This window comes from Comamonas sp. GB3 AK4-5 (genome assembly GCF_041320665.1).
Classification (GTDB): Bacteria; Pseudomonadota; Gammaproteobacteria; order Burkholderiales; family Burkholderiaceae_C; genus Comamonas.
On sequence record NZ_CP166730.1, the window covers coordinates 2566841 to 2624012 of the forward strand.

Annotated in this window: 53 protein-coding genes, 1 tRNA gene and 1 pseudogene (2 of these 55 cut by a window edge); 35 read left to right on the forward strand and 20 right to left on the reverse strand. The window is 60.6% G+C overall.

Annotated features, from left to right (window positions below; translation table 11 throughout):
* The 11 genes from ACA027_RS11585 to ACA027_RS11635 all read left to right on the forward strand — a co-directional run.
* A protein-coding gene (locus ACA027_RS11585; protein WP_370678390.1) for a hypothetical protein crosses the window boundary here: on the forward strand, positions 1-76 show its final stretch. The gene continues 170 nt to the left of window position 1, outside the view; the window shows 76 of its 246 coding nt (coding positions 171-246); its start codon lies off the left edge, out of view; its stop codon occupies positions 74-76.
* A 137-nt stretch (positions 77-213) separates the two neighbouring features.
* Positions 214-1545, forward strand: coding sequence for an isocitrate lyase (gene aceA / locus ACA027_RS11590; RefSeq protein WP_370678391.1), 1332 nt, complete (start codon positions 214-216; stop codon positions 1543-1545).
* Between the two features lie 390 nt (positions 1546-1935).
* On the forward strand, positions 1936-3855 hold the full coding sequence (thrS, locus tag ACA027_RS11595; RefSeq protein WP_370678392.1) for a threonine--tRNA ligase: 1920 nt from the start codon (positions 1936-1938) through the stop codon (positions 3853-3855).
* Positions 3856-3931: 76 nt separating this feature from the next.
* On the forward strand, positions 3932-4546 hold the full coding sequence (infC, locus tag ACA027_RS11600; RefSeq protein WP_370678393.1) for a translation initiation factor IF-3: 615 nt from the start codon (positions 3932-3934) through the stop codon (positions 4544-4546).
* 244 nt (positions 4547-4790) lie between these two features.
* A complete protein-coding gene (gene rpmI, locus ACA027_RS11605) occupies positions 4791-4994 on the forward strand; it encodes a 50S ribosomal protein L35 (protein ID WP_332569117.1) in 204 nt (67 codons plus the stop codon).
* Positions 4995-5020: 26 nt separating this feature from the next.
* Positions 5021-5380, forward strand: a complete 360-nt coding sequence (rplT, locus tag ACA027_RS11610; RefSeq protein WP_370678394.1) for a 50S ribosomal protein L20 — start codon at positions 5021-5023, stop codon at positions 5378-5380.
* A gap of 170 nt (positions 5381-5550) precedes the next feature.
* Positions 5551-6603: a phenylalanine--tRNA ligase subunit alpha gene (gene pheS / locus ACA027_RS11615; protein ID WP_370678395.1), complete on the forward strand. Its 1053-nt coding sequence runs from the start codon at positions 5551-5553 to the stop codon at positions 6601-6603.
* 164 nt (positions 6604-6767) lie between these two features.
* Positions 6768-9224 (forward strand): phenylalanine--tRNA ligase subunit beta, encoded by a 2457-nt coding sequence (gene pheT / locus ACA027_RS11620; protein WP_370678396.1) that lies wholly within the window; start codon positions 6768-6770, stop codon positions 9222-9224.
* A 27-nt stretch (positions 9225-9251) separates the two neighbouring features.
* On the forward strand, positions 9252-9608 hold the full coding sequence (locus tag ACA027_RS11625) for an integration host factor subunit alpha (RefSeq protein ID WP_370678397.1): 357 nt from the start codon (positions 9252-9254) through the stop codon (positions 9606-9608).
* Positions 9609-9705: 97 nt separating this feature from the next.
* A complete protein-coding gene (locus ACA027_RS11630) occupies positions 9706-10143 on the forward strand; it encodes a MerR family transcriptional regulator (protein ID WP_370678398.1) in 438 nt (145 codons plus the stop codon).
* A gap of 30 nt (positions 10144-10173) precedes the next feature.
* A tRNA-Pro gene (locus tag ACA027_RS11635) sits at positions 10174-10250 on the forward strand.
* A gap of 163 nt (positions 10251-10413) precedes the next feature.
* On the opposite strand, the gene ACA027_RS11640 is transcribed toward ACA027_RS11635, so the two are convergent.
* Positions 10414-11409 (reverse strand): bile acid:sodium symporter family protein, encoded by a 996-nt coding sequence (locus ACA027_RS11640; protein WP_370678399.1) that lies wholly within the window; start codon positions 11407-11409, stop codon positions 10414-10416.
* Between the two features lie 112 nt (positions 11410-11521).
* Between ACA027_RS11640 and ACA027_RS11645 the strand changes: the two genes are divergently transcribed.
* Both ACA027_RS11645 and ACA027_RS11650 read left to right on the forward strand, forming a co-directional pair.
* On the forward strand, positions 11522-12463 hold the full coding sequence (locus tag ACA027_RS11645) for a LysR substrate-binding domain-containing protein (RefSeq protein ID WP_370678400.1): 942 nt from the start codon (positions 11522-11524) through the stop codon (positions 12461-12463).
* A 76-nt stretch (positions 12464-12539) separates the two neighbouring features.
* Positions 12540-12746 carry a hypothetical protein gene (locus ACA027_RS11650; protein WP_370678401.1) on the forward strand — a complete coding sequence of 69 codons (207 nt, stop codon included), beginning with the start codon at positions 12540-12542 and terminating at the stop codon, positions 12744-12746.
* On the opposite strand, the gene ACA027_RS11655 is transcribed toward ACA027_RS11650, so the two are convergent.
* Positions 12739-13919, reverse strand: a protein-coding gene (locus ACA027_RS11655; RefSeq protein WP_370678402.1) for an IS3 family transposase whose coding sequence is annotated in 2 segments (ribosomal slippage) — positions 12739-13640 and positions 13640-13919 — 1182 coding nt in all. Because the reading frame shifts where the segments join, the coding sequence is not laid out codon by codon here. The genes ACA027_RS11650 and ACA027_RS11655 overlap by 8 nt on opposite strands.
* A gap of 64 nt (positions 13920-13983) precedes the next feature.
* Between ACA027_RS11655 and ACA027_RS11660 the strand changes: the two genes are divergently transcribed.
* Entirely contained in the window at positions 13984-14958 is a 975-nt protein-coding gene (locus tag ACA027_RS11660; RefSeq protein ID WP_370678403.1) for an IS481 family transposase, read from the forward strand.
* Here the strand turns inward: ACA027_RS11660 and ACA027_RS11665 are convergent.
* Positions 14951-15600 (reverse strand): annotated as a pseudogene (locus tag ACA027_RS11665) (IS3 family transposase); the annotation flags it as partial. The gene ACA027_RS11660 and the pseudogene ACA027_RS11665 sit on opposite strands and share 8 nt — an antisense overlap.
* A gap of 116 nt (positions 15601-15716) precedes the next feature.
* Between ACA027_RS11665 and ACA027_RS11670 the strand changes: the two are divergent.
* The 10 genes from ACA027_RS11670 to ACA027_RS11715 all read left to right on the forward strand — a co-directional run bounded on the left by ACA027_RS11670 (position 15717) and on the right by ACA027_RS11715 (position 22822).
* The gene (locus tag ACA027_RS11670) at positions 15717-15998 is read left to right on the forward strand and encodes a hypothetical protein (RefSeq protein WP_370678404.1); all 282 of its coding nucleotides are present in this window, start codon (positions 15717-15719) and stop codon (positions 15996-15998) included.
* A complete protein-coding gene (locus tag ACA027_RS11675; protein WP_370678405.1) occupies positions 15989-16162 on the forward strand; it encodes a hypothetical protein in 174 nt (57 codons plus the stop codon). The genes ACA027_RS11670 and ACA027_RS11675 overlap by 10 nt, the downstream gene beginning before the upstream one ends.
* 132 nt (positions 16163-16294) lie before the next feature.
* Entirely contained in the window at positions 16295-17986 is a 1692-nt protein-coding gene (locus ACA027_RS11680) for a replication endonuclease (protein WP_370678406.1), read from the forward strand.
* Between the two features lie 94 nt (positions 17987-18080).
* On the forward strand, positions 18081-18635 hold the full coding sequence (locus ACA027_RS11685; protein ID WP_370678407.1) for a hypothetical protein: 555 nt from the start codon (positions 18081-18083) through the stop codon (positions 18633-18635).
* A 5-nt stretch (positions 18636-18640) separates the two neighbouring features.
* Entirely contained in the window at positions 18641-19045 is a 405-nt protein-coding gene (locus tag ACA027_RS11690) for a M15 family metallopeptidase (RefSeq protein ID WP_370678408.1), read from the forward strand.
* Positions 19042-19218 (forward strand): hypothetical protein, encoded by a 177-nt coding sequence (locus ACA027_RS11695; protein WP_370678409.1) that lies wholly within the window; start codon positions 19042-19044, stop codon positions 19216-19218. Before ACA027_RS11690 ends, ACA027_RS11695 begins: the two co-directional genes overlap by 4 nt.
* On the forward strand, positions 19205-19366 hold the full coding sequence (locus ACA027_RS11700; RefSeq protein ID WP_370678410.1) for a hypothetical protein: 162 nt from the start codon (positions 19205-19207) through the stop codon (positions 19364-19366). Before ACA027_RS11695 ends, ACA027_RS11700 begins: the two co-directional genes overlap by 14 nt.
* 99 nt (positions 19367-19465) lie before the next feature.
* Positions 19466-20071: a hypothetical protein gene (locus ACA027_RS11705; RefSeq protein WP_370678411.1), complete on the forward strand. Its 606-nt coding sequence runs from the start codon at positions 19466-19468 to the stop codon at positions 20069-20071.
* Positions 20072-20096: 25 nt separating this feature from the next.
* A complete protein-coding gene (locus tag ACA027_RS11710) occupies positions 20097-20678 on the forward strand; it encodes a hypothetical protein (RefSeq protein WP_370678412.1) in 582 nt (193 codons plus the stop codon).
* Between the two features lie 143 nt (positions 20679-20821).
* The gene (locus ACA027_RS11715; RefSeq protein ID WP_370678413.1) at positions 20822-22822 is read left to right on the forward strand and encodes a hypothetical protein; all 2001 of its coding nucleotides are present in this window, start codon (positions 20822-20824) and stop codon (positions 22820-22822) included.
* 397 nt (positions 22823-23219) lie between these two features.
* Here ACA027_RS11715 and ACA027_RS11720 read toward each other — a convergent pair whose 3' ends face one another.
* Entirely contained in the window at positions 23220-23723 is a 504-nt protein-coding gene (locus tag ACA027_RS11720; protein ID WP_370678414.1) for a hypothetical protein, read from the reverse strand.
* 234 nt (positions 23724-23957) lie between these two features.
* Here ACA027_RS11720 and ACA027_RS11725 point away from each other — a divergent pair, with 234 nt between their 5' ends.
* Entirely contained in the window at positions 23958-25457 is a 1500-nt protein-coding gene (locus ACA027_RS11725) for a hypothetical protein (protein WP_370678415.1), read from the forward strand.
* A gap of 96 nt (positions 25458-25553) precedes the next feature.
* On the opposite strand, the gene ACA027_RS11730 is transcribed toward ACA027_RS11725, so the two are convergent.
* Positions 25554-28580 carry an autotransporter outer membrane beta-barrel domain-containing protein gene (locus tag ACA027_RS11730; protein ID WP_370678416.1) on the reverse strand — a complete coding sequence of 1009 codons (3027 nt, stop codon included), beginning with the start codon at positions 28578-28580 and terminating at the stop codon, positions 25554-25556.
* A 520-nt stretch (positions 28581-29100) separates the two neighbouring features.
* Here ACA027_RS11730 and ACA027_RS11735 point away from each other — a divergent pair.
* The 3 genes from ACA027_RS11735 (at position 29101) to ACA027_RS11745 (ending at position 31445) form a co-directional block, all read left to right on the forward strand.
* Positions 29101-29700 (forward strand): TetR/AcrR family transcriptional regulator, encoded by a 600-nt coding sequence (locus ACA027_RS11735; RefSeq protein WP_370678417.1) that lies wholly within the window; start codon positions 29101-29103, stop codon positions 29698-29700.
* A gap of 77 nt (positions 29701-29777) precedes the next feature.
* On the forward strand, positions 29778-30968 hold the full coding sequence (locus ACA027_RS11740; protein ID WP_370678418.1) for an FAD/NAD(P)-binding oxidoreductase: 1191 nt from the start codon (positions 29778-29780) through the stop codon (positions 30966-30968).
* Positions 30969-31001: 33 nt separating this feature from the next.
* Positions 31002-31445: a DUF1641 domain-containing protein gene (locus tag ACA027_RS11745; RefSeq protein ID WP_370678419.1), complete on the forward strand. Its 444-nt coding sequence runs from the start codon at positions 31002-31004 to the stop codon at positions 31443-31445.
* A gap of 53 nt (positions 31446-31498) precedes the next feature.
* Here ACA027_RS11745 and ACA027_RS11750 read toward each other — a convergent pair whose 3' ends face one another.
* A complete protein-coding gene (locus ACA027_RS11750) occupies positions 31499-32479 on the reverse strand; it encodes a DNA-binding protein (RefSeq protein ID WP_370678420.1) in 981 nt (326 codons plus the stop codon).
* Positions 32480-32834: 355 nt separating this feature from the next.
* Between ACA027_RS11750 and ACA027_RS11755 the strand changes: the two genes are divergently transcribed.
* Positions 32835-33869 (forward strand): site-specific integrase, encoded by a 1035-nt coding sequence (locus tag ACA027_RS11755; RefSeq protein WP_370678421.1) that lies wholly within the window; start codon positions 32835-32837, stop codon positions 33867-33869.
* Between the two features lie 89 nt (positions 33870-33958).
* On the opposite strand, the gene eda is transcribed toward ACA027_RS11755, so the two are convergent.
* The 6 genes from eda to ACA027_RS11785 all read right to left on the reverse strand — a co-directional run bounded on the left by eda (position 33959) and on the right by ACA027_RS11785 (position 40118).
* Positions 33959-34621: a bifunctional 4-hydroxy-2-oxoglutarate aldolase/2-dehydro-3-deoxy-phosphogluconate aldolase gene (gene eda, locus ACA027_RS11760; RefSeq protein ID WP_370678422.1), complete on the reverse strand. Its 663-nt coding sequence runs from the start codon at positions 34619-34621 to the stop codon at positions 33959-33961.
* Complete coding sequence (gene edd, locus ACA027_RS11765; RefSeq protein ID WP_370682568.1) at positions 34612-36453, reverse strand: phosphogluconate dehydratase; 1842 nt, start codon at positions 36451-36453, stop codon at positions 34612-34614. The genes eda and edd overlap by 10 nt, the downstream gene beginning before the upstream one ends.
* Before the next feature lie 148 nt (positions 36454-36601).
* Positions 36602-37606, reverse strand: coding sequence for a TRAP transporter substrate-binding protein (locus ACA027_RS11770; RefSeq protein WP_370678423.1), 1005 nt, complete (start codon positions 37604-37606; stop codon positions 36602-36604).
* An 87-nt stretch (positions 37607-37693) separates the two neighbouring features.
* On the reverse strand, positions 37694-38974 hold the full coding sequence (locus ACA027_RS11775) for a TRAP transporter large permease (protein ID WP_370678424.1): 1281 nt from the start codon (positions 38972-38974) through the stop codon (positions 37694-37696).
* Positions 38975-39007: 33 nt separating this feature from the next.
* Complete coding sequence (locus tag ACA027_RS11780; RefSeq protein ID WP_370678425.1) at positions 39008-39508, reverse strand: TRAP transporter small permease subunit; 501 nt, start codon at positions 39506-39508, stop codon at positions 39008-39010.
* A gap of 34 nt (positions 39509-39542) precedes the next feature.
* Positions 39543-40118 (reverse strand): gluconokinase, encoded by a 576-nt coding sequence (locus ACA027_RS11785; RefSeq protein WP_370678426.1) that lies wholly within the window; start codon positions 40116-40118, stop codon positions 39543-39545.
* Positions 40119-40374: 256 nt separating this feature from the next.
* On the opposite strand from ACA027_RS11785, the gene ACA027_RS11790 reads away from it, so the two are divergent.
* Complete coding sequence (locus ACA027_RS11790) at positions 40375-41469, forward strand: LacI family DNA-binding transcriptional regulator (protein ID WP_370678427.1); 1095 nt, start codon at positions 40375-40377, stop codon at positions 41467-41469.
* A 450-nt stretch (positions 41470-41919) separates the two neighbouring features.
* Positions 41920-43653 carry a methyl-accepting chemotaxis protein gene (locus ACA027_RS11795; RefSeq protein ID WP_370678428.1) on the forward strand — a complete coding sequence of 578 codons (1734 nt, stop codon included), beginning with the start codon at positions 41920-41922 and terminating at the stop codon, positions 43651-43653.
* An 81-nt stretch (positions 43654-43734) separates the two neighbouring features.
* Here ACA027_RS11795 and ACA027_RS11800 read toward each other — a convergent pair whose 3' ends face one another.
* From ACA027_RS11800 to scpA, 8 genes are all read right to left on the reverse strand, one after another.
* Complete coding sequence (locus ACA027_RS11800; protein WP_370678429.1) at positions 43735-44028, reverse strand: YciI family protein; 294 nt, start codon at positions 44026-44028, stop codon at positions 43735-43737.
* Positions 44029-44062: 34 nt separating this feature from the next.
* Positions 44063-44527, reverse strand: coding sequence for a VOC family protein (locus ACA027_RS11805; RefSeq protein WP_370678430.1), 465 nt, complete (start codon positions 44525-44527; stop codon positions 44063-44065).
* Positions 44528-44614: 87 nt separating this feature from the next.
* Positions 44615-45451 carry an ElyC/SanA/YdcF family protein gene (locus tag ACA027_RS11810; RefSeq protein WP_370678431.1) on the reverse strand — a complete coding sequence of 279 codons (837 nt, stop codon included), beginning with the start codon at positions 45449-45451 and terminating at the stop codon, positions 44615-44617.
* A 204-nt stretch (positions 45452-45655) separates the two neighbouring features.
* Entirely contained in the window at positions 45656-47704 is a 2049-nt protein-coding gene (locus tag ACA027_RS11815) for an acetyl-CoA carboxylase biotin carboxylase subunit (RefSeq protein ID WP_370678432.1), read from the reverse strand.
* 72 nt (positions 47705-47776) lie between these two features.
* On the reverse strand, positions 47777-48163 hold the full coding sequence (locus ACA027_RS11820) for a cytidine deaminase (protein ID WP_370678433.1): 387 nt from the start codon (positions 48161-48163) through the stop codon (positions 47777-47779).
* A 13-nt stretch (positions 48164-48176) separates the two neighbouring features.
* Complete coding sequence (locus ACA027_RS11825) at positions 48177-49712, reverse strand: acyl-CoA carboxylase subunit beta (RefSeq protein WP_370678434.1); 1536 nt, start codon at positions 49710-49712, stop codon at positions 48177-48179.
* A gap of 57 nt (positions 49713-49769) precedes the next feature.
* The gene (gene meaB / locus ACA027_RS11830; protein WP_370678435.1) at positions 49770-50819 is read right to left on the reverse strand and encodes a methylmalonyl Co-A mutase-associated GTPase MeaB; all 1050 of its coding nucleotides are present in this window, start codon (positions 50817-50819) and stop codon (positions 49770-49772) included.
* A gap of 48 nt (positions 50820-50867) precedes the next feature.
* Positions 50868-53012 (reverse strand): methylmalonyl-CoA mutase, encoded by a 2145-nt coding sequence (gene scpA, locus ACA027_RS11835; protein ID WP_370678436.1) that lies wholly within the window; start codon positions 53010-53012, stop codon positions 50868-50870.
* 114 nt (positions 53013-53126) lie between these two features.
* Here scpA and ACA027_RS11840 point away from each other — a divergent pair, with 114 nt between their 5' ends.
* The 4 genes from ACA027_RS11840 to ACA027_RS11855 form a co-directional block, all read left to right on the forward strand.
* Positions 53127-54572: a short-chain fatty acyl-CoA regulator family protein gene (locus ACA027_RS11840; RefSeq protein ID WP_370678437.1), complete on the forward strand. Its 1446-nt coding sequence runs from the start codon at positions 53127-53129 to the stop codon at positions 54570-54572.
* Between the two features lie 203 nt (positions 54573-54775).
* On the forward strand, positions 54776-56011 hold the full coding sequence (locus ACA027_RS11845; protein ID WP_370678438.1) for a CaiB/BaiF CoA transferase family protein: 1236 nt from the start codon (positions 54776-54778) through the stop codon (positions 56009-56011).
* Positions 56012-56059: 48 nt separating this feature from the next.
* Entirely contained in the window at positions 56060-57034 is a 975-nt protein-coding gene (locus ACA027_RS11850; protein ID WP_370678439.1) for a Bug family tripartite tricarboxylate transporter substrate binding protein, read from the forward strand.
* A gap of 8 nt (positions 57035-57042) precedes the next feature.
* A protein-coding gene (locus ACA027_RS11855; RefSeq protein WP_370678440.1) for a hydroxymethylglutaryl-CoA lyase crosses the window boundary here: on the forward strand, positions 57043-57172 show its start. It continues 821 nt past the right edge of the window; 130 of the gene's 951 nt are visible here — the first part of the coding sequence; it begins with the start codon at positions 57043-57045; its stop codon lies off the right edge, out of view.

The following is a 57172-nucleotide window of genomic DNA, read 5'->3' on the forward strand; positions in this document are numbered from 1 at the left end:
AATAGAGGCGTGTTGCCGCGCAGCATTTTTTCTCAATATGAGAAAGTGCATTTCACATCCAGAAAAACAAAAATAAGCTATTGAATTTAAACGGTAATTTTTTTGTCTTATATAAGATATAAGTGCTTGTTCAGTGCCGGTGCTTTGCCTACAGTTGTCTCCAAGGCCGAACACCACGGCCAGCCGGTTTCACCACCTTTCAAGGAGATCACGATGTCGAATGCGCTGAACAAACAACTGAGCCGCGAACAACAAATCGCCGCCCTGGAAAAAGACTGGGCCACCAACCCCCGCTGGAAGGGCATCAAGCGCGGCTATTCCGCCGCCGATGTGGTGCGCCTGCGCGGCAGCCTGCAGCCCGAGTACACGCTGGCCCAGCGCGGTGCACAAGTGCTGTGGGAAAAAATCAATGGCACTTCCAAGAAGGGCTATGTGAACGCCTTCGGCGCCATCTCTGCAGGCCAGGCCATGCAGCAGGCCAAGGCCGGTCTGGAGGCCGTGTACCTGTCCGGCTGGCAAGTCGCCGCCGACGGCAACACCTCCGAAACCATGTACCCCGACCAGTCGCTGTACGCCTACGACTCGGTGCCCACCATGGTGCGCCGCATCAACAACACCTTCAAGCGCGCTGACGAAATCCAGTGGGGCAAGGGCATCAACCCAGGCGACAAGGAATTCATCGACTACTTCCTGCCCATCGTGGCCGATGCCGAAGCCGGTTTCGGTGGCGTGCTGAACGCCTTCGAGCTGATGAAGAACATGATCCAGGCAGGCGCTGCCGGCGTGCACTTCGAAGACCAGCTGGCCGCCGTGAAGAAATGCGGCCACATGGGTGGCAAGGTGCTGGTGCCCACCCGTGAAGCCTGCGAAAAGCTGATCGCTGCCCGCTTTGCGGCCGACGTGATGGGCGTGCCCACCATCGTGCTGGCCCGCACCGATGCCGAAGCCGCCAACCTGATCACCAGCAACCACGACGCCAACGACCAGGCTTTCCTGACCGGCGAGCGCACCCAGGAAGGCTTCTACCGCGTCAAGAACGGCCTGGAGCAATCCATCAGCCGTGGCGTGGCCTACGCTCCCTACGCCGACCTGGTGTGGTGCGAAACCGGCGTGCCCGACATCGGCTTTGCCCGTGAGTTCGCCCAGGCCGTGCACGCTGCCTGCCCTGGCAAGCTGCTCTCGTACAACTGCTCGCCTTCCTTCAACTGGAAGAAAAACCTCAACGACAGCCAGATCGCATCCTTCCAGGACGACCTGTCTGCACTGGGCTACAAGTTCCAGTTCATCACCCTGGCTGGCATCCACAGCAACTGGTACAACACCTTCAAGTTCGCCCACGAATACGCTCGCGGCGAGGGCATGAAGCACTACGTGGAAATGGTGCAGGAACCCGAGTTCGCCGCACGCGAAAAGGGCTACACCTTTGTGTCCCACCAGCAGGAAGTGGGCGCAGGTTACTTCGACGACGTGACCACCGTGATCCAAGGCGGCTCGTCCAGCGTCAAGGCCCTGGCTGGCTCCACCGAAGAGGAGCAATTCCACTGATCTGCACCGCGCTACTGCATCACTGACATGGCGCAGTAGAACGGAGACTGATGCTTGTTGTCTGGGGCCTGTGCGGCGGGGACGAGACTGCTGCCAGGAACCCATTTCAGCCCGGAGCTTTGCGGCTTCGGGCTTTTTTGTGCTTTCGGCGTTAAAATGGCGCCCAAGATTCACCAACAAGAGCGAGAAAGGCAGTGCTGGTTATGACACCGCGAACTACTACCACGAGGTACTTCAGCCGCTAAGCGGCTGGCGGTTCGCGCCTGCACGAGAAGCTGTCCCAGACCCTTTCTCCATCCCTCAAAGCGCGGCCCAGTTCCGCGCTTTTTGCTTTTCAGATGAGGCATCGGCCGCGGCCCCGTATCCCACATTAGGTTTCCAAGGATTTCCATGCTCAAGATTACGCTCCCCGACGGCTCGCAACGCGAATTCGACGGTCCGGTCACTGTCATGCAGGTGGCTCAGTCCATCGGCGCCGGCCTGGCCAAGAACACGGTTGCCGGCCGCGTCAATGGCCGTCTGGTCGACGCCTGCGATCTGATCAGCGAAGACGCCAAGCTGCAGATCATCACGCCCAAGGACCAAGATGGCGTAGAGATCATCCGCCACTCCACAGCCCACCTGGTCGGCCACGCCGTCAAGCAGCTGTATCCCACGGCCAAGATGGTGATCGGCCCGGTGATCGAAGAGGGCTTTTACTACGACATCTCCTACGAGCGTCCCTTCACGCCCGAAGACATGGCCGCCATCGAGGCGCGCATGAAGGAATTGATCGCCCAGGATTACGACGTGATCAAGAAGATGACGCCACGCGCCGAAGTCCTCCAGGTCTTCAAAGACCGTGGCGAGGACTACAAGCTGCGCCTGGTCGAAGACATGCCCAATGAAAAAGCCATGGGCCTGTACTACCACCAGGAATATGTGGACATGTGCCGTGGCCCCCACGTGCCCAATACGCGCTTTCTGAAGGTCTTCAAACTGACCAAGCTGGCCGGCGCCTACTGGCGTGGCGATGCCAAGAACGAGCAACTGCAGCGCGTTTACGGCACGGCCTGGGCCGACAAGAAAGACCTGCAGGCCTACATCACGCGCATTGAAGAAGCCGAAAAGCGCGACCACCGTCGCCTGGGCCGTGAGCTGGACCTGTTCCACATCGATGAATGCTCGCCCGGCACGGTGTTCTGGCACCCCAAGGGCTGGCGTGTATGGCAGGAGGTGGAGCAGTACATGCGCCGCGTCTACCGCGACAACGGCTACGAAGAAGTCAAGGGCCCGCAGATTCTGGACAAGACGCTGTGGGAGAAGACGGGCCACTGGGACAAGTACCGCGACAACATGTTCATCACGGAGTCGGAAAAGCGTGACTACGCCTTGAAACCCATGAACTGCCCGGGCCACATCCTGATCTTCAAGCAGGGCATCAAGAGCTACCGCGACCTGCCGCTGCGCTATGGCGAATTTGGCCAATGCCACCGCAACGAACCCACGGGCGGTCTGCACGGCATCATGCGCGTGCGCGGTTTCACGCAGGACGATGGCCATGTGTTCTGTACGGAAGATCAGGTCCAAAAGGAAGTGCTCGACTTCACGCAGCTGCTGCAAAAGGTCTATGCCGACTTCGGTTTCACCGACATCATCTACAAGGTTGCCACGCGCCCTGAAGCACGCATCGGCTCGGATGAAGTCTGGGACAAGGCGGAAAAAGCCCTGTTCGACTCGCTGAAGGCCTCGGGCTGCGACTACCAGGTCTCCGTGGGCGATGGCGCTTTCTACGGCCCCAAGATCGAGTACACGCTCAAGGACGCCCTGGGTCGCCAGTGGCAGTGCGGCACCATCCAGGTGGACTTTTCCATGCCCGAGCGCCTGGATGCGGAGTATGTGGGCGAGGACGGCAACCGCCACCGCCCCGTGATGCTGCACCGTGCCATCGTCGGTTCGCTGGAGCGTTTCATCGGCATTTTGATCGAGCAATTTGCCGGCGCGCTGCCAGTCTGGCTGGCTCCGGAGCAGGTGACGGTGCTCAATATCACCGACGCACAGGCCGACTATGTGCAAGAAGTTGTGGCAAAGCTGCAAAAAGCGCTGCCGAATCAAAGTCTTAAGATAGCGGCTGATCTGCGCAATGAAAAGATCACGTATAAAATACGCGAGCATTCGTTGCAAAAGCTGCCCTACATCCTCGTCGCCGGCGACAAGGAGAAGGCAGCCGGAGCCGTCGCAGTGCGCGCCCGGGGCAACAAAGACCTCGGTGTGATGTCCGTCGATGCCTTCATCGAGTTGCTCAGCAAGGACATCGCTTCTAAAGCGTAATCAACATGGTTTTTTGCTTTGGACTGCGTGAATTGCGCGCAAGCAGCTACGCTTTTCGTAGCGTTTTGAAATTAGGGTGAAAGCCATAGCTACTGAATTCCGTGATCGTCGCCACCGCGAGGAACGCAAGCACCGTCTTAACCGTGAAATCCAGGCCACCGAAGTGCGCCTGACCGGTCCTGAAAACGAACCCATCGGCGTCGTCAGCATCGCAGAAGCCCTGCGCATGGCTGGTGACATGGATGTGGATCTGGTGGAAATTGCCTCCACGGCGAACCCGCCTGTCTGCCGCTTGGTGGACTACGGCAAGTTCAAATACCAGGAACAAAAGCGCGCTGCCGAAGCCAAGGCCAAGCAGACCGTGATCGAAATCAAGGAAGTCAAATTCCGTCCTGGTACCGATGATGGTGACTACAACATCAAGTTGCGCAACATCCGCCGCTTCCTGGCCGAGGGCGACAAGTGCAAGATCACGCTGCGTTTCCGTGGCCGTGAAATCACGCACCAACAGCTGGGCCTGGATCTGCTGAATCGTCTGCGTGACGACCTGGCAGACACCATTCAGGTGGAGCAATTCCCCAAGCTGGAAGGCCGCCAGATGATCATGATGATCGCCCCGGCGCGCAAAAAGCCTGTGGGAGCCACTGCCAAACCCGCTACTGCGGAAGAGGCTGGCAACACCGCCGCGTAAAAACGTCGCAGCCTGCCTGCGATCGCGTTAGAATATGCAGTTGGCGTAAATTGCTGCGCCAACTGCATCGCGTTTTGTGGATTGGCCTTTCTTGCAACAAGCAAGGCTGCATACGTAAAACGTGGCTTTGGTACTGAACGGCTTTGGCTGCTCAGCACCAAAGTACAAAAGTGCCTCGGAGCGCCGACAAGTGCTGTGCATGGTTGCGCAGCCGCCTCGCGAGCACAAATAAAGGAGCATTTACATGCCCAAAATGAAGACCAAGAGCAGCGCGAAGAAGCGTTTTCGCGTTCGTCCTGGTGGTACCGTCAAGCGCGGTCAAGCCTTCAAGCGTCACATCTTGACCAAGAAGACCACGAAGAACAAGCGCCACCTGCGTGGCACTGTCAGCGTGCATGAAGGCGACATGGGCTCCATCGCAAAGATGCTGCCTGGCGCTGGTCTGTAATTCACTGACGAACAAGGAGAAAATACATGCCTCGCGTCAAACGTGGTGTAACGGCCCGTGCCCGTCACAAAAAAGTTCTGACCCTTGCCAAGGGTTTCCGCGGTCGTCGCGGCAATGTCTTCCGCGTCGCCAAGCAGGCGGTGATGAAGGCAGGCCAATACGCCTACCGTGACCGCCGCAACAAGAAGCGCGTGTTCCGCCAACTGTGGATCGCCCGTATCAACGCCGCTGCACGCGAACTGGGTCTGACCTACAGCCAATTCGCCAACGGCCTGAAGAAGGCTTCCATCGAAATCGACCGCAAGATGCTGGCCGATATCGCGGTGCACGACAAGGCTGCCTTTGGCAGCATCGTGGAACAAGTCAAGGCCAAGCTGGCTGCTTGATTCACGATCGGCAGTTGCTGCAGATGTAGTAGCTGCTGACGCACTATCAGCAAGGGCTAGGGCTTGAAAAGGCGCTAGCCCTTGTTTTTTTATCACCGGGTGTTTTTGCTGTTTGCCGCTGTGGCAGCCAGGCTGAGGGCACCAGGTATTGAGGTCGATAAAGAGTCGATATGAACGAGTTGGATTCTCTGGTCGAGAGCGCGCAGCAACTGTTTGCGCAGGCCCATACCCCCGCAGATCTGGAAAACGCCAAGGCGCAGTTTCTGGGCAAATCGGGCAAGATGACCGAGCTCATGAAGGGCATGGCGCAGCTTTCCGTCGAAGAGAAGAAGTCGCGCGGCGCCGCCATCAACGTGGCCAAGCAGGCCATCGAGGCCGCGCTCACCGCCCGCCGCAAGGCCTTGGCCGATGCCGAGCTCGAGGCCCATCTGAAGGCCGAAGTGCTGGATGTCAGCCTGCCCGGTCGCCGCCGCGGCACCGGCGGATTGCACCCTGTGTCCCTGACGCTGGAGCGCATCGAGGGCATTTTTGGCTCCATGGGCTTTGATGTGGCCGAAGGCCCCGAGATCGAATCCGACTGGTTCAACTTCACGGCGCTGAACACGCCGGAAGACCATCCCGCACGCTCCATGCACGACACCTTCTATGTGGAAGGCGGCACGGCGACAGCGCCCAATTTGCTGCGCACGCACACCAGCCCCATGCAGGTGCGCCACGCCGTGCAGCATGTGAAGAAATACCGCAATCAGCTCGATGCCGGCCAGTCCATGCCCGAGATCCGCGTGATTGCCCCCGGCCGCACCTACCGTGTGGACTCGGACGCCACTCACTCGCCCATGTTCCACCAGTGCGAAGGCCTGTGGATTGGCGAGAACATCAGCTTCAAGGACTTGAAGGTGGTCTTCTCCGACTTCTGCAAGACCTTCTTCGAGCAGGACGACCTGGTGCTGCGCTTTCGCCCCAGCTTCTTCCCGTTCACCGAGCCCTCGGCCGAGATCGACATCCAGTTCCAAAGCGGCCCGCTGGCTGGCAGGTGGCTGGAGATTTCCGGCGCCGGCCAGGTGCACCCCAACGTGGTGCGCAACATGGGCCTGGACCCCGAGAAATACATAGGCTTTGCCTTTGGCATGGGCCAGGACCGCCTGACCATGCTGCGTTATGGCGTGAACGATTTGCGCCTGTTCTTCGACGGCGACATCCGTTTTCTGTCGCAATTCCAGTAATGGAAAAAGTGAGCTATCTGCGCTGATGCACCCAGCCTTTCAAATGGATTTCACATTGAAATGCTTGCTGCCAAAGCAATGAATGCTCCTTTTATTGAATATCGCATGCCCGGCCGGCTGCAGACCTGCAAGGTGTGCCGGCTTGAACGCCAAAGAGTCTGACTATGCAATTCCCCGAATCCTGGTTGCGCGAATACTGCAACCCGAAGCTGACCACCCAAGAACTGGCCGACACCTTGACCATGGCCGGCCTGGAGGTCGAAGAGCTCGACCCCGTGGCACCTCCCTTCACCGGCATCGTGGTTGGTGAAATCAAGGAAGCCGTGCAACACCCCGACGCCGATCGCCTGCGCGTGTGCCAGGTCGACGTGGGTGGCCCCGAGCTGCTGAACATCGTCTGCGGCGCACCGAATGCGCGCGTGGGCATCCGCATTCCCTGCGCCACCGTGGGCGCCGAGCTGCCACCCGGTGAGGACGGCAAGCCCTTCAAGATCAAGATCGGCAAGCTGCGCGGCGTGCAAAGCTTTGGCATGCTGTGCTCAGCCAAGGAGCTGGGCATTGACGACGATGCCAGCGGCCTGCTGGAACTGCCGGCCGACGCCCCTTTGGGCCAGAGCGTGCGCGAGTACCTGAACCTGGACGACACGCTGCTCACCCTCAAGCTCACGCCCAATCTGGCGCACTGCCTGTCGGTGTATGGCGTGGCGCGCGAGTTGTCGGCCCTGACCGGCACGCCGCTGAAGGCCTTGTCCTTCCCCACCGCCGCCGTGGCCACGCAAGACAAGCTGCCCGTGAAGATCGAGGCGCCCGAGCTGTGCGGCCGCTTCTCCGGCCGCATGGTGCGCAACGTCAACACGCAAGTGAAAACACCCCAGTGGATGCTGGACCGCCTGGCCCGCTGCGGCCAGCGCGGCGTGTCGCCCCTGGTGGACATCTCCAACTACGTGATGTTCGAGCTGGGCCGCCCCAGCCACATCTTTGACCTGGACAAGATCCACGGCGGCCTTCAAGTCCGCTGGGGCCAGGCGGGCGAGACGCTCAAGCTGCTCAATGGCAACACCATCAAGATCGACGACAGCCCGAAAGTGGGCGTGATCGCCGACGACAAGCAGATCGAGTCCCTGGCCGGCATCATGGGTGGCGACGCCACGGCCGTGTCTGACGACACGAAAAACATCTACATCGAAGCCGCGTTCTGGTTCCCCAAGGCCGTGGCAGGCCGCTCGCGCCACTTCAATTTCGCCACCGACGCCGGCCACCGCTTCGAGCGCGGTGTGGACCCCGCGCTCACCGTCGAGCATATCGAGCGCATCACCCAGCTGGTACTGGAGATCTGCGGCACGCCTGAGACACAGGTCGGCGCCATGGACGACCACCAGCCCAATATGCCCGCGGCCAAGACCGTGCAACTGCGCGTGGCACGCGCCGCCAAGGTCATCGGCATGGCCGTGAGCCAGCAGCAATGCCTGGATGCCCTGAATGGCCTGGGTCTGCCCGCCACCGTGGCCAGCGAAGGCGTGATCAGCGTGACCGCGCCCAGCTTCCGCTTCGACATCAATCTGGAAGAAGACCTGATCGAAGAAGTGGCCCGCATGGTCGGCTACGAGAACCTGCCCACCACCAAGCCGCTGGCCCCCATCGCGCCCAAGCTGCGCGCCGAAAACCAGCGCAGCCCCTTTGCCGTGCGCCGTGAGCTGGCCGCACTGGGCTACCAGGAAACCATCAACTTCAGCTTTGTCGAAGAAAAGTGGGAGCAGGAGCTGGCCGGCAATACCCATGCCATCAAGCTGCTCAACCCCATTGCCAGCCATTTGAGCGTGATGCGCTCCTCGCTGCTGGGTTCGCTGCTACAGGTTTTGAAGTTCAACGTGGACCGCAAGGCCCAGCGCGTGCGCGTGTTTGAGCTGGGCCGCGTGTTCTTCAAGGATGGCTCCGTGGTCGAGTCCGACACCACCGTCAAGGGTTTCGATCAGCCCATGCGCGTGGCCGGTCTCGCCTATGGCGCGGCCGAGCAGCTGCAATGGGGCAGGGCAGAGACCAAGGTCGACTTCTACGACATCAAGGGCGATGTGGAGGCCTTGTTGGCCCCGGCAAAACCCCAGTTCGAAGCCGCTGAGCACCCAGCCATGCACCCCGGCCGCTGCGCCCGTGTGCTGCTGGATGGCCAGGCCATTGGCTTTGTGGGCGAGCTGCACCCCAAGTGGCGCCAGGAATGGGATCTGGCCCAGGCGCCTGTGATGTTCGAGCTGGACCTGAGCGCCGTGCTGGCCCGCAAGGTGGCGGTGTTTGCCCCCGTGGCCAAGCACCAGGCCGTGGAGCGCGACATTGCCGTGGTGGTCAAGGAGGCTGTGACCCACGCCCAGGTCATGGAGGCCATCCAGCAAGGCGTGCAGGGCAGCGTGCTGCGCTCGGCCGTGCTGTTTGACGTGTTCCGCCCCAAGAAGCTCAAGGCCGGCGAAGAGGCCGCACCCGGAGCGCTGGCGCAAGACGAGAAAAGCCTGGCCGTGCGCCTGACGCTGGGCAGCGAGAATGCTTCGCTGACCGATGCCGAAATCGACACCGCCATGCAGGCCGCCATTGCCGCATTGGTGGAGCGCGTGGCCGCACGCCTGCGCGGTTGATGCACCGCGCTGCCCAAGGAGCTTGAGATGATCGAATTTGCAGAAGACAGTGGCGATGACGCCTCTACCGCCTTGACCAAGGCGCAATTGGCCGAGCTGCTGTTCGATCAGATCGGTTTGAACAAGCGCGAGTCCAAGGAAATGGTCGATGCCTTCTTCGACCTGATTTCCCGCAATCTGGTGGAGGGCGACGACGTCAAGCTCTCCGGCTTTGGCAACTTCCAGATTCGCACCAAGGCCCCACGCCCGGGGCGCAATCCGCGCACCGGCGAGCTGATCCCCATCGAGGCGCGCCGCGTGGTCACCTTCCACGCCAGCACCAAGCTCAAGGAGCAGATCCAGGGCGCAGAAAGCAAGGACGGCACACCGCCATCGTCGCTGTAATGCACCTGCTCTTTGCAAGCGCTCTTGGTCCACTGCACAAGCTGCGGTAGGCTAGGGCGCTTGTTTTGTTTGGCCCGCGCCTTTGCTTCAACCCTCTATGGCTCCGCTTCCCCCCATCCCTGCCAAGCGTTACTTCACCATCAGCGAAGTGGCGCTGCTGTGTGACGTCAAACCCCATGTGCTGCGCTATTGGGAGCAGGAGTTTGTGCAGCTGCGGCCCATGAAGCGGCGCGGCAACCGCCGCTACTACCAGCACCACGAGCTGCTGATGGTGCGCCGCATCCGCAGCCTGCTGTATGACGAGGGCTTCACCATCCAGGGCGCGCGCAACCAACTGCGCAGCCAACTGCGCAGCCAACCCGGGGAGTCTGCATCGCTTGTGGGCGATGACCTTGCGCCCAATAGCGTGCTGGCCCAGCCCCCGCAAGCACTGGTGTGGGAAGCCATCCCGCTTCCCGATGCGCAGGGCAACACCGTCACATCGGCACAGCTGCGGCAGGAACTTTTGCAGATTCGTTCACTGCTCTCGCTTTAGGCCAAAAAATGTGTATATAATTCAAGTCTTCGGAATGTAGCGCAGCCTGGTAGCGCACTTGCATGGGGTGCAAGGGGTCGCGAGTTCGAATCCCGCCATTCCGACCATATAGATAAGGCTCCTAACTGCAAAGTTAGGGGCCTTTTTCTTTTGTGAGCTGACGCTCCCCCCTGAGACGCTTCGCGTCTTCCCCCTCTCTAGGCGCTACGCGCCGGAGGGGGAGGGCACTGACGCTTTGCGCAGTGCCCCTGACGTTGGGGCATGCCAGATTTATGCGGCAACTTCTGCTTTGGCTTCTTGCTCGGCCAGCAGAGCAGGGCGGCGGGCATAGCGCTGGGCCAGCACGGCGCAGACCATCAGTTGCATCTGGTGAAACAGCATCAAGGGCAGCACCACGGCGCCGACTGAAGCGGCGGGGAACAGCACGTTCGCCATGGGGATGCCGCTGACCATGCTTTTCTTGGAGCCACAGAACACCAGGGTGATTTCGTCTTCCTTGCTCCAGCCCAGGCGCCGGGCTACGCAGGTGGTTGCTGCCAGCACCAGGCCCAGCAAGATGGCATTGACCAGCAGCAGACCGGCCAGGTCGCGCCACGAGGTTTGCAACCACAGGCCGCTGACCACCGCGGCGCTGAAGGCCGAATACACCACAAACAAGACGGAGCCCTGGTCCACCCCTTTCACCAAGGCTGCCCGGCGCTGCAAAAAGCCGCCAATCCACGGGCGCAGCAAATGCCCCAGCGCAAACGGCAGCAGCAATTGCAGCGCAATGCGGCCGATGTCGTGCAGCGCGTTGCCCGCGGCCGCATTGCGGTGCAGCAGCAGACTGACCAGCACCGGCGTCACCAAAATCCCCAGCAAGGTGGAGGCCGAAGCGCTGCACACGGCCGCCGGAATATTGCCGCGCGCCATGGAGGTGAAGGCAATCGCCGATTGCACCGTGGCGGGTAAGGTGCACAAAAACAGCACACCCAGGTACATCTGCGGCGATACCAACGGCTCCAGCACCGGGCGCAGCGCCCAACCCAGCAACGGGAACAGTACAAAAGTCGTCGTAAAAATCCAACCATGCAACCGCCAGTGCCCGATGCCGGCCACGATGGCCTGGCGTGACAGCTTGGCGCCATGCAGGAAAAACAACAGGCTGACAATGCCCGTCGTGGCATGTTCCACGATCTGGGCTGTGCGGCCAGAGGCAGGCCACAAGCTGGCCAGCGCCACGGTCACGATCAAGGCCTGGGTAAAACGGTCGGGAAGCCAACGCATGCAAAAAACTCCAAAACGCAGCCCATAGAGCAGGGCATCTCAGCGGGTGATTGGAGCAGTCGTAGATTCAAAAGAGAAATGGATTTATCTGATACTTTTATAATTAAACCTAATGAATATCAGCCTGCGCCAACTGCGCGCCTTTCTGGCAGTCGCCGACACCGGCAGCTTCAGCCGCGCCGGCGCCCAGGTCGCGCTGACGCAGCCCGCCATCAGTCGCCATGTCACGGAGCTGGAGCAGGCCCTGGGGCTGCTGCTGCTGCATCGCACCACCCGCACGGTGGAGCTGACCGATGCCGGTCGCCTGTTGTGCAGCCATCTGCGCCGGGTGTTTGAAGACCTGGACGCCAGCTTGCTGGAGGTACAGGGTCTGGCCAGCCACCAGCAGGGAAGGGTGAGGGTGGCCAGCAGCCCCACGCTGTCGGCGCATTTGCTGCCGCAATGCATAGCCCGCTGCCAGCGCGAAGCGCCTGCCATCCATATCAAGCTGCTGGACCGTATCCAGCACGATGTGCTGCAAAGCGTGCGCAGCGCAGAGGTGGATTTCGGCGTGGTCATCGATCCGCAGGATGTACAGGACCTGCACACCACCACCATCAGCCACGATCCTTTTTGCCTGGTCTGTCCGGCCTCACACCCACTGGCCAACCACCCGCAAGTGCATTGGCGCGCGTTGCACGGCCAGTCCCTGGTACTGCTGGACCATGCCTCTGGCAGCCGCCGTCTGATCGATGCCGCGCTGCAATCCCACGGCGCCACCGCATCAGTGGTGCAGGATGTGGGGCACACCGCCACCATCTACAGCATGGTCGAGGCCGGCCTGGGCCTGAGCGTGGTGCCCCAACTGGCCGTGCCGGCAGCATGGATGCGGCGCCAGGCCCAGCCTGCATCGAACGAGCTGGTCGGCCGCCCCCTGGTGCCGCTGGTGGAGCGCAGCATCATGCTGGTACACCGCCAGCACCGTGCACTCAGCCCCGTGGCAAAACATGTCTGGGAGATAGTGGCGGCGGAGGCAGGGCAGCTCATGGGCTTCGCTGGAATTGATGCCGCATAGAAAAAGAGAAAGCCTGTCACCCTGACGAAGCAGGCAGACTTTATGCTGGGCGTTCTCCATGCCACCCCATCTCCGCATGAAAGATTTGAAAATCCGCCCGGCCAACCCCGAAGATCTGCACGATGTGCTGGCCATCTTCAGCTGCCCCAAGGTCTATGCCGGCACTCTGCAACAGCCGTATCCATCCGCTGAGGCCTGGCGCAAAAGACTGGAAAGCCCACCGGATGGAGTGCATCAACTCGTCGCCCAGCTCGAAATGAATCGACCAGCTTTTCCTAGATAGCTGCCGGCCTCACGGAATTGCGTTTCTCGAACTCTACGGGAGACATGCCATCCGCAGACGAATGTCTGCGGATGGGGTTATAGAACATCTCGATGTAGCCAAAGATTGCGCTGCGCGCTTCTTGCCTTGTCGCATAGGTGTGTTTGCGAATGCGCTCACACTTGAGCAACTGGAAGAAACTCTCCGCCACGGCGTTGTCGTGGCAATTGCCTCGCCTGCTCATGCTGGGCTGCAGGTTGTGGCCTGCGAGGAAGCGCTGCCATTCATGGCTGGTGAATTGGCAGCCTTGATCGGAATGCACAACGACCGTATTGCGGGGCCTTCTCCGCCAGACAGCCATGTGCAAGGCATCAAGAGCCAACTGGGTGTCAATGCGGCTGCCCGTGGACCAGCCAACTACTTGCCGGGAATACAGGTCGATCACCGCAGCCAAGTACAGCCAGCCCTCGTGCGTAGCGATATACGTGATGTCGGTGACCCAGGCGGTATTGGGTTCACTGACTTTGAACTGTTGCTCCAACAGGTTAGGCGCAACTATGGCTGCAGCACCGCCCCGTGGACGTGGCCGCTTGCCATAGCCTCTTTGTGCCTTCAATCCTTCATGACGCAATAGCTTGGCAACGCGATGCCTACTGCAACCTTCACCCAAGTCACGCATATCCAGGGTCAGTTTGCGATAGCCATAAACGCCGCCGCTCTCCAGCCAAGCCTGTTTGAGCAAGCCCAGCAACCTGCGGTCATCAACCGCACGTTTGCTTTCTGGTTTGGCCTTCCAGGCGTAGTAGCCGCTGGGGTGCAGCCGCAGCATGCGACACATCCGCAAGACGCTGTAGACCTTCTGATGCCTGGCGATAAAGGCGTACTTCAGTCGGACTGGCGAGCGAAGTACGCCGCCGCTTTTTTTAGGATGTCACGCTCCTCTGTGACCCGCTTGAGCTCGGACTTCAGGCGACGCAGCTCTTCGCTTTGGCTCACTTGCTGGGCTCGTTGCGCTGCTGGGATTTGTTGCTGGCGAACCCATTTGTACAGGCTATGTGCACTCACGCCTAGGCGGCGTGAGACATCGGCCACGCTGTGGCCGTGTTCCAGGATTTGCTTGGCTGCTTCAATCCTGAATTCTTCGGGGTAACTGTCGCATCCCGGATGATTGCATAGACAAAAATCGTTATCCACTGCTCATTGCTCGCGATGTGCTTCGTGAGCTTGTACAGTCCTTGCAAGCAACAGGGAGCCTGTGATGCAAATTGCTTTACACAAGAATGCCCGCACCACACCCGCTGTGCGTGCCGAGATCGCGAGCAGCAATGAGCCCGCACGCGTACTGGCACAGCGCCATGGCATTACCGAGCAGACGGTCTACAAATGGAAGAAGCGCGATAGCGTGCAAGACCGCTCTCACACTGCACACCGTTTACAGACACAGTTGACGTCTGCGCAGGAGATCGTGGTGGTGCATCTGCGCCGGGCCTTGCAGTTGCCACTGGATGACTTGCTGGCCGTCACCCACGAGTTCATCAGCACCAAGGTCTCGCGCTCGGGCCTGGACAGGTGTTTGCGCCGCCATGGCGTTGGCAATCTCAATGCCTTGAAACCTGCCGTGCCTGCGCAGCCCCACAAAGCCTTCAAAGACTATGTTCCGGGTTATCTGCACATGGATGTGAAGTACCTGCCGCAGATGCAGGATGAAACCAAGCGCCGCTATCTGTTCGTGGCCATTGACCGTGCCACGCGCTGGGTGTTTGTGCGGGTCTTTGTCAACAAAACGGCAGCCAGCGCCAAGGCGTTTTTGAAGGCTTTGCACAAAGCCTGTCCGATCAAGATCACCAAGCTGTTGACCGATAACGGCAAGGAGTTCACGGATCGCCTCTTTGCCAGCCGTGAGCGTGAGCCCAGCGGCAATCACGAGTTCGACATGCTGTGTGAGCAGTTGGGCATTGAGCATAGGCTGACCAAGCCCAGGACGCCCAAAACCAATGGCATGGTGGAGCGCTTCAATGGGCGTATTGCCGATGTTTTGAAGACCCACCACTTCAACAGTGCCGAGGACTTGGAGCAAACGCTGCTGCGCTATGTGGCCTTGTACAACCATCAGTTACCGCAGTCAGCGCTGCAAAGCAAAACACCCATGCAGGCCATGAAAAAGTGGCATCAGACGCATCCAGACCTGTTCAATAAGCGACCATATGATCGTCCGGGATGCGACATTCACTGACTTTGAACTGTTGCTCCAACAGGTTAGGCGCAACTATGGCTGCAGCACCGCCCCGTGGACGTGGCCGCTTGCCATAGCCTCTTTGTGCCTTCAATCCTTCATGACGCAATAGCTTGGCAACGCGATGCCTACTGCAACCTTCACCCAAGTCACGCATATCCAGGGTCAGTTTGCGATAGCCATAAACGCCGCCGCTCTCCAGCCAAGCCTGTTTGAGCAAGCCCAGCAACCTGCGGTCATCAACCGCACGTTTGCTTTCTGGTTTGGCCTTCCAGGCGTAGTAGCCGCTGGGGTGCAGCCGCAGCATGCGACACATCCGCAAGACGCTGTAGACCTTCTGATGCCTGGCGATAAAGGCGTACTTCAGTCGGACTGCCGAGCGAAGTACGCCGCCGCTTTTTTTAGGATGTCACGCTCCTCTGTGACCCGCTTGAGCTCGGACTTCAGGCGACGCAGCTCTTCGCTTTGGCTCACTTGCTGGGCTCGTTGCGCTGCTGGGATTTGTTGCTGGCAAACCCATTTGTACAGGCTATGTGCACTCACGCCTAGGCGGCGTGAGACATCGGCCACGCTGTGGCCGTGTTCCAGGATTTGCTTGGCTGCTTCAATCCTGAATTCTTCGGGGTAACGTTGACTGCTCATAAGGACTCCTATTGGAACGGAAATAGGAGGCTTTGAACTATCTACAAAACTCTGGTCGATTCAGAGGCCATGGCGCAAGCCGATGCCAAGATGGCCCAAGTGAGCGGGGGTGGTGCATGAGCATGCCCGCCAGTTTCAGAGAATGGGCCAATGCCCACACCGAGGCCTACCATGTGCGCCGCCGTGCGCTGGGCTATGGTGGCACCGGGGGCGCGGGCCGCTGGTGGACGTTGCTGGATGCTGACTTGCGCTGCTTCTTGCTGTCGCGACAGGCTCCCAAGGATTGGGAGAAGTACATGGCATGCGAGTGGCACGCGCTGCCCAAGGCGCTGCGTTCTGTATTGGCGCTGGACATTCGCGCAGTGCGTCGCATGCTGGAGGACTGCACATGGCACTGACCCACACCACGGCCAAAGGTCTGCAACTGGCCCTGCCTGAGAACCCATCCCCCACCATCCGCTGCAGGGGCATGACAGCGAGAAGGGTGGTGCGCCGCCGCGTGGTGGCGCTGCGCCCGGCGCTGTTTGAGCGCAATTTCTGGCTGCAGAAACGGCTGCTGTAAATGCGCCCGGTCGTGTTTGAAAAGCACGGCCCTGTAGCGCTCCCCTTCAAGGTAGAACCCCGCCTGCGCCTGCAAATTCTTGCGGGAGCAGTGCGGGAGCTTTTGCCCTCTGAGTGGCTGCCAGCTATTGGGATGCGTGCAAGAGCCGCAGCAGCTGCGGCTGCTGCTGTTGACCTGGCGACCATCCGCACGCCCCGCGTGCAGCCCTTCACGCGCCCACGCGCTGCGGGTGATGTGATGGCCTGCATGCTGGACAAGTACACCGGCGTTCGTGCGGCTGACCTGGGCGAAGAAGAGATAAGAGCATTGGCCCGCAAGCATGCAGACACGGCGCGGCGTTTGATGGCCCGCAATGCCGGGGGCGGTGCATGGCTGACCTGGCAGCAGTTGTGCGAGTTGGTGGCCGAGTGCGGCGGCAAGATCACACCATCCAAAAAACTGCCTGGGCTGGAGGATTGGGCAAGGCGCGCATGTGATGCTTTTTGGTGGCGGCGGCAGCTGCGCCGCTGGGCCACGCGCAGCTATGAATCTGGCGCCTATGACCTGGGCCTGATCGGTGCCAGGGCAGGGCAGTGGTACTGCAGCAACCGCGCGGTGGTGCGGCGCGTGCAGCAGGTCAAGGCCAGCGTGGCGATGATGAAAAACACCATCATCGAAAACGACAGCGGCCAGCAATTGAACCTGTGGGAAGTGGCGCAGCGCTCTGTCTCGAATAAGGCCATCCGCAGGGGCGAATTGATGACCCGTGTGCGTGGCTGCGAAGAGTGGGCCTTGCACTCCGGTCTGCAAGGCATTTTTACGACCAACACCTGCCCGAGCCGCTACCACAGCCAGCTCAAGGGGGGCGGCAAAAATCCCAAGTGGGATGGATCACTACCCGATGCGGGGCAGGCCTGGTTGCTGGAGACATGGCAAAAGCTGCGCAACAAATGGAGCCGGGACAAGGTGAAGGTCATGGGCTTTCGCGTGGCCGAGCCCCACCACGATGGCTGCCCGCATTGGCACATGCTTTTATGGTGTGAGCCGCAGCATGTGGAATACGTGTGCGAGTCCATGCGCGCGCAGTGGCTGAAAGACTGCGGGGACGAACCCGGCGCAGACAAGCACCGCTGCAAAACCATGTTGATGGAGGCGGGCGGGGCCACGGGCTACATCGCCAAATACATCGCCAAAAATATTGATGATGTGCATGTGCCGGGTGGGCATGTGGACGATGAAGTGCCCCAGCAGGAGCTGGGCGCCGACTTGCTGGGGGACTTGGAAATCAAACCGAGCATGCGGGTCGAAACCTGGGCCACGGCCTGGCGCATTCGGCAATTCCAGCCCATCGGGCAACCCAGTGTCACGGTGTGGCGCGAATTGCGGCGCATGTCCGAAGAGCAGGCCGGGGCCGGGTCGGACACCGTGATTCATGCATGGCTTGCGGCGCATCGCCGTGGTGAGCAGCTGGCATGCTGGCGCAAATACATGAAGGCGCAGGGCGGCCCATTGCAGGCCAGGGACGATTACCGCCTGGGCATGTTCTATATAGAGAGGCAATGCCAGGGCCGCTATGGAAAGGCCGCGCGCAAGGTGGCTTGTGGGGTGTCGGATCGCCGCGTCCAAGGGGAGATGCACGCCACGCTATCCACGCGCCGCGCGTGGGGCGGGGAGGGCTTCGCGTCGCGGAACGCGGCGCCCCCTTGGACTCGTTTCAATAACTGTACGGCCCACAATCGCCGGTCAGTGGGCGCCGTGGTCAATCAGTTGGCCGAGGTGAGGGCGCGGCACGGTTTGGGGCGTGATTTTTCTGAGACCGGGGCCGCAGGTTGGCCGCCTGACTAGGGTGAACCCGGTCAAAAAATAGTTCTTGCACTTGATTGGGTGGCTGCCAGTATTTGCGGCGCGGGCGCTGTTGCCCGTTTCTTTGGAGAAAACCATGACACGCAAAACACTGATCGAACTGGCATCGCCTACTTTGTACGGCCCCGGAAGCCAAGGAAGCCAAAACATGTCCATCAAACTGAAAGCGACAAAATCAGGTGGCAAGCTGGCATTCACGGCGCGCGTGACGGGGTTGCTCTCCGGCGGTGAGGAATCAGGAACAATCGGTGATTACGAAATCAGCGACGATGCCGGGAAGATTCGCACTTTCCGCGATGCCGACGATGTGTTCACGCAGATGGGCGCGTTGTCGATGGTGGCCGATAACGTGATGGTAGACATGAGCAATATGTCTATTGTTGCCCCCAAGCCGTTTACGGGTGACATCATCAAAAAGGCACATCACACGGTTGCCAGTTACGAAAAGCGCCGTGCAGCAGTTGGTGAGCGCATCCAGAAGCTGGTGACAGAGGCTGCACTGATGGCCGCTGATGCAACCGTGCCGCAGTCACGCCGTGATGAAAACACAGCGCAGAAGGTGGCATCGCAAAGCTTGAAGGCCTTTCTTGATGCGGAAATCGTGCGCATCAACGCCATCATCGCGGGCTGATCGCAATGGCTTCGCGCTCTTTGGACACACTCGCGCAGCCGGTCAAGGTCTGCGCGCTTGCATTCCTCGCGGGATGTGAGCGTGCAGGCCTTGACGTGCTGATCTACTGCACCCTGCGCAGCAATGAAGAGCAGGCCGCGCTGTACGCCCAAGGGCGCAGCACGCGCGGCCAGGTCATCACCAACGCGCGCCCCGGTGATTCACTGCATAACCCCGATGCGAAAGGCTTCGCCTGGGCGTTTGACGCTGTGCCCACGCGCGGCGGCAAAGCGCTGTGGAACGATGACGATGCACTCAAGCAAATGGGGGCCATCGGTGAATCGGTGGGCCTGGAGTGGGCAGGGCGGTGGCGCGGCGCATTGCGTGAGCGTGTTCATTTCCAACTGAAACCGAAAGGTGGTGAGAAATGAAAAACGTCATCAAGGAACCCAGCACCTGGGGCGGCCTGGGGCTGTTGCTCACGGCGCTGCGGGTGTTTGTGCCGCTGCAGTATCAGCCGGTGATGGATGCCCTCACGGGCGCAGCCGGGGCGGCTGCGGTGGCCCTGCGCGAACGCAATGGGGGCAGCCATGTCAACCAGTGAATGGGCCGGTATCGCGCTGCAAGTGCTGGTCAATGCATCACTGTTGATAGGCGCTGCAAGCCGCATGCGTGCGAGGCTGGCCGTGATTGAAACCCGCATTGAATACATCGAGCGCGGCCTTCATGCCCATGTCCCGCGAGCAGAGTGAGTGCGGCGGCACTCCAAACCCAAGCCCGCACCACGCGGGCTTTTTCACACCCCAAGATGGGAGCACATCATGGCTGCAAGTGAATTTAGGCAATGGGTGGTGGATGCCATCCAAGGTGCCGTGGACGACTTCAACGCCAACCGCGCCGAAGATGAAGAGACGGGTAGGGTGGCACGCAAGGAATTGCGGGATTGGTTTGACCACAAGATGGTGCCCATCAAGGATGCCGTGCTGCGTGGGGCGCTGGCCCGCGCGGGCCTGGAGATAGCGGGCGGCCCCATCAACATCGAAAGCATCACGCAGGCCATCAACGATGGGCCGCTGGCCGAATTCGATGTGGAGATCAGCAACATTTTCAACAAGCGGGAACTGCGCGAAGTGCTGGAAAAGGTCGCCATCCAAAAAGTGGCCGAGCAGCTGGGCCTGAAACTGGAGTCCAACACCACGGAAGGCGTGAAGCTCGCCATCGTTGATTTGGTGAAAGATGAAGTAGGGGAGCAGCTGGCGAGCGAGGCGGGGGATATTTTTGATGCCGCCATCCCCACGGCGAAGATCGTGGCAATGATTCGCCAGGCCATCAAAGAGCCACGCGGCTACCACACCAACGTGCCCACCGTCATGGATGAAAAGGCGCAGAAAAACAGAGAGAAGCAAGCGCGGTACAGGGCCAAGAACCGGCGCGACTGGTTCCCCAAAGTTCGATAAGCATCAACCCACACGGGAGAACATCATGGCCTTGAATCATGTGGTTTTGACCGAGCGCGCAGGCGATGCGCTGAAAGCGGAAATCGTAGAGCGCCTATGGGTGCGGTACAGGGACGGCGAAGACGTGAGCGACATTGCCGAGGAAGAGCTGGCGGATTGGGCCATGGACAAGTTTCGCCCCCACATCATCCAGGGGCTGCGCCGCGCGGGCTTGGACGTGCCCGAGGACGTGGAGGAGTTCACGCCCGAGATGATGAAAGACTACCTATCCGAGCAGCTGGATTTGAAGCTCGAAGCGCTCACGCCCGAGGCGGTGGCCGATGCCCTGGATGAACGCCTATCCCGCGAGGTAGGGCGCAAGCTGGGGATCAGCATTCCCACGCTGCGCGACCCCGAAGCACTCAAGCAGGCCTGCATTGATGCGGTCGTAGAGGCCGTGCGCAGTGGCAAGGCCAACCAGCTGATCAGCCAGGCCATGGTGCGCCGATTCAAGAGCGCCAAGGCCTGGGCTGATGCGGGCATGTCGAAGGAGGAGCGCACCCGCATCCACAACGTCATGTCCCAACGCCGATGGCGCAAGCGGTTCGTGTGGACGTGGGTGCGGTGAATTGAAGGGCGTTGGAGGGCATTGGCATAACAACCACCGTCGATGGCCGCCTTCTCAGGCATCTCTGTAGATGTCAGCGTTCGGCCAGAAGCAGACTGGAGGTTCGGGATACACTTGTATCAATTTATGACAATGAGGGCGAGATGGTTAAACGGTCAATTCTGCAAATTACGGAGCTTGGACAACTTTTCGAGGGGTATTCTGAAGGTCTATTTACGATCACCCGTCCGCTGAGCAACATCGAATATGAAAATGGTACTTATGGCGAAATATACGTAAAACCAAATAAACGACTTTCAAAAATTTTTTCATCTGATCGTGAACTATTAGTTTTGATCACCAACTTCCCGGATCAGCAGCAAAGAACAATCCATGCACTTAAGCAGCAGATTGATGCCTCCCTTGGAAGAGTTGAAACTTCACTAGCTGTTCTCGTTCATGCGGATCCAGACGGAAATCACAAACTAAAGAATTGGGGCCGCGAGCAAGGAATTGCCGTTCTTCCCATTTCGTCCATCGACTCGTTTTCTGATAAAGCCACTTTTGAGCGGAATTTGCTTCAGGATTTTTTCTCGAATGACCCGTTCGATGTCACAGGTCCTGTTTCCGATGATGCTCGTTTTTTTGGAAGGCGCTCCGAAGCGCTTGACATAGCTCGACAACTCCAAAGCGGCCAAATACGCTCATCACTCGGAATCAGAAAAATTGGAAAAACGTCCGTCTTAAACAGGGTGCTACATGAGGCAAAGGCTAATCATGGTGCAGTGTGCGTGATGATCGACTGCTCGAAGGACGAGATCTGGGCACAGACAGCACCTGAACTACTGCAATCAATTTCTGACGCTGTAGGGCGGGCAACCCGGATCAGTCCACACTATGCAGAGGTTGAAAGCACTACAAAGTCGAGTCGTGACTTAAGCAACGCTCGTCGTAGTCTGCAGCAGGAGGTTAATTCAGCAAATGGCACAGTCATACTCTTTTTTGACGAAGTCGATTACATCACGCCCAGCAGCCCGACAGCGCGTGAAATTTGGACAGAGAACTTCAATCCATTTTGGAGAAATCTTCGGGCAGTCACACAAGAAGCATCCCGTTCCAACCGAAACTTCTCGCTCTTTGTGTGTGGCGTATCGAGCAAATGGTTTAGAGAAGAATCGGTAAACGGAGTTGAAAATGCAGTTCTATCATTCATCCCCGAGGAGTATCTTTCACCACTTGCATCTAATGCTATCGCCGCGATGATACGCTCCATTTCTAAGGTCGCGGGTCTATCCTTTGACGACAGTACGGCTGAATGGATAGGATACTCGTGTGGAAATATGCCATACTGGACTCGAAAGGCATGCTCATATATTCATCGTCATATTGATGTTCGAGATCGCCCATGTACGGTTCCTCGCGAGACCGCAGAGCGACTGATCGGGGAGTTCATGGAGGTTGAAGGGGCCGCAATTGCAGAAGTTGCGTTAAACCACCTATTCAAGGTGCACCCGGAGATTTTCGATTCAGCGAAGAGCATTACAGATGGTAATATTCATAATAAAACTGAGCCGCTGGTCTCAACCCTAATGCGATACGGCGTTGTAGCAGAACGCAATGGACGCATCGCACTTGCAAGCTCAATGCTCTTCCAAGGTATGCAGCTTTACCTCCAAAAGCGTGGTTCTGCTGAGCCATCGGAGTCAATTCCAGAGGCCGCTCAGAGCGCCGCGCTAAAGCTTACGATTGACGAATGGGCCGATGAACTAGCCCTTATTAATGCGACTCGGAATAAGCTCGAAAAGAGGATGCGTGCGCTCTCTTTGAATTTCATTAAATTCACCTGTCTGCAGGATAAATCGAAAGGGACTGCTTTGATCCGCATACAAGCATGCGTTGAAAAGATGCGGCTTGATAGACTGAAGCACCTGCCCGCTGATGATTTAGTTGAAAAACTCCTATGGTCTGAGCTCGTAAGGCTAGTGGAAAAAGAATGGGGATTGTTCTCCCCTATTTTTAATGATTTACGTCTTTTTAAAGAGCACTCTCTTGTAGTCAATGACCGCCCTGATACTCATGCCAAGGACGCTGATGGAGCTGACCTAGCACATTACAGACGTTCGTTGCGATGGCTGGAGGATGCGGTGCATAAGGCAAGCGCATAAGCTTTATCGTTCTCACTGCTATCCACGACGATCCTGGCTGGTTTCTGTTACTGATAACCCATCCTGCTGCAGCCTAGTTTTAGCCAGTTCTATTACTGATAACCTGCCAGACCAGGCTGAACCGGCCCCAACCCCTCCAAGCAAGGCAGGGGGCCAATGGGCAAACCGGGGTATTTTTCTCAAAGCGATAGCGGGGAACGCAGGCGGCGTCTGCGCGCCAAGACTTCACCAAAAAAGAAGATCCACAGCGCAAGTCGGCACGCCGCCCGCGCGATGGGCTGTCAAACTGCGGCCCCAGCCGCAAAAGGCTTGTCTGTGCTGCTGCGCTCTGAGGCACGATATTTCACGGACAAGGGCCGGTGCAGTCACAGCACGGCTGTCACATTTCGCGGAATGCCTAACATCGGGCCGCTGTTGTGCTGCGGGTGAGCAGGCGCCACGCCCGTGACTGGGTGAGCCGGTAGACCTTGGCCGGGCATGCGGTGGCTGTCGGCTGCGTGGTGGTGTAGCTCAATGGCAGGCCGAGGGGCGCAGCCACAAGCTGCACGGTCAGCACCTTGCAGCGCCGTTGCCGTTTTGCGCTGCCGTCTGCATTGAAGCCAGCACGCATAAAACGGCGGCAGGGCTTTTGCCCCTCCAGTGCTTGGCCTGCGGGCTTGCCAGTGCTGTGCGCCAGGAATTTGCGCAGTGCCGGGCTGTCAATGTGGCTGACATTGCTGCGCGACCACACACAGGCAATTTCGTGGCGTTCTGCGGGAGTCAGCCAATCGAGGGCGGCCAGGGCGATGCGTGCGCGCCGCTGCCAGCTGCGGCGTTCGGGCGTGCCTGGACTGGCGCACCGTATCTTGAAGAAAAGATAAGGCAGGTCGTATGACGAACGGGTCAGGGATTTGCCGCGCATTTGGATACATTGGTAACGCCTTTTTCCCTTGTGCCAGAACTGTTATTTGAAGGGGTGACCGTCCAATCTGCGCATGTTTCCACTGGTCTAGGTTGCCAGTTGACTTAACATAATACACATCGTATTTCTTTCCTATAGATTGCTCCACAACTGCCGAAATGGATGGATGCTTGTGCATCCGTTGCGGCAAGCGAAGGCAGTTGTCCAAGCACAGAACAAGAATTGGGAGGATTTATGAGCAGCATCGTGCTCTCCAGCGCAGGTTTGCAGATACCGCCAGGCCCGGGGCCGCAGAAAGCGCAAACACCACCCGGCATCCCCGCTGCAGCGCTGCGCCCCGAGACTCCGGGGCCATCTACCCAGCTAACGCTGGGCAAGCCGGCCGATCTGGCTTCTGCGGTGTATGCCAAGCCCCAGACGCAGCCAAGTACCCGGCAGGCCTGGAGCGGCCCATCGAATGACCGCATCAGCAACCTGATGCTCCAGAACTTCAATGCCCAAAAGCACGGTTTGCTGAACCAGTCCAGAGGTCTGGGGCGGCTTCTGCTGGAGGGCTTTGCCATTGGACAGACCAATTACCGACAGACTTTTTCTTCCTACGCTGTCACGGATACCCACGGCAGCAGCGATGCAGCGCGCACGCAGGAATTGCTGGCACTCGACACCGCGCGCCTGACGTCCTCTCGCGTGAGCATGCAAATCCAGACCCGTTCCGGGCAGACGGTGCAGCTGCAGATCGCATTCAAAAATGGCTTGGATGGCCAAAATGCGGGTTTGCATGTGGAGGCCAAAAGCTCCGGGCAGCTCAGCGACAGCGAGCGCAAGGCCATTGCCCAGCTTGCTGAAGGCTTTGAGAGCGTGCTCACGGGCCTGGCGCAAGGGCAAGGCCCGCGGCTCGATCTGGCGGGGATCATGGCCTTCGACAAATCCGTCCTGGCCAGCTTGTCGCTGACGGTCAAAGACTACGCCACTGATGCCGGCGTGCAGTCGTTTGCCCTGCAACTGAGTGACAAGCAGCGCACGCTGAATCTGCGACAGCCCCAGCGGGATGGCGTCAGCGAGTTGTCACTGAACCTGAATCCGGCAACGCCCATGTTGGGCGCTTCATTGCAGCAGCGCCAGAGCGCCATTGCCCAAATTCTGCAGCAGCTGGACGCCTCCGCGCAGCGCAGCCATGCAGCTGATGCACAGCTTGCATTGTTCAAACAGGCCTTTACCCAGCTGCAAGAACTTGCCCCGCCCTCACCCAGCAATGCCGCTGCGGTGAACAAGCTGGATGCCATGCTGCAGCGCCAGGTTCCGGCCTTGCTCAGCGGGTTGATGGACTACCAGGGCAGCTTCAGCGGTGATTTCGAGCGCCGCAACAGCAAAGGCCTGGTCAATGAGCAGGGGCAGGCCCGCCATGAAATCAGCCAGACCACCACGCTGCAAAAAGACCAAGCGAATGGGACTGCTGTGGTGCTGCAAAAGCAAAGTGAAAAAGTCAGTGCCCAGTATCTCCGGGCCCGCAACGATGCCACGCTGGAGCCTGAAAACGGCAATTACGACAGCTATGACATCCAGGACCAGACCACGCGCACCACGCAGATCGCTGCGGCCGATGGAAAGCTGACCCAGGCCCAGCAGTCCACTGATATCAATCTGCAGCGGAAATTCACTAGTTTGGCGGACTTCAAGGTGCAGGAGCAACGCACAGACCCCGTGCGCAAGCAGTTGGTCCAGCAACTGCTCTGACTCCCCTCTTCTTCTGGCTGCCAAAATAAACACAGGGGATACGGCATCCCCTGTGTTGTGCGTGCAAGTCGTACTGAAGGGAAGGTACTGGGCTGGTCAGAAGCTGGCTCTAAAGCCCACTATCCCTTTGAGGGTGTGAGAGCTGCCGGGATCATGGAAGCCAGCAGCGGCAGAGAGCTCGCCATAAACGCTGTATTTGTTGCGGCTCCAGCTGTACTTACCGCCTACGCCAAACTCAATCCAGAGGCGGTCTTTTTCATTGTTGAATTTGACACCACCCACATCGACCCTCGTGCCATTCAAGAATTCATAGTTCAGATTGGCCACCCCATACACATTGCGCTTTTCATAGTGGTTGGCAGACCATTCCTTGTCCAAGGCCACGCCGAAACGCGCACGCAAGCTTTTTCCGTTGTCCAGCTTGACCCTGGTGCCATGGATATCGGTGAACTGGTCAAAACGCGCCTCAGAAAATATCAACTGGGTCTGCGGGCTGACCGCAAATTCTTCATCAATACGGTATTTTTTGCCCAGCTCGCTGGACAGCGTATAGCCCGAACCCTTGTTCTTCTTCACCAGGTCACCGCTACTGGTTTGAGAGCTGAGATCGCTGGAGTGCCAGCCCAGCAAGGCCTGGTTGTCCATATAGAAACCATCTTGCCCATACCAGGTTCCACTCAGCCCCAGTGCCCACATCTCGCTCTTGATCTTGCCACTGGCCAGCTCGTTTGACCGGATCTTGCTATCCCCATTGGCATATTGCAGATTGAGCCCGCCAACCATCCTGCCTTTTTCATCTTCGGAGAAAGTGCGGTCCACCCCGGCCTGCAGCAATGTGATGTTCTGTGAATAGCGGTTGTCCACGGTCGCGTGGAATGGATTGACACGGGTGGTGCTGTGTTCCACACGTACCCAGGCGCCCTGCTCCTTGGCTTGGAGGTTCTCTGCATCACGGTCCAGCAACCAATAGCGGTTACCCACCCGCTGCCGCAAGGTGGGCAGCTCATAAAGCCCCAACAAGGTCAGCGGATACAGTGCATAAGGCGCAACCGGATCACCATAACCCGTATTTCTCAAATACCAGTTGCCATTGCCTGGATTGGATTTGCTACCTTGGTACAGCTGGTAGGCATAGGCGCCGCTGATGATGGCGGGAGCACCATTCTTGGAGTCATTGCTCAGCAAAGAGAACTTGGCATTCGATGCGCCGGCCACATCGATAATTTTGATGCCTTCTTTGGTTTCTGCACCCACACTATTTTGCTTGTTGATTGCAATAAATCCTGTACCCGAGGTGTTCCCCCTGACATACAAGATATCGGTCTTGGATGCATCATCGTTCAACGTACTATTCAACGACAAGATGCCATTGCTAGAATTGAAATTATTCGCGGAGAGTGAGGTTCCTACATGGCTGCCAAATCTCACCAAGCCATGGTTATTCAGGTCGGCTATGGTTTGATCGTGATCATTCAAATTCACGCCACCGCCAGCCCCCACATGGTAATTGGATTGATAACTAAAAACAGATGTGGCGCCTGCTTTCAACGTACCCGCATGGATGTAGGTTTCACCTTTGTAGTCACTGATTCCATTGAATACGGTGGTGCCCGTATTTAAATGGCTAACTATCAAATTCCCCTGCATCTTTGAATCAAAATTCATTGTTCCCTGGTGATTGAAATTCAAGTAAGCATCACCATCACCGCCAAGCACTGTAGGTGCTTTCAAAAAACCAAGCGTTGCCCCATCACCTATATTGATAACGCCTTTGGAACCAACATCCTCCGCCACAGAAACCACACTGTCTTCCGTGAAGGCGGCATTTTGATTGATATTCAACATGCCATTTCCACCAGAACCCACAAATGTACCAAGCTTGCTATGGACATAGGATGTGGCACCACTCACATTGGCAATTGCCTGGCTCCCGGTATTGGCGGCTATATAGAATTCTCCGGCAACATCCAAAGAGCCACCTTGGCGGATATTTAGTACACTCTCCCCGTCAATGGATAGATAAAATCCTCCCGTATTGCTCCAGTTTGAATTTTCACCTTCAATATTAACCGTTACAAGCGAGCCAGATCCATTTGCGATGCCAGAGTCTACTCCCGTGACTTTGGCGCCACCCGTCACATTTACTAGGCCTATAGATCTGGAGTCAAAACCAGCATAAAAATCACCAACGGAAGCTGTGGCTTTATCATAGACGTTTAAAACTGCATAACCTCGCTCAGCGAAATCCCAGCTAGGGCTTGTCAAGTGTGCATTTTCACCATGCACATTGATTTCTGCAGTAGATCCACTATAGTATGCAGAATGCATACCGGTGCTTATATTCACCGTAGCCTGGTCAATATTCAAAACCCCATGGCCGGAGTAACCCACATTAATTCCTGCTGCATTCAGAACAGCACCATCTAGCACATTGATGATGGAGGTGTTCTGGCTTCCTGGCGTATTATATCCATATGCCGCAAGAATCCACGAGCTCAAGTTTGCTTTGGACCCTTGTCCTTTTATGGTGAAAATATCTTTAGATACTCCCAATCCATTTCCCATATCAAGGCTTTGGCCATTCAGCATGTCAATCTGACCGCCATTCTCTATGACTATTTCGGAATTTCCACCTTTTCCCGAAAAGCTACGGTTGCCAACTGTCAACTTGGCATCCTTGCCACTGATGGTTAACTTTCCGAATGAGCCCACTCCATCACCAAGTTGAAATTGATCAACAGTTAGCCCTGCACCACTCCCAATAATGAGCTCACCAATTTTTTGCGAATTCCCAATGGCAAGATTTTTTATTTCGTAGTTTTCCAGTAGCCCTTCGATAATCAAGGACTGATTTCCAAATTTGTTGAGGACAATATCACTGAGATTGTTGGGCAGACCAGACGACCAGTTGCCTGGGTCTGACCATTTATTCGAATGATTGCCCGACCATTCATCAGCAGCAAATGCGGCAGGCATTGGAATCAAGAGCGAAGACAAAGCCACGGCCACAGCTTTGAGTTTAAAATCCTGTTTTTTACGTTCTCTCTCCCTTGTTTTATCAAAATAAATACCAGGGTTATTATTTTGTTTTTTACAATAAATCAATGAGCCTTTTTTATTCATGAATTTCCCTCTCTAGCTTCTGTGGGTTGTGAGATTCTCTGTAAATCCTAGTTACAGATTGAATTTTGCACCCGCCAGTTTTTCTCTTTTCTTTGTAGTCCCGTCCTTACGCTTTCGCATCCACTCCTACGCAGATGAAGGTGAGCTCCTACAGACCTGTATGCATTCAATCATCTACTTGTGTGCTGATGACCATAAAGTGCAAGCGGCAGATAATTAATTTCAAAAAAATAATCAATAACAGCGCTCAAAAATGACAAATGCGTTGTATTGACCGCGATTCAAAAATATCTAAAAAAGCATCCACTCTCATTATTTTCACGAGTGAAATACAGACTCAATTTCTACTCATATATCTTCTGATGGGTGCTCGCAGGATTCCTTTGGGACGCTGAAGGTTGGAGACAGGCCTTCGCGCGTTTGACCGCGTGCTAGCGGTTTGTCACGCCTGGGGAAACCCGTGTGGCGCTCCCGCGCCGGCATGCACAAAAATGAAACGAAGATTCGTTCTACTTTCATTGTGCAAAACGAAAAACTGACCTTCTTTCCCCACGGGGGCTCACGCCATGTGCAGACCTTGCGCGTTGCGCTGGGCCTGTTCGTGAAGCGGGGCTTCTTCAACACCTCCATCCAGGACTTATGCGCCGAGGCCGGGGTGTCCATAGGCTTTTTCTACAACCACTTCTCTGACAAGGAAGGCATTGCGCGCGAGCTGTACCGGCATCTGCTGGCACGCATGAATGTGCTGCTGGATGAGATTGAGGAGCGGCATGCCAGCTCCCGCGAACGCTGCGAGGCGGTGCTGCGCATGTTGTTTGGCCTGGCGGAGGCCGAACCGGAGGCCATGGGTTTTGTGGTGAATGCACGCCACCGGGAGTTTTTGCCGGAAGAGCAAGCGATCTGCTCGGCCTCGGCCTTTGTGCGCATGCGCGGCTTTGTCTTTGCCGGCATGGCGGAAGGCGAGATTCGCGACATGAACCCCATGGTGGCGGCCAGTCTGATGTATGGGAGCGCCATTCGCATGATCTGCCTGCGCCTGGACGGCTTGGTGGACATGTCGATCGAGCAGCTCTTCGAGCCGATGTGGGACGGTGTCTGGCGTTCGCTCAAGCCGGACTGAGGTCTGCAGGTTTATCCGTGCCGGCCTCCAGCGGGCGCCGGTTGTTTTTCGACTGAAAGTGAACAGGAGTAGCAGGGATGGCGCATCACATATTGATCATTGGTGGCGGCATTGGCGGGACCATGACCGCCAATCATCTGGTCACCAAGCTGTATCCGGAGGTTCTGGCCGGCAAGGTCCGCATCACCATGCTCTCCAACTCTCCGTGGCATTACTACAAGCCGGCCTTTATGTATGTGGCTTTCAATGCCTTCTTCCGCGATGAGCTGCGGCGCAAGCAGCGCAGCCTGCTGCGGCCCGAGATCGACTTCCAGGTCGAAGAGGTGGAGAGCTTTGACTTTGCGCTGCAGAAAGTACGCTGCAAGAGCGGCAAACAATTTGGCTATGACCACCTGGTGATTTCCACGGGCTGCATCCCCTCCCCCGAGCGCATTCAAGGCCTGGCCGAAGCTGGCGACCATTTCTACCAGCATGCGGCTTCACGCCAGTTGGCGGACAAGCTGGCACGCATCGAAAAAGGCCGCATCTTCGTGACCGTCACCTTCCCCAAAACGCCGAATGTGCCGCACCAGTGCGGTATTGCGCCGCTCGAGACCACCTTGATGCTCGACGATCTGCTGCGCCGGCGCGGTGTGCGCGACAAGGTGGAGATCGTCTACACCTACCCCTCGGTCTCGCAGCTGCTGCGCAATTGCCTGTTCCTGCAAAAAGACACCTGCGAGATCTTGCCCACCGTGTTCACCCAGCGCGGCATACGTTTTCAGCGCGGCTTCACGCTGTCGCATGTGGACCCAGACTCCAAGGTGGCCTATTCGGAGGAAGGCCAGTCGGAGAACTTCGACATCCTCATGGCCACCCCTCCCATCCGCGCCGTACAGGCCGTGCGCGACTGCGGCCTGTCCCAGGCCCAGGACGGTGAAGGCTGGCTGCCCACCGACCATGAAACCATGCAGGTGCTGGGCATGGAGCATGTCTATGTGCTGGGCGACACCGTGGACCTGCCGGTCAGCAAGGCCGGTGGCTCCTGCCACAGCCAGTCGCCGGTGGTGGTCAACAACATTGCCTCGCAAATCCGTTTCGGCCGCACCAGCGATGCCTACGACGGCCGCGTCGTGGCCATTGCCCAGATGGGACTCGATGATGGCATGCCGCTGTGGTACGACTACAAGGTCGACGTCAAACCCACGCCGCCCAACAAACTGGGGGGAATGATGCGCAAAGGCTTTAACCGCGGCATGTACTGGGCCGTGGCACGCGCACTGATCTGAGCGGTATCGCGTGCATAGAAAAGGAGATTCCAGATGAACCACGTTTCCGATGTTTCCGAACCCAAGACCCAGTCAGGCCGTGCTGCTGCCGCCGGTTTGCTGCAGGACGACGCCGCTTTGCAAGGACTGGCGGAGCTCATGGCCAAGCTGGAGCCGCTGCTGGCGGGCCGGCGCCTCAACCGTGTGGTCGATCTGCTGTCCGTGACGGCCGATGTGGTGGACATGAGCGACGCCTATATGGTGGAGAAGATGGCCAAGGCCTTTGAGGAAGGCGTGGGCATGACCTGGGCAGCCGGCAATGCGGCGCGCATGGCGGCCGCCAAGATGGAGCGCATGGAAGAAACGCCCTCGCTGATCGGCCTGCTGCGCATGGCCAAAGAGCCCGAGGTGCGGCGCGGACTGGCGTTTTTGCTGTCCGTGGCCGGGGCGCTGGGGCGCCAGCATGCTTACGACCCCATAGACTACACGGCAGACTGATCCACCCAGCCTTGCCCTTCTGAAAGCTGCCGCTCTGCGGCAGCTTTTGCGTTCTAGCGACGGTTTTTGCGCAATGTCTTGGCCGGCAGACCGCGCCGTGGGGCAGCCGGGCGGGCCGAGCGCAAACGCGCAGCCGCATCGGCGGCCACCGGGGCCTGGAGTTGCGGATCGCGTGCTGCTGCCAGGGCCTTCAGGTCGGCCACACGCTCCTGCGCAGCGCGCAGCGCCTGCTCGGCCGACAGCTGCCCGCCCCTGGCCTGCACCAGCGCCTCTTCGGATTGCACAAAGCGCAGGTGCAACTCCTCATGGCGCGCCAGCGCCCTCTTCTCGCCATCGGACTGCTGCTTCTTCTGCGCCGCCAAGTCCTGGCGGGCGCGGTCCAGATCGGCCAGCATGCGGCGCTCGTTGCCGGCGAACTGCTCCACTAGGCGCTGGCGCTCGCCCGCCGCCGCCTGCAGGGCCTCGGCATGCTGCTGCTGGTCTGCCTCGCGCTGCTGCAGCTTGGCCGTCAACTCCAGACGCAGGGCCTGGATGCTGGATTCCCGCTCCTGCAGCAGCTGCTGCATTTCATCCAGCCGGCGCGACAGCTCCTGCGCCTGGCTGCGCGCCAGCTTCATGGCCTCGTCCATGGCTTTTTTCTGTTGGTGCATGGCCTCTTCGCGCTGTACCAGGTGCTGTTCATTGGCGGCCAGCGTTTTCTCGGCCCCGGCAATCAGGGCCTCGCGCTCCTGCAACTGCAGCTGGGCCGCTTGCTTGGATTGCTCCAGCGCGGCTTGCCACATCTGCAGCGCCGCCTGGCGCACGGGCTCGGGCACATCGTCCGCCGGCGCCTGGGCGGATTCAGACACCCCCAGCCTTGGCCCCAAGGTCGCAAACCAGCCTTCCAGCAAGGGGCTGACGGTATTGGGTGAGCCCCGCCCTATGTGCTGGCGCACGCGCTCGATGGTGGGACGCAACCCCTGGGCAATCAGCGCATCAGCAGCGGCCCAGACATCGGCTTCCTGAATGCCTCGCGGGCTTTTTGCGGTGTTCATACGGAAATCCTTTTTATTACCCACGATAAGTGATTGTTATCGTGAGTTATTTATCTATTGCGTAATACATCATATGTGAGATGTATTTAATCATACATATGATGTATTCATACAGCTGAATTCGATACATTACAGCCACTCAGCCCCTGCGAAAGCTGCCTGGCGGCGTTTTTTGTCAGCCCAGCAGCCCACAGTGCCTCCACAGCGCCTCCCAACCCGCTTTCCCCCATTCCGCCAAACAGTCAAGTCCCTGCCGGCTTGGGGCGACAATCGCTTTATGTCTTCTGCTCCGCTTCCGCCCTCCTCTGTGCCGGCTGACTTCCATGCCGTCGGCCGCTCAGGGCTGGCTGGCGATATGGCCTTGCTGCCCGCCTCGGCCAGACAGGCCGTGCAGGAGCTGCTGCGCGAAGGCGAATCGGGCCATACCCGCATGAGCTACCAAAGCGCCATGCGCTACTGGGCGGGCTGGCATGCCCTGCGCTATGGCCAGCCCCTGCCCTGGCCGCTGCCGGTGGCGGTGGTGCTGCAATTCATCGTCGACCATGCCCAGCGCCAAACCACTCAGGGCCTGGCCCATGAAATGCCCCCCACCGTGGACCAGGCCTTGGTGGATGCGGGTTACAAGCGCAAACTGGGGCCGCCGGCCCACAACACCCTGGTGCATCGCCTGGCCGTGCTCTCCAAGGCCCACCAGGTGCATGGCCTGCCCAATCCCTGCCAAGAAGGTGCGGTGCGCGAGCTGCTCTCACGCACCCGCAAGGCCTATGCGCGCCGGGGCGAGCAGCCGCAAAAGAAAGACGCATTGACCCGTGACGTACTGGAGCAACTGCTGGACACCTGCGACGACAGCCTGCGCGGGCTGCGGGACAAGGCCTTGCTGCTGTTTGCCTGGAGCAGCGGCGGGCGGCGCCGCTCCGAGGTCACGGGGGCGGATATGCGCCATCTGCGTGCCGTGGGCCCGCAAGACTATGTGTACACCCTGGCGCATTCCAAAACCAACCAGTCCGGCCTGGATGCACCGGAAAACCACAAGCCCGTCACCGGCCGGGCGGCGGCCGCCCTGCGTAGCTGGCTGGCCGCCGCCGGTATTCAGGAAGGCGCCATCTTCAGGCGCATACGCAAGGGTGGCCATGTGGGCGAGCCGCTGACGCCGGCCGCCGTGCGCGACATCGTGCGCCAGCGCTGTGCCCTGGCGGGTGTGGAGGGTGATTTCTCCGCCCATTCCCTGCGCTCCGGCTTTGTCACCGAGGCCGGCCGCCAGAACGTGCCCCTGCCCGACACCATGGCGCTGACCGGTCACCACAGTGTGCACACCGTGATGGGCTACTACCGCGCTGACACCGCCCTGCAAAACCGCGCGGCCCGTTTGCTGGACGATCCCACCTCATAATTTTGATAGCTGCGGGTACTTGTACTGCCTTGTTTTCAGCATCAAAACCGTCTGAAACCAAGGCCGTATCTATACAGACAGCTCTTTATTTATGCAGCGCCTGAATGATCCCGCATCGGCTCCCGCAATGCCGCCGCGCTGCGGGCCAGCGCCGTGATCTGCGCCCAGTCGCCACGCGCCAGGGCATCTGCCGGCACCAGCCAGGAGCCCCCCACGCACACCACATTCGCCAGAGCCAGAAACTCGCCCGCATTCGCCGCCGAGATGCCGCCCGTGGGGCAAAAGCGCACATCGGCAAACGGCCCTTGCCAGGCCTTGAGCATGGCGGCGCCACCGGCCTGCATGGCGGGGAAGAATTTGAGCGCGTCAAAACCATCGGCCTGGGCCTGCATGATTTCGCTGCTGGTGGCCACACCCGGAAGCAAGGGCAGCTCCAGCGCCTGACAGGCTTGGCCTAACGCACAGGTATAGCCAGGGCTGACAGCAAAGCGCGCACCGGCGGCATGGGCCGCACGGGCATCGGCCGCATTGCGCACCGTGCCGGCACCCACAATGGCCTCGGGCACAGCCCGGGCGATGGCTGCGATGCAGTCCAGGCCCTGGGGCGTGCGCAGCGTTACCTCCAACACACGAATCCCACCAGCTACCAAGGCTTGTGCCATGGGCACCGCATGCTCCACTTTCTGAAGCACGATGACCGGGATCACCGGTGCATCCTGCATGATGGACAACGCCGTCATCTCTACAGCCATGTGCAAGCCCCTTCCTCTGCGCTGAGCGCGTGGCGCCGGAATCCGGCAAACAGTTCACGTCCAAAGCCCCGGCTGTTGGCCTGTTGCAGCGCTTGCGGCATCGGGGCCACGGGGCGCGCATGCCACTCGGCCTCGTCTACCAGTGCATCCAACTGGCCGGTGCTGGCATCCAGGCGCAGCAGGTCGCCGTCGCGCACACGCGCCAGCGGGCCACCGCAGCCGGCCTCGGGCGAGACATGGATGGCCGCCGGCACCTTGCCCGAAGCCCCACTCATGCGCCCATCCGTGACCAGGGCCACCTTGAAGCCCTTGCTCTGCAGCACGGCCAGCGGCGGTGTGAGCTTGTGCAGCTCGGGCATGCCGTTGGCGCGCGGGCCTTGCCAGCGCACCACACACACCACGCCGCCTGCGGCGCTTTCCTGGCAGATGCGCTCCAGCGCTCCGTCATTGAAGGCCTGCAGCAGCGCCTCCTGTGAATCAAATACCCGCGCCGGCGCCTCGATCACATGGCGGTCCTCGGGAACGGCACTCACCTTGATCACGCTGCGCCCCAGATTGCCCGCCAGCAGCTTGAGGCCCCCCGTGGCGCTGAAGGGCTCGCTGGCCGGACGCAGCACCGACTGATCGCCCGATGCTCCGGCCTCGCGCCAAAGCAGCCGGCCACCTTCGGCCTGGGGAATGCGGGTAAAGGCCTGCAAGCCCTCTGCGTGCACGGTGAGCACATCACCATGCATGAGCCCGGCCGCCAGCAGCTCGCGGATCACATAGCCCGGCCCGCCTGCGGCCTGGAACTGGTTCACATCGGCGCTGCCATTGGGGTAGACGCGGGCCAGCAGCGGCACCACGGCCGAGAGCGCGGAAAAATCATCCCAGTCGATGACCATGCCCGCGGCCCGCGCCACGGCCACCCAGTGGATCAAATGGTTGGTGGAGCCGCCCGTGGCCAGCAAGGCCACCATGGCATTGACGATGCAGCGCTCGTCCACCACACGGCCAATCGGGGCAAAGCGCCCCGCCCTGGTGATAGCCAACACGCTGCGCATGGCCTGGCGCGTGAGCAGTTCACGCTCGCCGTCACCAGGGTGAATAAAGGCCGTGCCCGGCACATGCAGACCCATGGCTTCGAGCAGCATCTGGTTGCTGTTGGCCGTGCCATAAAAAGTGCAAGTGCCTTCACCATGGTAGGCGGCCGACTCGGCGGCCAGCAGCTCCTTGCGGCCCACCAGGCCCTGGGCAGCCTGCTCGCGCACCTTGGCTTTGGCAGTATTCGACAGGCCCGAGGTCATGGGCCCGGCCGGCACAAACACCGTGGGCAGATGGCCAAAATGCAGGGCACCAATCAGCAGACCGGGCACGATCTTGTCGCACACACCCAGCATCAGCGCCGCATCAAACATATCGTGGGACAGCGCAATCGACGTGCCCTGGGCAATGGCGTCGCGGCTGAACAGCGACAGCTCCATGCCCGGCGCGCCCTGGGTGACGCCGTCGCACATGGCGGGCACGCCGCCCGCCACCTGGGCCGTGGCACCCTGCAGGCGCGCCTCGTCCTTGAGGATGTCGGGATAGCGCGAAAGCGGCGCATGGGCCGAGAGCACATCGTTATAGGCCGTGACGATGGCCACATTCGGCGCCTTCTGCTCGACGATGCGAAAGCGGTCCGCCCCCGGCAGGCCGGCAAAGGCATGGGCCACATTGGCACAGCCCATGGACTGGGCTCCGGGCGGGCGGGCCGCCATGGCGTCCACCTGCTCCAGATAGGCGCTGCGCGCAGCGCGGCTGCGCTCCACAATCCGCCGCGTGACGGCCTCAACAATGGGGTGAAGTTTCATATCCATGATTCGCAATCAAGCGTACGCCTTAGAAACTGGCGCACTCCAGGTCAGAGACACCGCGCAAGGGCCGCCCCGCTGCGCCGGTGTCGTCCCCCCCGCGCAGCGAGAGGGGGAAGGCGCGATAGCGCCTCAGGGGGAACTGCGCCTAGCGCAGTTTCTTTAACTCGTCTTGGGTTTGCTTCCACAGTTCCTGGCCCACGGCGCTGGCCACCGATGCATGCACGCTGCTGAGCTTGGTGCGCATGCGATCGGCTTCGGCGGCGGACAGCTCGTTGACCTGCATGCCTTTTTGCTTCAGGTCGGCCAGGGCCTTGGCGGCTTCGGCCCGGGTGTCCTGGCGTTCAAAGTCGCGGCTTTTTTTGGCGGCGTCCAGCAGCACTTTTTGCTCGTCCTTGGAGAGGCCATCCCACCATTTCTTGCTCACGGTGAGGATCCAGGGGCTGTAGACATGGTTGGTCACCGTCAGGTACTTCTGCACCTCATAGAACTTGCTGGACAGCACGGTGTTGTAGGGGTTCTCCTGGCCATCCACGGCCCTGGTTTCCAGCGCAGTAAACAGCTCCGAGAACGGCAGCGGTACAGCATTCGCACCCAAGGCCTTGAAGCTGTCCAGAAAGACGTTGTTCTGCATCACGCGCAGCTTGATGCCGTTCAGATCTTCCAGCCTGGCCACGGGCTGCTTGTTGTTCGTCAGGTTGCGAAAACCGTTTTCCCAATACACCAAGGCCACCATGCCCTTGGGCTCCAGCGTGGCCTTGATGCGATCGCCCACGGGCCCATCCAGCAAGGCATCGGCCTCCTTGGTGTTGTTGATCAAAAACGGGGTATCCCACAGCGCCATCTGCGGGGCCACACCCACCAGGGTGGCGGTGGAGCCCACCATCATCTCCTGGGCACCACCAATCAAGGCCTGCTGCATCTGCGTGTCCGAGCCCAGCGCGGCATTGCCGATGGCGCGGATTTTCATCTTGCCGCTAGTGGCCTTTTCCACCTCCTTGGCAAAAAAGCGCGCCGCGCGGCCCTGGTTGGAGTCGTCCACCAGGCCGTAGCCAAAGCGCACGATGCGGGGTTTGAAGTCCTGGGCCTGTGCGGCCGTGGTGGCCATCAGTGCGGCGACTGCCACGGCGGCCAAAGCGAATCTGCGTTGCATGTCTGTCTCCTTATGCGGTGTGAAAAATGGGCTTTCCGCCTCTAATGCTTGTGTACAAAGCGTCGCGCGCTATAAAAAACAAAGCCATCAATGCATCCACTGCAGCGGTGCCGTCACGATCTGCGGAAACAGCACCAGCAGCACGGCCAGCAGCACATAGGCCAGCAGAAAAGGCGTGGTGCCCTTGATCACGGTCTCCATGCGCAGCCGGCCCACGCCTGCCACCACGTTCTGCACCGTACCCACGGGGGGCGTGATCAGGCCGATACAGCCCACATAGATGAACATGAAACCGAAGTACACCGGGTCTATGCCGGCCTTCACCGCCAGCGGGGCGCACACCGGGCCGAAGATCAAGATCGTGGGTGTCAAATCCATGGCCGTGCCCACCACCAGCAAAAACAGCATCATCAGCGCCATAAAGGCCATGGGGTTGCCCAGCACGCCGGAGAAGGCATCGGCCAGCAGATTGGGCAGATCGGCCAGAGTGATCATGTAGGCCGTCACCGTGGCCGCACCGCACAGGAACATGACCACGGCCGTGGTCTTGGCTGCGGCCAGAAACACCTCGTACAACCGGGTCCAGCTCATCTCGCGGTAAACCACCATGGAGACAAACAAGGCATAGACCGCGGCCACCACGGCGGCTTCGGTAGGCGTGAACAGCCCGCCCTTGAGGCCGCCCAGAATGATGACGGGCATCATCATGGCCCAGAAGCTTTTGAGCAGTGCCTTGAGCCGCGCCCCCCAGCCTATGCGCACGCCTTGAGCGAGCTGGTATTTGCGCGCAATCCACCACCAGGCAAAAACCAGGAACACGCCCATGATCAGCCCCGGCACAACACCCGACAGAAACAGCTTGCTGATGGAGGTATTGGTGGTCACGCCATAGATCACAAAGGGCATGGAGGGCGGGATGATGGGGGCGATGATGCCGCCCGAGGCCAGCAGGCCTGCGCCGTAGCTGTCCGGGTATTTGTGGTCGCGCATCATGGGCAGCAAGATGGTGGCCAATGCGGCCGTGTCGGCAATGGCCGAGCCGCTCATGGAGGCCAGCAGCACGGCCGCGCCAATGGCCACATAGCCCAGACCGCCCCGGATATGGCCCACAAAGGCGCTGGCCAGATCGATGATGCGGCGCGACAGGCCACCGGCATTCATCAGCTCGCCCGCCAGAATGAAAAACGGCACGGCCAGCAGCGGGAAGTTGTCAAAGCCCGCCTGCAGGTTCTGGGCCAGCAGCTGGGAGTCAAAAAAGTCCAGATGCCACATCAACGCCACGCCGGTGAGCACCAGCGACTGTGCAATCGGCATGCCGATCACCATGCCGCCGATGAGCACGAAGAGAAAAATAAAGGTCACAACCATGGTGCGCAGTCCCTATGCAATGCTTGGCAAGATTCATTCGATATCGAGGAGGCCCGCATCGCGCTCCACCGCCGCGCCGCGGCGTATATCGCGCGCCGCCACCACCAGCAGGCCCACGGCCAGCACCAGGGTGGCGGCAGCACCCAGGGCCAGCGGATAGCCCAGCACCGTGCTGTAGCTGGAAAGCCCGGCCACCACCTGCGCCCAGGAGCCCCACAGCAGCAGCACCATGCAGACCACCACCAGCAGCTGCGTCAGCCAGAACAGATAGCGGCGCGTCACCGGGCCCACGCGTGCGGTCACCAGGTCAAAGCCCAGGTGGCTGCCTTCAAAAGCGGCCACGATGGCGCCGATGGCCACCAGCCAGACAAACAACAGGCGGGAAATCTCCTCGTACGACACCAGGCTGGTGTTGAACACATAGCGCAGCACCACGTTCACGAAGACGGCGACGACCATGCCGGCCAGGGCCGCCACCATCAACACCTCGGCCATGCGCTGCAGGCGCGGTTTGGACTTGGTGGCAGTGGACATTTTTGGGGGATGCATGGCGTAAACCTCCTCGTACTCAGGGGTGGGATGGGTGAGAGACGGGTGCAGCAGCCAACCAGGTGGTGACGCACTGCACGATGTCCGCCAGTGGCAGCGTGGCATCCACGCTCAGCACGCCGGGCTCGCCATCGGGGCGCTCCAGCGTGGCAAATTGGTTGGCCACCAACTCCGGGGAAAAGAAATGGCTGGCACGTTCACGCACGCGCTGCAGCGCGGTGGGGTAGTCAAGGTCCAGAAACACAAAGACCACAGGGCCCGCCCTCTTCGCCTCGTCTGGCCCGCTGCGCAGCTGCTCACGGTATTTGCGCTTGAGGGCCGAGCAGGTGAGCACCACGCCTTGGCCCGGGGCAGCATGACCCGCTGCTGCCAGCAGCTGCACCAGGCGGTCCAGCCAGTCGGCACGGTCCTCATCGGTCAAAGCGATGCCCTCGCGCATCTTGCCCACGCTGGTTGCAGAGTGATAGGCATCGCCTTCATGCAAGGCCCAACCCAGCGTATCCGCCAGCTGCTGGGCCACGCTGGACTTGCCGCAACCGGAAACGCCCATGACGATCAGCGCCCTTGGCTGCAAAGTTTGGTTAGCGCTATCCATGGAGTGTAAAAAAAGGGCCAGCACGGAGGGTGCGGCGACCGGGTTGAAACCATGCCCCATGCGCGAAGTGGCATGGGGCTGCGAAGCTGTGCGTACGGCATGCATGGCGCTTGCCGTCACGCTGAACACAGCGTTGGAACCCAGCGCATTGGCGGCACATACCATGCACGCCGCTGCAAGAGAAAACGCTGCAACCATGAACTGGTTAGCGCTATCATAACTACGCCACTGCACCAACTCAGACTAGGAAAATCCCTTGGCCAGCAAAATTTCGCCCACCGATCTGCTTCGTTCCACGGACAAAAACCGCTCGCCGCGTGCCAGCGGACGCGTCACGCTCAGCGATGTGGCCCAGAGCGTGGGCGTGAGTGCCATGACCGTCTCCCGCGCCCTGCGCGGCGAGCGGCGCGTGGACCCGAAGCTGGTGGCGCAAATCCAGGCTGCGGCCCAGCGCATGGGCTATGTGCCCGACCCTGCCGCCCGCGCCCTGGCCTCGCAAAAAAGCAGCCAGGTACTGGTGCTGGTGCCACTGCTGTCCAACACCTTGTTTGTGGACTTGATCGAGTCCATCCACCGGGTGCTGTTTGCGGCCGGCTACCACGCGCTGATCGGCGTGACCCACTACGACCGCAGCGAAGAAGAGCAGCTGCTGCACACCTATTTGCCGCTGCGCCCGGCAGGCCTGCTACTCACCGGCTTTGACCACAGCCCGGCTGCCCGGGAACTGCTGGCGAGCAGCAAGATTCCCTGCGTGCACATGATGGAGCTGAGTGCCGAAACCGATGCACCCCACCCCGCGCAGGAAGCCATGTCCTCTACACCTTGCGTGGGTTTTTCGCAGACACAGGCCGGGGCGGCCATCACGCGCCACCTGCTGGAGCGCGGACACCGGCGCATTGGCTTTTGCGCAGGCCAGCTGGATGCGCGGGTGATGCAGCGCGCGGCCGGATGGCGTGCCGAGCTGGAGCAGCAAGGCCTGTACGAGCCGTCGCTGGAGATACTCAGCCCCCAGCCCACGTCCATGGCCCTGGGTGCCGAGCTGCTGGCGCAGGCATTGCAGCGCCGCCCCGATATGGACGCCCTCTTCTTCTGCAACGACGACATCGCCCAGGGTGCGCTGCTGGAAGCCTTGCGCCGCGGCATTCCCGTGCCCGAGCGCCTGGCCATTGTGGGCTTCAACGACCTACCCGGCAGCGACCAGATGCTGCCGCCGCTGACCACGGTGCGCACGCCACGGGGCGCCATTGGCGCCGAGTCCGCACAGATGCTGCTCTCGCTGATGCAGGGCAAGCCTGTTGCGCAGCCCCGGCTGGACCTGGGCTATACGCTGGTGGTGCGACAAAGCAGCTAGGCCTGCGGCTTTGTCGCATGCATTTTCATAGCACCCTTCGCTGACCCATACAGCGCTGAGGGAGGAAGACACGCGAACTTTTCTGGTACGCCAAGGCTGGGCGAGACCAGAGCCACGGCCACAGCGCCTGTGCGCATTTCGCCCTCGTACATGACCGTACGCATGGGCGCAGGACAAGGCTCGGCCGCCTTGTCCATGTGCGGCGCGCCCGCCCAGCCTTTGGGACTGGCTGGACGGGCTTCCCCGCCCCAACTCGGCCCACCCACAATCTGAAACATCAAAAAATCCGTGCCTCTTGGCCAGAGAACAAGCGGATATCGCGTAGGAGGAGACGCTCCCTTGGCGCTGCTCCAGACCGTTCAGACCATGCGTACCTTGCTGCCTTCGTACGTTGCTTGCCGGCCGCAAGCCTTGCCTTAAAGGATCTGCTCTATGTTTCAAGGATTAAGGGTGTCAACCAAGTTGCTGTGGGGCTTTTCCATAGTCGCTCTCATTGGCGCTGTGGTTGGTCTCTTTGCCGCCTACAACATCGTCAAGATCGGCGATGGTGCCCAACACCTGCACGAGTACGACCTGATGGGTATTTCCTATGCCAAGGAAGCCAATATCGACCTCATCTACATCAACCGCTCCATGCGCGATGCCATCCTGGCAACCACGGCCGAGCAACGCAGCAGCGCCCTCAAAAGCATTGATGACAACATCGCCCTGACCTTGTCCAACCTGGAAAAAGCCAGGCCGCTTTTCTGGTCGGACGCCGGCAAGGAAGCCTTTGACAAGATCGACGGCTCCTGGAAGACCTATATCGAGCATGTGGCCCAAGTCAAGGCGCTGGTCAGCTCCGCCCCGCTGGGCCAGCAGTCCGAAGCGGTCGGCCTGGTGTTCGGTCCCTTCCTGGCCCAGGCCCAGACCCTGGACGACCAGATCACAGCCTCCACCAAGGTGAAAGAAGAAAACGCCATCCTCTACGCCAAACGAAGTGCACAGACCGCCAGCTTTGTGACCTGGGCCGTGGTGGGGGGCAGCCTTTTTGCCTTGGTGCTCGGGATTGTCATCGGCATTTTGTTTTCCCGCGGACTCATGCGGCAGCTCGGTGGCGAGCCCGCCCATGCCGTTGCCATCGCCTCCCGCATTGCCGAGGGCGACCTCAGCCACTCACCCCAGGTCAAGCCCGGGGACAGCAGCAGCATCATTGCCGCTCTCAAGGCCATGCAGGAGCAGCTCAAAAGCGTGGTCAGCCAGGTGCGCACCAGCAGCGACAACATCGCCACCGGCTCCACGCAAATTGCCAGCGGCAATGCCGATTTGAGCCAGCGCACCGAAGAGCAGGCCGGAGCGCTGGAGCAGACCGCCGCCACCATGGAAGAGCTCAGCAGCACCGTGCGCAACAACGCCGACAATGCCAAACAGGCCAACCAGCTGGCCCAGGGCGCGGCCACCATCGCCAGCCAGGGCCGGCAGGTGGTGGACCAGGTGGTCAACACCATGCAAGGCATCAGCGAAAGCAGCCGCAAGATCGGCGACATCATCGGTGTCATCGACTCCATCGCCTTCCAGACCAATATCCTGGCGCTGAACGCGGCCGTGGAAGCCGCCCGCGCCGGCGAGCAAGGTCGCGGCTTTGCCGTGGTGGCCGGCGAAGTGCGCACCCTGGCCCAGCGCAGCGCCGAAGCGGCCAAGGAAATCAAGGCCTTGATTGGCCGCAATGTGGAGCATGTGGAGCAAGGCACGGCCCTGGTCGATCAGGCCGGCAAGACCATGGGTGAGATCGTGGGCTCCATCCACCGCGTCAGCGACATCGTGGCCGAGATCTCTTCCGCCACCACCGAGCAAAGCGACGGCATAGACCAGGTGGGCAATGCCGTCACGCAGATGGACCAGGTCACCCAGCAGAACGCGGCCCTGGTGGAAGAAAGCGCCGCCGCCGCCGAAGGCCTGCGCACCCAGGCCCAGCAACTGGTGCAAGTGGTCTCGGTGTTCAAGCTGGATGACGCCGGCTTTCTGTCCACCCCCTCGCCCATGGCACCCGCCAGCGTCAAGCGCAGCGTGGGCAGCAAACCCGCTCTCAAAACCGCGGCCAAGCCCATCGCAAAAGCTCCGGCCAAAACCCCAGCCATTGCCAGATCGGCTGCGCCCAGCGTGCCTGCCGCAGCGGGCGCTGATGATGATTGGGTGGCGCTCTAAACCGCCCCTTCCAACGCTTTCCCCTGCCAGCACCTTGGGTGCTGGTTTTTTTTCGCCCTTTGCCGCCTACGGCACCGCCATCTACAGTGTCGCCACCCGTTCCGGAAAAGCCTTGCCCCAGGTGCGCAGCTCGTAATGGCGTGCGCCACGCAAAAAATACGGGTCTTGTTCCACCAGTTGCACGGCCCGTTCGCGGCCGGACACCTCGAGCACCCACAGCCCGCCGACATAGTCCCCCTCCGGACTGTGGCGACAGCCCCCGGCCAGCACGATCTCGCTGGCGTGCTGGTCCAGATAGGCAAGATGCGCCTCGGCCAGCTCGGCACGCACCTGCAGCATGGCGGGGGTGTCGGTGAACACTGCTATCCAACGCATCTCAGAGCTCCTGGTTGAAGAGGCTTAAAGGAGCTTAACCCAGGGCCGCAATCACCTCGGCAGGTGCCTGCACCAGCTCGATCAGCACACCCTCGCCGGCGATGGGAAATTCATCATTGCTCTTGGGGTGCAAAAACGTGATGTCATAGCCGGCCGCGCCCTTGCGTATGCCACCCGGGGCAAAGCGCACGCCATTGGCCGTCAGCCAGTCCACGGCCTTGGGCAGGTCGTCAATCCACAGGCCGATATGGTTCAGCGGCGTGGCGTGCACGGCAGGTTTTTTGTCAATGTCCATGGGCTGCATGATGTCGACTTCCACCTTCATCGCGCCCTGGCCCATGGCCAGAATGTCTTCGTCCACATTCTCGCGCTCGCTTTGGAAGGTGCCGGTCTGCGTCAGGCCCAGCATGTCCACCCACAGTTTTTTCATGCGGGACTTGTCCGTGCCGCCGATGGCGACTTGCTGGATGCCGAGGACTTTGAAAGGACGGGTGCTCATGTGAATGCTCCTGGATTGGGAGCTTCCAACGCTGATTGAATATGCGTTAGAAGCCTGTTTTTCATAAATTGCAGCCGCCCGGTCGGCTCACACCTCGCCCAGCAACCAACTGCTGCCGGCGGCAAAGTATTCGCGCAGCCAGGCGTTGTAGCGTGTGGCCAGCGGCGTGGGAGCGGCCACGGGCAGCATGCCGGACAGGCCTTGCTGGCGGGCAATGCCCATGGCGCGCATCAAGTGAAAGTCGCTGCTGACCAGGGCCATGGGGGCGCTGGCCTCCACGCCGCGGGCCTGCAGCAGCGGACGGCTGAGCTGCAGATTCAGCTCGGTGCTGGTGCTTTCGCCCTCGATCACCAGCCGTTCGGGCCCTATGCCGTGTTCGAGCAAATAGCGCGCCATCACGGCGCCTTCGCTCTCCGTCTCGCCCCAGTCCACCCCGCCGCACACGGCAATCAAGGCCGTGGGCTGCAGCCGGGCAAGTTGGGCGGCCGTATCCAGCCTGCGGGCCAGCACCGGGCGCGGCCTGCCATCCTTGGTGCCACTGCCCAGCACCACAATGGCTTCCACAGCCGGCACCTGGGCGGGCTGCAGGCCCTGGCCCAGCATCTGGCTCCAGAACACCAGCACGCTGAGCACCCACAGCGCAAAAGCACTCCAGCCCAAGGTCCACCAGCGGGCATTCGCACGGCGCTCATGGCGCCAGCGCTGCAAGCCCGTCCAGAAGCAGACGATCAACAGCGCCGCCGTGCCCAGGATGGCGGGAATGAGCACGCCAACATTGAAATGGCCCGAAGCCATCAACACCAGGGCGTTGCCCAGCATGGCGACACCTGCCAGGGCCAGCAGCCAGCGCTGCAGCCTTTGCCAGGGGTTGCGCCTTGCGGAAGGGCCAGAAGACAAAGTGGCCAGAGGGGCTTTCAAATACATAAGGGAGCGGGTGCACAGAGGGTGCGCAGGAGGCGATAAAGGGTGAGAAATGGAGGGTTCTGCACGCGGCGCGCCGCGTGAACCTGCATCCAATTGTCACACGCGCCTGAAGAAAAGCCCGCGTGGCGATCGCCACACGAGCTCCTCAGAGAACAGAACGTGGCGATGCTTGGGGCCATGTCGGCACCGCCACGCCTGCCGCCATCATTCAAATTCCAGAATGATGTCGTCCACCGCCAGCGAGTCACCCTTGCTGGCGCTGATCTTGCCCACCACGCCATCCTGGGCCGCAAAGAGGATGTTCTCCATCTTCATGGCTTCGATGACGGCCAGTTTCTCGCCGGCCTGCACCTTCTGGCCGGCCTGCACCGCCACCTCGACCAGCAGGCCGGGCATGGGCGAAAGCAGGAACTTGGACAGATCGGGCGGTGCCTTGTAGGGCATGAGCTGGAACAGCTCGGCGCCCAGCTTGGACAGCACCATCACATCGGCTTGCGTGCCGTTGTGAATCACGCGCAGGGCCAGCGGGTTCTTGGGCGTGCCGCGTTCGATCTGGCAGGTGAAAGGCTGGTCGTTGCAGGTGCCGCGCACCACCAGATCGCGCAGATCGGCATCGCTGTGGAAGGCATAGTGCTTGCTGCCGATGACGACCTTGCACACACGGGCTTGGTCATCAAAGTCGCTCACCTCGCCACGCACCTGCTGGTGCTGGCCTTCGGCGCCCAGCACCACGGCGGTATAGCTGTGCCCCACCTGCAGCTGGTGGCCCTGCATCTGGCCGGAGATGGTCGATGCACGCGCGCGGTAGCGGCGGTTGCGGAACATGGCCAGGGCCACCAGGAAGTCCGGATCGGCATGGGGCACATCCTCGGCATGGAAGCCGTGGCTGTAGTGCTCGGCGATGAAGCCGGTGTTGAACTCGCCCGACACAAACTTGGGGTGGGCCAGCAGCGCGGCCTGGAACGGGATGTTGGAGCTGATGCCGCGGATGGCAAAGCCGTTCAGGGCTTCACGCATCTTGGCAATGGCGTCGTTCCGGTCCTTGCCGTGCACGATGAGCTTGGCGATCATCGAGTCGTAGAACATGGGGATCTCGCCGCCCTCGAACACACCGGTGTCCACGCGCACGCCGTTCAGGTGGGCCGTATCGGCCTGCCACATGGCCTGCTCGGGCGTCTGAAAACGCACCAGGCGGCCCGTCGAGGGCAGGAAATTGCGGAACGGGTCTTCGGCGTTGATGCGGCACTCGATGGCCCAGCCATCGCGCTTCACATCGGCCTGGCCAAAGGCCAGCTTTTCGCCGGCGGCCACGCGGATCATCTGCTCCACCAGGTCCAGGCCGGTGATGCACTCGGTCACCGGGTGCTCCACCTGCAAGCGGGTGTTCATTTCCAGGAAGTAGAAGTCCTGGTCCTTGCCCACCACGAACTCCACCGTGCCGGCGGACTGGTATTTCACCGCCTTGGCCAGGGCCACGGCCTGTTCGCCCATGGCCTTGCGGGTGGCGTCGCTGATGAAGGGCGAAGGTGCTTCCTCGATCACCTTCTGGTGGCGGCGCTGGATGGAGCATTCGCGCTCGTTTAGATACACCACATTGCCATGGCTGTCACCCAGGATCTGGATCTCGATGTGGCGCGGCTCCTGCACAAACTTCTCGATGAAGATGCGGTCATCGCCAAAGCTGTTGCGGGCCTCGTTCTGGCAGGCGGTGAAGCCTTCCAGGGCTTCCTTGTCGTTGTAGGCCACGCGCAAGCCCTTGCCACCACCGCCAGCCGAGGCCTTGATCATCACGGGGTAGCCAATGCCCTTGGCGATGCCCACGGCCTTTTCGGCGTTCTCGATCGCGTCGTTGTAGCCGGGGATGGTGTTGACCTTGGCTTCGCCTGCCAGCTTTTTGGAGGCGATCTTGTCGCCCATGGCGGCAATCGAATGCGCCTTGGGGCCGATAAAGGCAATACCCTCGTCCTCGCAGCGCTTGGCAAAGGCCTCGTTTTCCGACAGAAAACCATAGCCGGGGTGCACGGCCTGGGCGCCTGTGGACTTGCAGGCCGCAATGATGCGGTCAGCCAGCAGATAGGACTCGCGGCTGGGTGCGGCGCCGATGTGCACGGCCTCGTCGGCCAGCTTCACATGGCGGGCGTCCTTGTCGGCGTCGGAATACACGGCCACGGTGGCAATGCCCATCTTGCGGGCGGTGGCGATGACACGGCAGGCAATCTCACCGCGGTTGGCGATCAGGATTTTGGTAAACATGGTTCTCTCTCCCTTGGGGTCGGCCTTCTTGCCTGCACCCCGGATTTATGACGAGTCCGTCGTTATGCAATCTCAGGCAGCGTCTTGCAGCCAGTGGTGGGGCATCAGCTCCGCGAGGGAGAGCTCTCGCCCACCGGGCAAGGCCACACGCGTCGCCGCATTGGCGGGGTCCAGCTGCAGCATCATTTCGCGGCAGCGCCCACAGGGCGACAACACCAGACCTTGTGCATTCACCGCCACAGCGGCCTCGATTCGGGTGGCATGGCGCTTGAGCATCTCGGCCATGGCCGAGGCTTCGGCACAAAACCCGATCCCACAGGCCATGTCTATGCACACGCCCGTGTAGATCTGGCGGTCGCTGCCCAGCAAGGCTGCGCCCACGCTGGCGGCCTGCCCGCCGTTGGCAAGGTCTATGGGTCTGGCCACGGCCTGGGCCGCAGCTATCAGTTCGGTGAACATGCTGCACTGGCCCTCACAGTGGGATGTTGCCGTGCTTGCGCCACGGATTTTCCAGCTGCTTGTTCTTCAGCATCTCCAGGCTGCGGCAGATGCGCTTGCGCGTTTCGTGCGGCAGGATGACGTCGTCGATAAAGCCACGCGCACCGGCTACAAAGGGGTTGGCAAAGCGTTCCTTGTATTCCGCTTCACGCGCAGCCAGCTTGACGGGGTCATTCTTGTCTTCGCGGAAGATGATTTCCACCGCGCCCTTGGCGCCCATCACGGCGATCTCGGCCTGGGGCCAGGCCAGGTTGACGTCGCCGCGCAAATGCTTGGAGGCCATCACGTCATAGGCGCCGCCATAGGCCTTGCGGGTGATGACGGTGATCTTGGGCACGGTGCACTCCGCGTAGGCGTAGAGCAGCTTGGCGCCATGCTTGATGATGCCGCCGTACTCCTGCGAGGTGCCGGGCATGAAGCCAGGCACGTCCACAAAGGTGACCACGGGGATGTTGAAGGCATCGCAAAAGCGCACAAAGCGCGCGGCCTTGATGGAGCTCTTGATGTCCAGGCAGCCCGCCAGCACCAGAGGCTGGTTGGCCACAATGCCCACGGTCTGGCCGGCCATGCGGGCAAAGCCGATCAAAATATTCTTGGCGTAGTCGGGCTGCAGCTCGAAGAAGTCGCCGTCGTCCACGGTCTTGAGAATCAGCTCCTTCATGTCATAGGGCTTGTTGGGATTCTCGGGCACCAGGGTATCGAGCGACAGGTCGGCGCGGTGTGCGGGGTCGGTGGACTCGCGCACTGGTGCTTTTTCGCGGTTGTTCAGCGGCAGGTAGTTGTAGAGGCGGCGCAGCATCATCAGCGCCTCCACGTCGTTGTCGAAGGCCATGTCGGCCACACCGCTCTTGCTGGTGTGGGTGACGGCACCGCCCAGCTCCTCGGCCGTGACCTCTTCGTGGGTCACGGTCTTCACCACTTCGGGGCCGGTCACGAACATATAGCTGCTGTCCTTGACCATGAAGATGAAGTCGGTCATGGCCGGCGAGTACACGGCGCCACCGGCGCAGGGGCCCATGATCATGGAGATCTGCGGCACCACGCCCGAGGCCAGCACGTTCTTCTGGAACACATCGGCATAGCCGCCCAGCGAGGCCACACCCTCCTGGATGCGCGCACCGCCCGAGTCGTTCAGGCCGATCACGGGAGCGCCCACCTTCATGGCCTGGTCCATGACCTTGCAGATCTTCTCGGCATGGGTTTCCGACAATGCGCCGCCAAACACCGTGAAGTCCTGGCTGAAGACAAACACCAAACGGCCATTGATCATGCCGTAGCCGGTGACCACGCCGTCGCCCGGGATCTTGCTGTCCTGCATGCCGAAGTCCGTGCAGCGGTGCTCCACAAACATGTCCCACTCTTCAAACGTGCCGTCGTCCAGCAGCAGTTCGATGCGTTCGCGCGCCGTGAGCTTGCCTTTTTTGTGCTGTGCGGCGATGCGCTTTTCTCCGCCCCCCAGCCGCGCGCGTTCGCGCTTGGCTTCCAGCTGCTTCAGGATGTCGTCTTGCATGCTTGTCGTCCTCTTACCTGTTTGGGTTGTGTGTCTCGCTCGGCCTGAAGGCTTTTGCTATTGCTTGTTGGCTGTTGCTATGGTTTGGTGAGCTGTCTGCGCAATGCCTGATTGCGCTGACAGCAGATTTCTTGCCGCAGTACTGGCTGCCATGCGTCCAGCGGCCACATCGGCCTGTAGCTGTGGCAGCAAGGCCTGCACCTGCGGGTGCTGGCGAAATGCCTGCTTGAGCCCGAAGTCGATGCGCTCCCACATCCAGGCCAGCGACTGCTTTTCGCGCCGGGCCTGCAAACGGCCATTCGTGGTCTGCATGTCTTTGAAGCTGCTGACCGCAGCCCAAAAACCATCGACGCCCTGGCCCAGCAAGGCGCTGATCTGCAGCACCCGGGGCTGCCACAGCGCGCCGGCATGGGCGTGGTCTGGATTGCCATGCATGCCCAGCAGGCGCAGGCTGGAGGTGATTTGCGCCTCGGCCCGCGTGGCAGCATGGGGGTCGATATCGGCCTTGTTGATGACCACCAGGTCGGCCAGCTCCATCACGCCTTTTTTAATCGCCTGCAGGTCGTCGCCCGCATTGGGCAGCTGCAGCACGCAGAACATATCGCTCATGCCATGCACGGCAATCTCGCTCTGGCCCACGCCCACGGTTTCGACAATGACCACGTCATAACCGGCGGCCTCGCAGACCAGCATGGCCTCGCGCGTCTTCTCGGCCACGCCACCCAGGGTGCCGCTGCTGGGGCTGGGACGGATATAGGCCTCGGCGCGCACGGACAGCTGCTCCATACGGGTCTTGTCGCCCAGAATGGAGCCGCCCGACACGGTGGAGGACGGGTCAATGGCCAGCACCGCCACCTTCAACCCCTGGCCTATGAGGTACAGGCCCAGGGCCTCGATAAAGGTGGACTTGCCCACGCCCGGCACACCGCTGATGCCCAGCCTGAATGCCCGGCCCGTATGCGGCAGCAGGGCCGTGAGCAGGCTATCTGCCTGGATGCGGTGATCGGCACGGGTGGATTCCAGCAAGGTGATGGCCTTGGCCATGGAGCGGCGTTGCACGGCAGGGTTGCCATGCAGGATGCCGTCTTGCATTTGCTCAGGGGTCACGTCAGATGGCCTTTGCGCTCAGCTTTGCACTCAATGGGGTCCGGCCCATCACAGGCCGTTGGCCTTTTTGATCTGCTCCAGCACATCCTTGGCGCTGGCCGGAATCGGGGTGCCCGGGCCGTAGACGCCCTTGACGCCTGCGCCGTAGAGGAAGTCATAGTCCTGGGCCGGAATCACGCCGCCCACAAAGACGATGATGTCGTCGGCGCCCTGTTTTTTGAGCTCTTCGATGATGGCGGGCACCAGGGTCTTGTGGCCGGCCGCCAGCGTGGAAACGCCCACGGCGTGCACGTCGTTTTCAATCGCCTGGCGGGCGCATTCCTCGGGTGTCTGGAACAGCGGACCCATGTCCACGTCAAAGCCCAGGTCGGCAAAGGCGGTGGCCACCACCTTGGCGCCACGGTCATGGCCGTCCTGGCCCAGTTTGGCAATCATCACGCGGGGACGGCGGCCCAGCGTGTCGGAAGCGGCATCGATTTCGCCCTTGAGCTTGTCCCAGCCTTCGGCTGAGTCGTAAGCGGCAGCGTACACACCGGTCACCTTTTGCGTGTCGGCGCGGTGGCGGCCAAAGGCCTTTTCCATCGCGTCGGAGACTTCGCCCACGGTGGCGCGCAGGCGCACGGCCTTGATGGCCAGATCCAGCAGATTGCCCGTGCCGCTTTCCGCTGCGCTAGTGATAGCAGCCAATGCTTGCTCCACCTGGGCTGTGTCGCGTTTTGCCTTGATGCTCTGCAAACGGGCAATCTGGCTGTCGCGCACCTTGACGTTGTCCACCTCCAGGATATCGACCGGGTCTTCCTTGGCCAGCTTGTATTTGTTGACGCCGACGATAACTTCCTTGCCGGAGTCGATGCGCGCCTGCTTCTCGGCCGCCGCAGCCTCGATCTTGAGCTTGGCCCAGCCGCTGTCCACGGCGGCCGTCATGCCCCCCATGGCATCCACTTCCTCGATGATGGCCCAGGCCTTGTCGGCCATTTCCTGGGTCAGCGTCTCCATCATGTAGGAGCCGGCCCAGGGGTCGATCACATTGGTGATGTGGGTCTCTTCCTGGATGATGAGCTGGGTGTTGCGCGCAATGCGGGCCGAGAACTCGGTGGGCAGTGCAATGGCCTCGTCCAGGGCATTGGTGTGCAGCGACTGGGTGCCACCAAACACGGCCGCCATGGCTTCGATGGTGGTGCGCACCACGTTGTTATAGGGGTCTTGCTCGGTCAGCGACCAGCCTGAGGTCTGGCTGTGCGTGCGCAGCATCAGGCTCTTGGGGTTTTTGGCATCAAAACCCTTCATGATGCGGCACCACAGCAGGCGCGCGGCGCGCATCTTGGCCACTTCCAGGTAGAAGTTCATGCCCACGGCCCAGAAGAAGGACAGGCGACCGGCAAAGGCGTCCACGTCCATGCCCTTGGCAATGGCGGTCTTCACATATTCCTTGCCGTCGGCCAGGGTGAAAGCCATCTCCAGCGCCTGGTTGGCGCCGGCTTCCTGCATGTGGTAGCCCGAGATCGAGATCGAGTTGAACTTGGGCATGTTCTGGCTCGTGTACTCGATGATGTCGCCGATGATGCGCATGCTCGGCTTGGGCGGGTAGATATAGGTGTTGCGCACCATGAACTCTTTCAGAATGTCGTTCTGAATGGTTCCGGAGAGCTTGTCCTGGGGCACGCCCTGCTCTTCTGCCGCCACCACATAGCCGGCCAGCACGGGCAGCACGGCGCCGTTCATGGTCATGGAGACGGAGACCTTGTCCAGCGGGATCTGGTCGAAGAGCACCTTCATGTCTTCCACCGAATCAATGGCCACGCCGGCCTTGCCCACGTCGCCCGTCACGCGGGGGTGGTCGGAGTCATAGCCCCGGTGCGTGGCCAGATCGAAGGCCACGGACACGCCCTGGCCACCGGCCGCCAGCGCCTTGCGGTAGAAGGCATTCGATTCCTCGGCCGTGGAAAAACCGGCGTACTGGCGAATGGTCCAGGGACGCACGGAATACATGGTGGCCTGCGGGCCCCGGATGTAGGGCTCGAAACCCGGCAGCGTATTGGTATAGGGCAGGCCCTCCAGGTCGGCGGCCGTGTACAGCGGTTTGACGGCGATGCCATCGGGCGTGATCCAGTTCAGCGCCTCAGGATCGCCCTGGGGGGCCGACTTGCTGGCCGCCTGGCTCCAGCGCTGCAGATCTCCAAAATCGTAAGCCATGTAGTTTTCCGTGTGTATCTATATTTACAATCTTCGCAAAAACAAGCTGGATTCGCAATCCAAAGGAGTAAAAAATATGCAAACTCGGCATGTAACTTTGCAAGGTTTGCAAATATGAGCAAAGCATTCTTGGGCGCACACCTCAAAACCCTGCGCGAACAACGCGGCCTGACCCAGGCCGCGCTGGCCCAGGCACTGAAGGTGTCCTCCAGCTATTTGAACCAGATTGAAAACAACCAGCGTCCGTTGACGGTGAATGTGCTGCTGCGCCTGCAGGCCGCATTCGGCATTGATGCACAGCCGTTCTCGGAAGACGTGCAGGCCCGCCAGCTGGGCCTGCTGCGCACCGCCCTGGCCGATATGCCAGGGGGCGATCAGGTGCCTCTGGCGGAAGCACGCATTCTGGCGGAGCAGTTGCCCGCCGCCACACGTGTCGTGGTGGACATGCACAAGCGCTTTCGCGCCGCAGAAGACCGGCTCTCCCTGATCGCCGAGAACACCGACAACGCCCCGCATGCCACCTCGGCCGCCCTACAGCCTTATGAGGCGGTGCGCGAGTTCTTTTACGCCGGCCACCAGCACCTGGCCCTGCTGGACGAACAGGCCGAACAGCTCTACCAGCAATTGCAAACGCAGGAGCGCGACCCGCATGCCCCCCACGCCAGCCGCCTGGCCAGCGCGCTGGAAGAACGCCTGCTGCGCCTGCATGGCATCACCGTGCGGCGCGAAGCAGGCTCGCCTGCCACGGAGCAGCCACTGCGCATTCTGGAGCGGCAAAACCACCAACTGCGTCTGGCGGCCGGCCTCAGCGCGGGGCAACAGGCTTTTCAGCTGGGTATTCAGCTGGCGCTGCTGGAGTCCGGCCCTACGATCGATGGCTTTACCAATGCGGCCAACTTCGACAGCAACGAGGCCCGCGCGCTGGCACGCATAGGCTTTGCCAACCATTTTGCGGGCGCTCTGCTGCTGCCCAACCGCCTGTTTCTGGAAACGGCGAATGCGTTGCGCTATGACATCGAGCTGCTGGCCGAGCACTTCGGGGTGGGCTTTGAGACCGTGGGCCATCGCCTGTCCACCATGCGCCATGCCGACCCCCACAGCATTCCGTTCTTCTTTGTGCGCGTGGACCGTGCCGGGAATATGTCCAAGCGCCAGTCCTCAGCGGACTTTCACTTCTCGCGCACGGGCGGCACCTGCCCGCTGTGGAATGTGTACGACGCCTTCTCGCAACCGGGCAAGATCCTGACCCAGCTGGCCCGCATGCCCGATGAGCGCACCTACCTCTGGATTGCCCGCACCGTGGAACACCGCCGCGGCGGCTATGGCTCGCCACGGCGCATCTTTTCCGTGGCCCTGGGCTGCGACATGCGCCACGCCCATCGCCTGGTCTACGCCGATGACCTGGGCCTGGATGCACCGGAACGCGCCGTGCCGATTGGCTCAGGCTGCAAGGTCTGTGACCGCGAGAACTGCGTGCAACGGGCTTTTCCAGCCCTGGGCCGGCCGCTGAGCATAGACCCCGATGCCCGGCGCTTTGCGCCTTATGCGCCGGCGGGCTAAAGGCCTTGTGCCCGGGGGACAACGCCCATTTGAAAGAACCTAGCGCGCTCTGCTCGGCCTGCTGAGACGGTTCCGCCTGCATCAACAGGCCGCCGCGCACCGGGCCGCGCAAACGCTAGGGTTTCACCTTATCTCACTCCAGTCCAGTACAGGCTGTAATGCGTCTGTAATTATTAATTCAAAATTATTCCGCATTCCAACCCATGCCCGGCACCACCCCCCCCGCAGCGCCTTCCACGGCATCGCCCTACCTCACGCCCGACGCTCTGCCTTTGCAAGGCGTCCGCGTGCTGGAGATATCGCACATGATCATGGGCCCGGCCACCGGCATGACGCTGGCCGATCTGGGCGCCGAGGTCATCAAGGTGGAGCCGGTGGACGGTGACCGCACGCGCCGCCTGCAAAGCGCTGGCATTGGCTACTTTCCGGTCTTCAACCGCAACAAGCAGAGCCTGGCGGTCGACCTGAAGTCGGCAGAAGGACAAAAGCTCGTCCAAGATCTGGCAGACCGGGCCGACATTGTTTTGGAGAACTTCCGTGACGACAGCCTGCAGCAGTACGGGCTGGACTATGAGGCAGTGCGCGCGCGCAACCCGCGTGCCATTTACGTGTCGCTCAAGGGCTTTCTGAGCGGTCCCTACAAAGAGCGCACGGCACTGGACGAGGTGGCGCAAATGATGGGCGGCATGGCCTATATCAACGGCAGCGAAGAGCGCCCCCAGCGCGCGGCCCCTTCGGTGAACGACATTCTGGGCGGACAGTTTGGCGTGATCGGCGCGCTCAGCGCGCTGCATGAGCGCGCTCGCACGGGCGTGGGGAAATATGTGCGTGCGGGGCTGTTCGAGACCAATTTGCTGCTGGTGGCCCAGTTCATCACCCAGTTCGAGCTGACCGGCACCCCTGCCCTGCCTTTTGGCAGCAAGCGCGAACCGCCATGGGGCGTGTACGACCTGTTCCACACCAAGGACGGAGGCCGCGTTTTTGTGGCCGTGGTCAGCGATGCGCAGTGGCGCAGCTTTGCTGCCGCATTCATGCCAGCGGGCTGGGCCGAGGATGCCCGCCTCTTTTCCGCCGTGGACCGCGAGGCCGCCCGCCCCTGGGTGGTACCCGCCGTGGCCGAGGTACTCAAAAACTGGAACACCGCCGAGCTGTGCGCCGCGCTGGAGCAAGCCAAGCTGTCGTATGCGCCGGTGAACCAACCCCATGATCTGCTGAAAGATCCGCACCTCACGCAGGGCGGCGCCTTGATGCCGACAGTGCTCCCGACCGGGGAGCATATTTCCACGCCCGCCCTGCCCCTTGAATTCAATGGGCTGAAGGTCGGCAAACGCATGGACCCGCCCAAGGTGGGCGAGCACACCGCAGCCATCCTCAGGGAGCTTGGCCTGGATGACGAGGCCATTGCCCTGTTGCGCCAACACGGAAAGATCGGCGGCTGAGCTCCATCAGCCAGGACAAACCACCCCCATATCTCGAAAGACATGCCCATGCTGCAACGTCGAATCTTCACTGCGGCCCTGCTGGCTGCAGCCTCTTTGGCCCACGCCCAAGGCCCTAACACCGCTGCCTATCCCAGCAAGCCCATACGCGTCATCATCCCCTCCACCCCTGGCGGGGGCACCGACTTCATCGGCCGCAACCTGGCCACCCATATGGCCGAAGCCAAGGGCTGGGTCCTGGTGCCGGACAACCGCCCCGGTGCGGGCACGGCCCTGGGGCTGTCGGAGCTGGCGCGCGCCGCGCCCACGGGCTATGACATCGTGATCGGCCAGTCGGACAACGTCTCGCTGATTCCGCTGCTGATGAAGACCAGCTACGACCCCATCAAGGATTTGCAGCCTATTTCCCTGCTGGCCACCACGCCCATGGTGATTCTGGTCATGGCCAACTCGCCCTACAAGACGTTGAACGACCTCATCGAGGCCGCGCGCAAGGCGCCAGGACAGCTCAACTACGGCACCTCGGGCACGGGCGGCTCGGTGCACATTTCCATGGAAATGCTGCAGGCCGCTGGCGGCTTCAAGATGCAGCATGTGCCCTACAAGGGCTCCAGCCCGGCCCTGGCCGACCTCATGGGCGGCCACCTGATGGTGGCGGGCGCTTCCATTTCCTCGGCCACCACGCTGATCCAAAGTGGCAAGGTGCGCGCACTGGCCGTGACTTCTGCCGCACGCAATGCCTCACTGCCTGATGTGCCGACTGTGGCTGAATCCGGCTACAAGAACTACAGCTTCGTCACTTACTACGGCGTCTTCGCGCCTGCGGGCACGCCGGCCGAGGTGGTGAAATCGCTGAATGCGGTCGTCACCCAGGTGATGGCACGCCCCGATGTGCGTGCGGCCTATGCCAAGCAAGGGCTGGAAGCAAGTTCCAGCACGCCGCAAGCTTTCGCCAAGCTCATAGAGCAGGACATTGCCAAAGCCAAGGCCACCATCCAGGCCGCCAACATCCAGGTGCAATAAGCCACGACATGTCAGAACGCATCACCATCACAGAAGTCGGCCCGCGCGACGGCCTGCAACTGATTGCCAACACCGTGCCCACGACAGCCAAGCTGGCATGGATAGAAGCCTTGTATGCAGCCGGCATCCGCCATATCG

Bases quoted from the DNA above. Each gene is read 5' to 3' on its own strand.
- aceA (WP_370678391.1), top strand. From the start codon at position 214: ATGTCGAATGCGCTGAACAAACAACTGAGCCGCGAACAACAAATCGCC.
- thrS (WP_370678392.1), top strand. From the start codon at position 1,936: ATGCTCAAGATTACGCTCCCCGACGGCTCGCAACGCGAATTCGACGGT.
- rpmI (WP_332569117.1), top strand. From the start codon at position 4,791: ATGCCCAAAATGAAGACCAAGAGCAGCGCGAAGAAGCGTTTTCGCGTT.
- rplT (WP_370678394.1), top strand. From the start codon at position 5,021: ATGCCTCGCGTCAAACGTGGTGTAACGGCCCGTGCCCGTCACAAAAAA.
- pheS (WP_370678395.1), top strand. From the start codon at position 5,551: ATGAACGAGTTGGATTCTCTGGTCGAGAGCGCGCAGCAACTGTTTGCG.
- pheT (WP_370678396.1), top strand. From the start codon at position 6,768: ATGCAATTCCCCGAATCCTGGTTGCGCGAATACTGCAACCCGAAGCTG.
- ACA027_RS11625 (WP_370678397.1), top strand. From the start codon at position 9,252: ATGATCGAATTTGCAGAAGACAGTGGCGATGACGCCTCTACCGCCTTG.
- ACA027_RS11630 (WP_370678398.1), top strand. From the start codon at position 9,706: ATGGCTCCGCTTCCCCCCATCCCTGCCAAGCGTTACTTCACCATCAGC.
- ACA027_RS11640 (WP_370678399.1), bottom strand. From the start codon at position 11,409: ATGCGTTGGCTTCCCGACCGTTTTACCCAGGCCTTGATCGTGACCGTG.
- ACA027_RS11645 (WP_370678400.1), top strand. From the start codon at position 11,522: ATGAATATCAGCCTGCGCCAACTGCGCGCCTTTCTGGCAGTCGCCGAC.
- ACA027_RS11650 (WP_370678401.1), top strand. From the start codon at position 12,540: ATGAAAGATTTGAAAATCCGCCCGGCCAACCCCGAAGATCTGCACGAT.
- ACA027_RS11660 (WP_370678403.1), top strand. From the start codon at position 13,984: ATGCAAATTGCTTTACACAAGAATGCCCGCACCACACCCGCTGTGCGT.
- ACA027_RS11670 (WP_370678404.1), top strand. From the start codon at position 15,717: ATGAGCATGCCCGCCAGTTTCAGAGAATGGGCCAATGCCCACACCGAG.
- ACA027_RS11675 (WP_370678405.1), top strand. From the start codon at position 15,989: ATGGCACTGACCCACACCACGGCCAAAGGTCTGCAACTGGCCCTGCCT.
- ACA027_RS11680 (WP_370678406.1), top strand. From the start codon at position 16,295: ATGCGTGCAAGAGCCGCAGCAGCTGCGGCTGCTGCTGTTGACCTGGCG.
- ACA027_RS11685 (WP_370678407.1), top strand. From the start codon at position 18,081: ATGACACGCAAAACACTGATCGAACTGGCATCGCCTACTTTGTACGGC.
- ACA027_RS11690 (WP_370678408.1), top strand. From the start codon at position 18,641: ATGGCTTCGCGCTCTTTGGACACACTCGCGCAGCCGGTCAAGGTCTGC.
- ACA027_RS11695 (WP_370678409.1), top strand. From the start codon at position 19,042: ATGAAAAACGTCATCAAGGAACCCAGCACCTGGGGCGGCCTGGGGCTG.
- ACA027_RS11700 (WP_370678410.1), top strand. From the start codon at position 19,205: ATGTCAACCAGTGAATGGGCCGGTATCGCGCTGCAAGTGCTGGTCAAT.
- ACA027_RS11710 (WP_370678412.1), top strand. From the start codon at position 20,097: ATGGCCTTGAATCATGTGGTTTTGACCGAGCGCGCAGGCGATGCGCTG.
- ACA027_RS11715 (WP_370678413.1), top strand. From the start codon at position 20,822: ATGGTTAAACGGTCAATTCTGCAAATTACGGAGCTTGGACAACTTTTC.
- ACA027_RS11720 (WP_370678414.1), bottom strand. From the start codon at position 23,723: ATGCGCGGCAAATCCCTGACCCGTTCGTCATACGACCTGCCTTATCTT.
- ACA027_RS11725 (WP_370678415.1), top strand. From the start codon at position 23,958: ATGAGCAGCATCGTGCTCTCCAGCGCAGGTTTGCAGATACCGCCAGGC.
- ACA027_RS11730 (WP_370678416.1), bottom strand. From the start codon at position 28,580: ATGAATAAAAAAGGCTCATTGATTTATTGTAAAAAACAAAATAATAAC.
- ACA027_RS11740 (WP_370678418.1), top strand. From the start codon at position 29,778: ATGGCGCATCACATATTGATCATTGGTGGCGGCATTGGCGGGACCATG.
- ACA027_RS11745 (WP_370678419.1), top strand. From the start codon at position 31,002: ATGAACCACGTTTCCGATGTTTCCGAACCCAAGACCCAGTCAGGCCGT.
- ACA027_RS11750 (WP_370678420.1), bottom strand. From the start codon at position 32,479: ATGAACACCGCAAAAAGCCCGCGAGGCATTCAGGAAGCCGATGTCTGG.
- ACA027_RS11755 (WP_370678421.1), top strand. From the start codon at position 32,835: ATGGCCTTGCTGCCCGCCTCGGCCAGACAGGCCGTGCAGGAGCTGCTG.
- eda (WP_370678422.1), bottom strand. From the start codon at position 34,621: ATGGCTGTAGAGATGACGGCGTTGTCCATCATGCAGGATGCACCGGTG.
- edd (WP_370682568.1), bottom strand. From the start codon at position 36,453: ATGAAACTTCACCCCATTGTTGAGGCCGTCACGCGGCGGATTGTGGAG.
- ACA027_RS11770 (WP_370678423.1), bottom strand. From the start codon at position 37,606: ATGCAACGCAGATTCGCTTTGGCCGCCGTGGCAGTCGCCGCACTGATG.
- ACA027_RS11775 (WP_370678424.1), bottom strand. From the start codon at position 38,974: ATGGTTGTGACCTTTATTTTTCTCTTCGTGCTCATCGGCGGCATGGTG.
- ACA027_RS11780 (WP_370678425.1), bottom strand. From the start codon at position 39,508: ATGTCCACTGCCACCAAGTCCAAACCGCGCCTGCAGCGCATGGCCGAG.
- ACA027_RS11785 (WP_370678426.1), bottom strand. From the start codon at position 40,118: ATGGATAGCGCTAACCAAACTTTGCAGCCAAGGGCGCTGATCGTCATG.
- ACA027_RS11800 (WP_370678429.1), bottom strand. From the start codon at position 44,028: ATGCGTTGGATAGCAGTGTTCACCGACACCCCCGCCATGCTGCAGGTG.
- ACA027_RS11805 (WP_370678430.1), bottom strand. From the start codon at position 44,527: ATGAGCACCCGTCCTTTCAAAGTCCTCGGCATCCAGCAAGTCGCCATC.
- ACA027_RS11810 (WP_370678431.1), bottom strand. From the start codon at position 45,451: ATGTATTTGAAAGCCCCTCTGGCCACTTTGTCTTCTGGCCCTTCCGCA.
- ACA027_RS11815 (WP_370678432.1), bottom strand. From the start codon at position 47,704: ATGTTTACCAAAATCCTGATCGCCAACCGCGGTGAGATTGCCTGCCGT.
- ACA027_RS11820 (WP_370678433.1), bottom strand. From the start codon at position 48,163: ATGTTCACCGAACTGATAGCTGCGGCCCAGGCCGTGGCCAGACCCATA.
- ACA027_RS11825 (WP_370678434.1), bottom strand. From the start codon at position 49,712: ATGCAAGACGACATCCTGAAGCAGCTGGAAGCCAAGCGCGAACGCGCG.
- scpA (WP_370678436.1), bottom strand. From the start codon at position 53,012: ATGGCTTACGATTTTGGAGATCTGCAGCGCTGGAGCCAGGCGGCCAGC.
- ACA027_RS11840 (WP_370678437.1), top strand. From the start codon at position 53,127: ATGAGCAAAGCATTCTTGGGCGCACACCTCAAAACCCTGCGCGAACAA.
- ACA027_RS11845 (WP_370678438.1), top strand. From the start codon at position 54,776: ATGCCCGGCACCACCCCCCCCGCAGCGCCTTCCACGGCATCGCCCTAC.
- ACA027_RS11850 (WP_370678439.1), top strand. From the start codon at position 56,060: ATGCTGCAACGTCGAATCTTCACTGCGGCCCTGCTGGCTGCAGCCTCT.